The organism is Defluviitalea raffinosedens, from assembly GCF_016908775.1.
In the GTDB taxonomy this organism is placed as follows: Bacteria; Bacillota; Clostridia; order Lachnospirales; family Defluviitaleaceae; genus Defluviitalea; species Defluviitalea raffinosedens.
In genome coordinates this window covers 1-57671 of sequence record NZ_JAFBEP010000004.1, presented here as the reverse complement: position 1 = coordinate 57671, position 57671 = coordinate 1, and the positions used below count along the sequence as shown (strand labels likewise).

Genomic DNA, 57671 nt, shown 5'->3' with positions numbered 1-57671 from the left:
ACACACGATTCGGATTTCCCGTTAGGGTGCCCAATGGGTCTTGCGGGAAGATGACGAATTCGGAGGTAAAACCAAAATATTAGGAGGAAAATGCAATGAGCGTAATTTCAATGAAACAATTATTAGAAGCAGGGGTACATTTTGGACATCAAACAAGACGTTGGAACCCCAAAATGGCAGAGTATATTTTTACTGAAAGAAATGGAATTTATATTATTGATCTTCAAAAAACAGTAAAAAAAGTTGAAGAAGCTTATCAAGTAGTTCGTGATGTTGTTGAAGAAGGCGGTACGATTCTTTTTGTAGGAACAAAGAAACAAGCACAAGATTCTATCAAAGAAGAAGCTGAACGTTGCGGAATGTTCTATGTAAATCAAAGATGGTTAGGTGGAATGCTTACCAACTTTAAAACTATCCGTTCAAGAATTGAAAGACTAAAAGAATTAGAAGAAATGGAACAAAACGGAACATTCAATTTGTTACCTAAAAAAGAAGTAATCAAACTTCGCCATGAAAAAGAAAAACTTGAAAATAATGTTGGTGGAATTAAAGAAATGACTAAGCTTCCAGATTTAATTTTTGTAGTTGATCCAAGAAAGGAAAGAATTGCTATTCAGGAAGCTCATATTTTAGGTATTCCAATTATTGCAATCGTCGATACAAACTGTGACCCAGAAGAAGTAGATTATGTTATTCCAGGTAACGACGATGCAATTAGAGCAGTTAAATTAATTGTTGGAAAAATGGCTGATGCAGTTATTGAAGTGAAACAAGGGGTACAAGATACCGTTACTGCCGAAGAGGAATAAAGTCGTAAGCCTTTAGGCTTCAGCCTGTTATTAGGTTGAAGCCTTTTTAATAGAGTGAATAAAGACATAAAAATTACAGATTATACAGTATATGATAAAAAATATTAATTGGAGGTACGAAAAATGGCAATTACAGCTACAATGGTAAAAGAATTAAGAGAAATGACTGGCGCAGGAATGATGGATTGCAAAAAAGCATTATCAGAGGCAAACGGTGATATGGATAAAGCAGTTGAAATTTTGAGAGAAAAAGGGTTGGCAAAAGCTGCTAAAAAAGCAGGTCGTATTGCTGCAGAAGGATTGGTTGCAAACTACATTTCAGAAGATGGAAAAGTTGGAGCATTGGTAGAAGTAAATAGTGAAACAGATTTCGTCGCAAAAAATGAAGAATTTAAAACTTTTGCTGCACAAGTTGCAAAACAAGCTGCTATGACAAAAACAACTACAATTGAAGATTTTAAGAATGAGGCTTGGCTTTTAGATTCATCTAAAACTGTAGAAGATGTTTTGACAGAAAAAATTTCTGTTATTGGAGAAAACTTAAACATTCGTCGCTTTGTAAAATTTGAAACCGAAACTGGAGTAATTGTTTCTTATATTCATGGTGGCGGAAGAATTGGAGTATTAGTTGAATTAGCAAGCCAAAATACTTCTGATAAAGTAAAGGAAGCTGCAAAGGATATTGCAATGCAAATTGCTGCTGCTAATCCACAATATATTACAAAAGATGAAATTCCTGCTGACTTTATTGAAAAAGAAAGAGAAATCTTAAAACAACAGGCTCTTAATGAAGGCAAACCAGCTAATATTGTTGAAAAAATGATAGAAGGCCGTTTAGCAAAGAACTTAAAAGAATTATGCTTGGTTGATCAGCAATTTATAAAAGATCCTGATATAACTGTTGCTAAATATTTAGAAGGTGTTTCAAAAGAAGTTGGCACTAATGTTACTATTAAAGCATTTGCTCGTTATGAAACCGGTGAAGGATTAGAGAAGAAAGAAGAAAACTTTGCAGAAGAAGTTGCAAAACAGATGAATTTATAATTTTGATATAAAATAGGATGGGGGGGCACAATGTGTTTCCCCTTTTCTATGGAATGAATATCAATTTTTATGATGAAATGTTTTTACTTAATAATCGTATAGAAATTTTCAAATTTGTATGGAATAAAGTAAAAAAATATGATACATTAATATCGGAGGAAAAATCCTATGACTAAATTTAAGCGTATCTTAATTAAATTAAGTGGCGAAGCTCTTGCCGGTTCCAAAGGAGTTGGATTCGACTATAATACTGTAATGTCTGTTGTTGAGCAGTTAAAGCAATTAGTTGAACAAGGAACAGAAATTGCTGTTGTTATTGGCGGTGGGAACTTTTGGAGAGGCAGAAGCAGTGAACAAATGGATCGTACAAAAGCTGATCAAATTGGGATGCTTGCTACAGTTATGAATGCCTTATATACAGCAGAAATATGCAGATCTCAAGGATTAAATGCAGTAGTACAAACTCCGTTTCAGATAGGTACTATGACTGAAGTGTTTACAAAAGAAAAAGCTATTCATTACATAACCAATAATACAGTAGTATTTTTTGCTGGTGGGACAGGGCATCCTTTTTTCTCGACAGATACAGGAGCTGCATTAAGAGGATGTGAAATAGAAGTAGATGCTCTTTTATTTGCAAAAAATATTGATGGCGTATATGATTCTGATCCTAAATTAAATCCATCAGCAAAGAAATTTGATCAACTCACTTGTAAAGAAATTTTAGATAAGGACCTAAAAGTTATTGATGGAACTGCTGCAAGTCTTTGCATGGAACAAAAATTGCCCATTCTAGTTTTTGGGCTTAATATTGAAAATAGTATAATTAAAGCGGTTTCTGGCGAAAATATAGGAACATTAATAACAAATTAAGGGGGAAATAATATGGATGTAAAAGAGTATGAAGTTTATGAAAATAAAATGAAGAAAACAATTGCTACTTTGGAAGAAGAATTCAATACTATTCGTGCAGGACGCGCTAATCCACATATATTGGATAAAATTACAGTTAATTATTATGGTGTTCAAACACCTCTTCAGCAAGTTGGAAATATTACTGTACCAGAAGCAAGAATCATCCAAATTCAGCCTTGGGATAGTTCCTTATTAAAAGAAATTGAAAAGGCTATTATGGCTTCTGATCTTGGCATTACTCCAAATAACGATGGAAAATGCATTCGATTAATTTTCCCTGAATTAACAGAGGAAAGAAGAAAACAACTTACGAAAGAAGTAAAGAAAAAAGGCGAAGAAGCAAAAGTTGCTATTAGAAATATACGCAGAGATGCAATTGAACATTTTAAGAAAGTTCAAAAAAATGGAGATATTACTGAAGACGATTTAAAGGATTGCGAAGAAGATATTCAAAAGATGACAGATCGTTATATCAATGATATAGATAAGCGTGTTGAAGCGAAAAGTAAAGATATTCTTGCAGTATAGAATGTTACATATGCCCCTTCTTTGGAGGGGTATTTGTTAATTTGTCGTTAAGGAGGCCAGAATGGGCGGAATTGATTATAAGCAAATGATTAATTTGGACAATTTACCTAAGCACATTGCTATTATAATGGATGGAAACGGTCGTTGGGCCAAAGAAAGAAAGAAATCACGAAGTTATGGGCATCAAGCGGGATCAAAGGCGTTAGAAAGAGTATTACGTGCAGCAGATGCTTTAGGTATACCCCATTTAACGGTGTATGCTTTTTCGACGGAGAATTGGCAACGTCCTAAAGAAGAAGTAGACAGCTTGATGAATTTACTTAGAAGTTATTTAAAAAAATACTTAAAGGATTCAGAAAAAAATAATATTAAGATTGACATTATAGGCGATAAGGCTAAACTCGATGAAGATATTCAAGAACAGATTCGTGATTTAGAAATGAAGACTTCTAAAAAAAGTGGATTAAATCTACACATTGCTTTGAATTACGGAAGCCGTGATGAAATTATCCGTGCAGTTAAAAAAATGAGTCAGGATGTATTAGAATCTAAATTAAACTTAGATTCAATTGACCAGCATACTTTTTCTATGTATTTGGATACAAAAGCTATTCCTGACCCTGATCTTTTAATTCGTACCAGTGGGGAACAAAGACTTAGCAATTTTTTATTATGGCAAATTGCTTATAGTGAGTTGTATTTTTGCGATAAATTGTGGCCGGATTACGATGAAAACGATCTTTATAAAGCGATTTATGAATTCCAAAATAGAAACCGTCGTTTTGGATTAATCTAGGGTTCGGAGGAGATTTTATTGCGTTTGCGTATTATAACAGCGGTTGTTGGAATTCCACTGTTACTGGGTATAGTTTTATCAGGCGGATGGATTCTAAAACTTGCAATCGGACTTTTGACATTGGTAGGTTTGCGTGAATTTTATACAGCTATGGAAGAGAAAGCCCATCCCATAAAATATATTGGGTATATTTTTACGGTCATATTTACTTTTTTTGTATTTCCTAATGATCAGTGGTATATAGTATTTTTTATTTGTTTTTTATTCGTCTTGCTTTTAAGTATTATATTTTTTCACCCAAAATATAATATTATAGATGTAGCTGTTACATTTATAGGCTTTTTTTATGTAAGTTTCTTATTTTTTTATGTTTTAAAAGTTCGTAATTCTGCCTATGGAGAATTTTTTGTCTGGCTCATATTCATCAGTGCTTGGGGGAGTGATACCTTTGCCTATTTCACTGGTATTACGCTTGGAAAGCATAAGCTATGCCCCAAGTTAAGCCCTAAAAAGACTGTGGAAGGCGCTTTGGGTGGAATTGCCGGAGGATTTGTTTTATCTTTTGTATACGGCATGGTGATTACATATTTTACTAAGACTCCAATTGTGAATTTTCCAATTATTTGCTCTATTATTGGAGGAATCGGAGCAATGATATCACAATTAGGGGATTTAACTGCATCTTCAATTAAACGATGTGTAAATATAAAAGATTATGGTAAATTTTTTCCGGGACATGGAGGAGTATTAGATCGATTTGACAGTATACTTTTCACTGCCCCATTCGTATATTATTTTATAATTATGTTAAACCTAATTTTCTGAAATTTTAATCAAAACACTATACTTATGAAGAAGTTGCTTGAATAATAAATGAGGTGAGCAATTTGAGAAAGATTTCCATACTGGGCTCAACAGGTTCTATTGGTACACAGACTTTGGATGTTATTCGAAATCTTAAAAATGCAGAGGACATAAAGGTATGTGGTTTATCAACCAATCAGAATATTGACTTGATTGAGAAACAGATTTATGAATTTCATCCCAGTAAAGTAGCCGTTATGGATGAAGAAAAAGCATTTGAATTAAAAAAAAGATTGAGGAGCTCAGTTGAAGTTTTAGCTGGGATTGATGGGTTGATAGAAATCGCTACTATGGAAGAGATCGATACAGTGGTCACATCTGTAGTAGGAACAATTGGATTGATACCGACTTTTGAAGCAATAAGAAGAAAAAAGAATATTGCTTTAGCAAATAAAGAAACTCTTGTAACAGCAGGGCAAATTATTATGGAAGAAGCTAGAAAAAATGATATAAAGATTCTTCCTGTGGACAGCGAACATTCCGCAATATTTCAATGTTTACAAGGAAATAAGCAGAATCCTGTTCAACGAATTATTTTGACTGCTTCTGGAGGACCATTTCGAAATAAGTCATTGAAAGAACTTAAAAATGTAACAGTTGAAGATGCTTTAAAGCATCCGAATTGGTCTATGGGAGCTAAAATAACAGTGGATTCCTCTACGATGATGAATAAAGGCTTGGAAGTTATTGAAGCCAAATGGCTCTTTAACATTGAATTAAGTCAAATTGAAGTTGTAGTTCATCCACAAAGTATGATCCATTCCATGGTTGAATTTGAAGATGGATCTATTATTGCTCAGATTGGGGAACCGGATATGAGGGTACCTATTCAATATGCTTTAACTTTTCCAAAACGTTATAGAAGTAATTGGCCAAAGGTTGATTTTACCAAAAGAAATATATTTTCTTTTGAACAACCTGATTTATCCGTTTTTAAGTGCTTGCAGCTGGCGTATGATGCTCTTGCCATCGGTGGATCTATGCCTGCGGTATTGAATGCAGCGAATGAAATAGCAGTAGAAAAGTTTTTAAAAAAAGAAATTCATTTTTTGGATATTCCTATAATGATTGAAAAGGCGATGGAAGCACATAATACAATTATGCACCCTACATTATCTGATATTTTAGATATAGATCAATGGGCAAGAGAATTTACGAAAGGGCGGTGAGTTTTTTGACTATTTTAATAGCACTTTTAGTGTTTGGGATAATCGTGTTAGTTCATGAATTTGGCCATTATGCTGTTGCCAAAAAAAGTGGCGTTAAAGTTGAAGAGTTTGCTATTGGAATGGGACCCAAGCTGATCAGTAAGCAATATGGAGAAACACTATATTCCATTCGTATCCTTCCAATGGGTGGTTTTTGTAAGATGTTGGGAGAAGATTCAGCTTCAGAAGATAAACGTTCTTTCACCAATAAATCAGTTGGAACGCGTATTGCAGTGATATTTGCAGGTCCGTTTATGAATCTGGTTTTAGCTTTTGTAATTATTGCCTGGTTTGTAGGATCCAATGGGTATATAACAACTAGAATAGATCATGTATTACCAGATACTCCGGCTGCAAGTATAGGGCTTCAACCAGGAGATAAAATTATTTCTTTAGATGGACAAAGAATTCATATAAGACAAGAAATTAGTTTAATACTTAGTCAAGTCAAAGATCATCCAATTGAAATCATTGCTTCTAGAGATGGTGAAAAAATCACGAAAGTGATCACTCCTGTTATTGATGAAAAAACAAATCAAGGATTTTTAGGTATAAGTTTTGAATCAAAAGAACAAGGAGAAGCGACGATTCTGGAAATCTTGGGACAAAGTTTATGGCAGGTAGTCTTTCTTGTAAAGCAAGTGGTACTTGGATTTATACAAATTATTACAGGACAGGTAAGCAGACAGCAAATTGCTGGACCTGTTGGTGTGATTCAAATAATAGGGGAAAGTTATGAATCGGGATTAAAAACAAGTTTCTATATTGCTATCCAAAACGTATTGTATTTTGCTGCAATTATCAGTGCGAATTTAGGAGTTATGAATTTATTGCCTATTCCTGCATTGGATGGAGGCAGATTAGTTTTTTTAATTATTGAGGGATTAAGAGGCAAGCCTATTGCTGTTGAAAAAGAAGGGATGATCCATTTCATAGGCTTTGCATTGCTGATGGTATTAATGGTTTTTGTATTGTATAATGATGTAGTCAGAATTATAACTCATTAGCTGTTGGGAGGACTAAAATTGAATACTGACTCTTTATGCCGCAGACCAACAAGGACGGTTGCTATTGGAGACAGCTTTATAGGCGGAAAACATCCGATAGCTATTCAATCCATGTGTAATACGGATACCAGAAATGTTGTTGAAACTGTTAAGCAAATTCATTCATTAGAAAAAGTAGGATGTGAGATTATTCGAGTAGCTGTTCCAGATATGGAAGCAGCTCATGCAATTCGTGAAATAAAAAGGCAAATTCATATACCTTTGGTTGCAGATATTCATTTTGATTATAGATTGGCCTTAACTTGTATACAAAACGGTATTGATAAACTAAGAATTAATCCTGGAAATATTGGAGGAAAAGAGAAAGTTAAAGAAGTAGTTAAAGCAGCAAAAGAACGTGGAGTTCCAATTAGAATTGGAGTAAATGCCGGGTCCCTGGAGAAGTCTTTACTTAAGAAATATGGTGGCGTTACCCCGGAAGCTTTGGTAGAAAGTGCTCAAAATCATATTTATATTTTGGAAGAACTTGATTTTCACGATATTGTTGTATCTATTAAAGCGTCCAATGTTTTATTATCTTTAAGAGCCTACGAAGAATTTTCTAAGAAAATGGATTATCCTCTTCATGTGGGAATCACAGAAGCAGGGACTATAAGAAGTGGAACGATTAAATCTGCTGTAGGAATCGGTGCCATTCTATCCAGAGGTATAGGAGATACAATCAGAGTATCTTTAACGGGAGATCCTTTAGAAGAAGTTAGATGCGCAAAGGAAATCCTTAAAGCACTTGGGTTAAGGTCTTTTGGTGTGGAGTTTATATCTTGCCCTACTTGTGGAAGAACTGAAATAGATTTGATTTCTCTTGCAAATGAAGTAGAAAAAAGATGTATGGATATGAATAAGAATATAAAGATTGCAGTAATGGGATGTGTAGTTAATGGCCCAGGAGAAGCCCGAGAAGCTGATATAGGTATAGCAGGAGGTAAAGGCGTAGGATTAATTTTTAAAAAGGGCGAAATTATTAAAAAAGTGCCTGAAGATCAATTATTAGAAGCATTACTTCAAGAAATTGATCGGTTGTAAGGAAGAGATGTTGTAAATACAAGGTGTTTTTCCCTTGCATTTGTGTATTAGTAATGATATAATTCTTTGTAACGGATATCAAATAAGCATTTACAGTGAAGAGTGGGTTGTAACCCACTCTTTCTATTGTAATAAGGTAAAAATATGGTGAACTTAAACAAATGAATAGGAAATCATCTTTTTTTTAAGACTATATAAAAGGACATACTAAAACATTAAATGCGTTAATAATATTCATGTTTCCATGAATAGATACATAATTTGTTTTTGAGTTACTAAAGAGAGAAAAAAGCTGAAAGGATGATTATATGTCTAAACATAGGATTGAACAGATTGTGCAATCGTATCTTGAACCTATTATGGAAGAATATAATTTCGAATTAGTAGATTTGGAATATGTTAAAGAAGGAGCTAATTGGTATCTTAGAGTTTTTATTGATAAGGAGGGGGGCGTTACAATTGATGATTGCGAATTAGTATCGAAAGCCCTGGAAGTAAGATTAGATGAAGAAGATCCTATCGAGAATTCTTATATTTTGGAAGTCAGTTCTCCAGGTTTAGATCGCCCTTTAAAAAAAGATTCTGATTTTGAACGTTATAAAGGTGAAATTGTAGATATAAAACTTTACAAACCTTTTAATAAAAAGAAAGAATATAGAGGAGAGCTTGTGGGCTTGAAAGATAATATTGTTACGATTATAGATGAAGACAATAATACTTTATCTTTCTCAAGAAATGATATTGCTATTATTAGATTAGCTATTTTATTCTGATTTTATTTTATGAGGAGGTAAATAAGATGAACGCCGAATTCATCGGTGCATTAGAGCAGCTAGCAAAAGAAAAAGGAATTGACAAGGAATTACTTATTGAAGCAATTGAAACATCATTGGTATCAGCGTGTAAAAAGAATTTTGGTACCTCTCAAAATATTAAAGTCATTATTGATAGAGAAAATGGAGATGTGTCTGTTTATGCTCAAAAAGCAGTAGTTGAAGAAGTTGAAAATGATGCGTTGGAAATTTCCTTGGAAGACGCCAGAAAGATTAAGGTTACTTATGAAGTTGGGGATATTGTCGATATCGAAGTAACTCCTAAAAATTTTGGAAGAATTGCCGCTCAAACAGCAAAGCAAGTTGTCGTTCAGAGAATAAGGGAAGCGGAACGAGAAATCATATATAATCAATACATTACAAAAGAAAAAGATATTATAACAGGAATTATTCAAAGGAAAGAAAGAAAAAATGTTATTATTAATTTAGGTAAAACAGAAGCCATCCTTCCTCCAAATGAGCAAATTCCTGGAGAAGAATATAATTTTAATTCACGCATTAAAGTTTATGTTTTAGAAGTTAAGCAAACAACCAAAGGACCTCAAATTAATGTATCAAGAACTCATCCGGAGCTTGTTAAAAGGTTATTTGAACAAGAAGTACCAGAGGTATATGAAGGAATTGTTGAAATTAAAAGCATTTCGAGGGAAGCCGGCTCAAGAACAAAAATGGCAGTTTATTCTAAAGATCCAGAAGTAGATCCTGTAGGTGCATGTGTAGGACAAAATGGCCAGAGAGTAAATGTGATCGTTAATGAATTAAGAGGTGAAAAAATAGATATTATTCAATGGAGTGAAGATCCCAAAGAATATATTGCTGCTGCTCTAAGTCCTTCCAAGGTCTTAGAAGTATCTGTTAATGAAGAAGACAAAAGTGCCAAAGTAATTGTACCGGATTATCAATTGTCTTTAGCAATTGGAAAAGAGGGTCAAAATGCTAGACTTGCCGCGAAATTAACAGGCTGGAGAATTGATATTAAAAGCGAATCTCAAGCTAAGAAAATAGGATTTAATGAGGATAAGAAAGAGGACGAAGAAGGAAATTTAGAATAAATTCAATTAAAATAATTTATTTAGAGGAGTGGGATTATGAAAACAAGAAAAATTCCTCTTAGAAAATGTACTGGCTGCCAAGAAATGAAAAATAAAAAAGAGTTGATACGAGTTGTAAGAAATAATGAAGGTGAATTTTCTTTGGATTTTACGGGAAAGAAACCTGGAAGGGGAGCTTATATATGTCCTTCGGAAGAATGCTTGTCAAAAGCACAAAAATCCAAAGGATTAGAACGATCTTTTAAAGTATCAGTCCCCAGTGAAATATACGAGGCATTGAAAAGTGAGTTGAAAAATAGAAATGAATAATCCAGTTTTATTTATGCTAGGCTTATGTCAGAAAGCAGGAAAACTTTTATCTGGAGAATTTCAATGCGAACAGGCAATTAAAAATGGAAGTGCCAAAATGGTAATTATCGCTGAAGACGCATCCAAGAACACTAAAAAGCTGTTCAAAGATAAATGTAATTATAGAAATATCCCTCTCTATGAATTGGGTTCAAAAGAACAGTTAGGACACGCAATAGGAAAAGATCAGCGAGCTTCTTTAGCTATTATTGATGAAAATTTTTATCGCAAGCTAAAGCAATTGCTAGATAATGAGGAAGCATGAAATATTGGAGGTGGGCTATTTGTCAAAAGTTAGAGTATATGAAATTTCCAAACAGCTAAACATAAGCAGTAAAGAGCTTATTAAAAAATTAAAGGAATTCGGAGTCGATGTACATAGTCATATGAGTACGCTTGAAGATGATGAAGCACAATTAATTTTGGATTATTATTCAAGTGAAGTACAAGAATCTGAGAATAATCAAGTTAAAGAAGAAACAATTGATGAAGAAATTAGTAGAACTGCAAAACATGAGAACTTTGAAAAGAAGATGAATGATTCAAGTAAAAAGACTAAAGTAAAGGACAAGATGATGAAAGACGAAGAAGTCAAACAGGATACTATTGAACAGAGTGATGAAATTAAAGTTATCCAAATCCCAAACAAAGTAAGTGTTCAGACATTGGCAGAGAAATTAGGGAAAACCCCTGCAGAAATCATAAAATCTCTTATGATGAGAGGTATTATGGCGTCTATTAATCAAGAAGTTGATTTTGATACTGCTTCACAAGTTGCAGAAGAATATGGCATCTTACTGGAAGAAGAAACACAGGAAACATTAGAAGAAAAAATGTTCGAAGAAGAGCCGGATTCACCTGAAGATCTTCTGGAAAGGCCTCCAGTAGTTGTTGTAATGGGTCATGTTGACCACGGAAAAACTTCTCTTTTAGATGCAATCAGAAAAAGCAATGTTACAGCTAAGGAAGCTGGAGGAATTACTCAGCATATTGGGGCTTCAACAGTAGAGGTTGATGGAAAGAAAATTACTTTTTTGGATACTCCGGGGCATGAAGCTTTTACGGCTATGAGAATGAGAGGAGCACAAGTAACTGACATTGCAATTTTGGTTGTCGCTGCGGACGATGGTGTAATGCCCCAGACAATTGAAGCAATTAATCATGCTAAAGCAGCCAATGTTCAAATCATTGTTGCAATTAACAAAATAGATAAGCCAGGAGCAAACCCAGATCGAGTAAAACAAGAACTGGCAGATTATGGTCTTCTTGCGGAAGAATGGGGTGGAGACACAATTTGTGTTCCAGTTTCAGCCGTTACAAAAACTAATTTAGATACTTTATTAGAAATGGTTTTACTCGTAGCAGAAATGGCAGAACTGAAGGCTAATCCAAACAAACGTGCAAGAGGCACCATTATCGAAGCTCAGCTGGATAAAGGAAGGGGTCCTGTTGCTACAGTACTTGTTCAAAGCGGTACTTTGAAAGTAGGTGATCCTATTGTTGCAGGGTCAACCCATGGTAGAATTCGTGCGATGATGGATGATAAAGGTCGTCGTGTGAAAAAAGCAGGACCATCTACACCGGTAGAAATTCTTGGATTATCAGAAGTTCCTTCGGCTGGAGACAGATTTTATGTGGCTGAAAGCGATAAACAAGCTCGTCATTATGCAGAAATACTGGCAGAAAGAAATAGAGAGCAATCTTTAAGAGCAACGCCTAATAAAGTTTCACTGGATGACTTATTTAGTCAAATACAGTCTGGAAATGTAAAGCAACTCAATATTGTTGTTAAAGCAGATGTACAAGGTTCTGTAGAAGCTGTAAAACAAAGTTTAGAACGATTATCTAACGATGAAGTAAGGATCCATACCATTCATGGGGGTGTTGGAGCCATTACGGAGTCTGATGTCATGTTAGCATCTGCTTCAAATGCAATTATTATTGGATTCAATGTTCGACCTGAAGCTGGTGCCAAATCTGTTGCAGAAACAGAAAAAGTAGATATTCGATTATATCGTGTTATTTACAATGCAATTGAAGACATTGAAGCAGCAATGAAAGGTATGCTTGATCCGGAATTCCAAGAAAAAGTAATTGGTCATGCAGAGATTCGACAAACCTTTAAAGTATCTGGTGTTGGAACAATAGGCGGAGCCTATGTGCAAGATGGGAAATTAGTCAGAAATGCTAAAGTGCGTATTGTCAGAAACGGAATCGTTGTTTATGAAGGACAGTTAAGTTCTCTAAAAAGATTCAAAGATGACGTAAAAGAAGTAAATGCTGGATATGAATGTGGATTATCCTTCGAAAAATTTAATGACATTAAAGAAGGAGATATAGTAGAAGCATTCATAATGGAAGAAATACCAAGAGCGTAGGTGATAAAATTGGCAAAAGGATCAAGAATGATAAGAATTAATGAAGAAATAAAAAAAGAATTAAGCGATATCATTCGTCAGGATTTGAAAGACCCTAGAATCAATCAAACGATGGTGAGTGTGCTTAATGTAGACACAACCAATGATTTAAAATACTGTAAAATATACATCAGTGTAATGGGAAACGAGGAACAAAAAAAAGGAGTAATAGAAGGTTTAAAAAATGCCAGTGGATTTATTCGCCGAGAAATTGCAAGGAGAATTAATTTACGTAATACTCCGGAATTAATATTTAAAATAGATGATTCAATTGAATATGGTATTCGTCTCTCAAAGATTATTGATGATATCAAATCTAATACAGAAGAAGAGGATGAATCCAATGAATGATTTAGATATAATTCACTCATTGAAGAAGTATACTCATATCGCTATAGCAGCTCATATAAGCCCTGATGGAGATGCCATTGGGGCATGTGTTGCTTTAGCTTTGGCTCTTGTAAAAATGAACAAAAAGCCTGTCATTCTTATGGATGAATATCCTGAAAAGTACAATTTTTTACCTGGAAGGCAATATATTTATAATACTTATCCGAATCATGTACCTTTAGAGCTTTTTGTTGCATTGGATTGTGGAGATCTTCAAAGGCTTGGGAAATATATTGACGATTTTGAGAAAGCTCCTTTGAGTTTAAATATAGATCATCATATTAGTAATCCTCATTATGGAGATTTTTCCTATGTTGATCCGGAAGCTTCTTCAACTTGTGAAATTATATATAAAATCATTAAGGAAGCTGAAGTTCCTATTGATGATGAAATAGCAACTTCCCTTTATACTGGCATCGCCTTTGATACCGGAGGTTTTAAGCATAGCAGTACTACTTCTTTTACCCACCAAATTATTTCTGATCTTATTAAATATAATATAGATTTTACAGATATTCTGGATAAATTATTTTATTCGCGTTCCTTAGAATCTGCTAAGTTATTAGGTTATGCACTCTATAAAATGGAAACATTAAATGATAAGCAGTTGTGCATTTGTGATTTAAGCACAAAGGAAATGGAAGAACTGGGGGCATCTGCCAACGATACAGAAGGAATTATTTCTTTTATGAAAAATATTGATGGTGTTTTGGTTGCTGTTCTTCTATATGAAAAGAATGCCAATGAAATAAAAGTAAGCTTCAGAGCTTCCGGAGATAAAGATGTATGTAGGATTGCACAGTTTTTCCAAGGCGGAGGCCATAAAAAAGCTGCAGGATGTACTTTGCATACTGATTTGAAGGATGCTAAGACAAAAATACTGGATACGGTTCAAAAAGAATTGTTTAGGGAGAAATCAAATTGAATGGAATCTTAAGTATTTATAAAGAAAAAGGATATACATCTCATGATGTTGTAGCGATTATTCGAAAAGTCCTTCATCAAAAGAGAGTTGGACATACAGGAACTCTTGATCCTGAAGCAGAAGGCGTTCTTCCTGTTTGCATAGGGAAAGCCACTAAAGTGGTAGAATTTTTAATTGAACAGAAAAAGCGATATTTGGCAATTGCTAAATTAGGTATTAGCACAACAACCCAGGATCATACAGGTGATATTATTGAATCAAAGCCAGTTGATTTTGATAAAAGTAAAATTAAACAAGTGGTTCAATCTTTCATTGGAGAATATGAACAAGTCCCTCCTATGTATTCTGCTATAAAGGTTAATGGTAAAAAGTTGTATGAATTGGCTAGACAAGGGAAAACTATAGAGCGAAAAGCAAGAAAAGTTCATATTTATGACATAAAAATTACTTCTTTCATACCTCCAGATCAAATAGAGTTAGATATTTTATGCTCAAAAGGCACTTACATTAGAACTTTATGTGCTGATATTGGTGCGCAATTAGGTTGTGGCGCCCATATGAGCAGTTTAATAAGAACTGAAGTTGGCATTTTTAATATCAACAATAGTATCAAATTGGATGAATTCAAAGAATTAGTCGATCAACAAGAAATTGATAACATTATTGTAAATATCGATGAATTATTCCGTGAGTATCCTTCCGTAACCATTAAAAAAACTGGTGAAAAAGCTTTAATGAATGGCAATAAAATTCATTTTTCTTATATTAAAAATAAGCATGAAGCAATAAAAGCTCATGACATTATTAGAGTTTACAGTGATTGTGGAAATTTTATCGGCCTTTATAATGTTGCAATAGAAGGTGAAGAATTTTATCTAAAACCGCTGAAACTATTTTTGTAAGGGGTTTTATAATGAAATATATATCAAACTCAAGTATTTCTCAAAATCAACCCAGTGCTGTTACATTAGGTAATTTTGATGGAATTCATTTGGGACATAGAAAATTAATAGAAACTGTTAAAAACGTCAGCAAAGAAGAAAACTATCAATCTATTGTTTTCTCCTTTTACCCCCATCCTCAAATGGTACTAAAGAAAGATCATTCAATAAAAATGATATTTTCAAGATCTGAAAAAAAACACAGATTAGAGCAGATGGGTATTGATCTTTATATCGAATATCCTTTTACAAATGAATTTGCAGATATTTCTGCGGAGGAATTTGTTGAGGAAATTCTTATAAAACAGCTGCATGCTAAGGTAATCGTTATTGGTTCCAATAATAAATTTGGCAAACAGCAAAAAGGAAATGCTCAGTTTTTAAAAGAAAGAGAAAAGAAATGGGGCTTAAAAGTTATTGAAATACCTCCTGTTTTATATCAAGGTGAAATTATTAGCAGTACTAGGGTCAGAGAGGAATTATCTAAAGGAAATATCAGCAAAGTAAATGAATTATTAGGTATACCCTATATCATTATGGGAAAAGTTTTGGAAGGTAAGAAGTTAGGAAATACTTTTGGATATCCTACAGCCAATATTGCAGCAGAAAAAGACCGAATATACCCGCCTAATGGAGTATATCTCACCAGAACAAAATGGAATGGAAAGTATTATCATAGTGTTACAAATATTGGTTATAATCCTACTGTAAATGGGAAAAATAAAGTTATTGAGACATATATAATTGATTTTAACAGCAATTTATATGACGAAGTCGTAGAAATAGAATTTTATCAGTGGATTCGAAGCGAACAAAAGTTTTCTAATGTTGAAGAACTTATAAAGCAAATGAAAAAAGATGTGGATTTAGCCAAAACATATTTTGCAAACTTTTAAAAGTTAAATCAATTAAGTTGTTTTATATTATGAAATTTATAAATATAGTTTACATTAATGATGTTGAATGGTATAATACTTTTTGTATAAGAACCTTTGCTCGGATTTAGGTAACTCCGACCTGTTCTTAGCAAAAGGGGATAAAAAATAAAGGAGGATTATTGTAATGGATAAGGCTAGAAAACAAGAAATTATTGCAAAGTATGGAAGAACAGAAAATGATACTGGATCTCCAGAAGTTCAGATTGCTCTTCTTACAGAAAGAATCAATCATTTAACGGAGCATTTAAGATCTCATAAGAAAGACCATCATTCAAGAAGAGGTCTTCTTAAAATGGTAGGACAAAGAAGAGGTTTATTAAATTATCTTATGAAGAAAGATATCGAGAGATATCGTACTATTATTGAAGAGTTAGGCATAAGAAAATAATAACCGTATGGAGCGGAGTAATCCGCTCTATTATTTTAGCAATTTTACACTATATTGCATAAAATAATTCTCATAAACATTTCATCAATATTTAATACTAAATATACATAAGATTAATTAGAAAGGAGTAGTATATTATATGTCCAAGATATTTTCAACAGAGTTAGCCGGGCGTAAACTCTCCATTGAAATTGGTAAAGTTGCAGAGTTAGCTAATGGAGCTGCAATTGTAAGATATGGAGATACAGTGGTTTTAGTTACGGCAACAGCTTCTGATAAGCCCAGAGAAGGTATAGATTTTTTTCCACTAAGTGTAGACTATGAAGAAAGGTTATATTCAGTAGGTAAAATTCCCGGGGGCTTTATTAAAAGAGAAGGTAAACCTACTGAAAAAGCAATTTTGACTTCTAGGGTGATTGATCGTCCGATCAGACCATTATTTCCTAAAGATTATCGTAATGATATTTCTATTGTGGCAACGGTGCTTTCTGTTGACCAAGACTGTAGCCCTGAAATAGCTGCTATGATAGGTTCGTCTGTTGCTCTTTCTATTTCAGATATTCCTTTTGCAGGCCCTACGGGTTCTGTCAATGTCGGATATATTGATGGAGAATTCATTATTAATCCTACTGCAGCTCAGAGAGAAGTAAGTAGATTGTCTTTAACTGTTTCTTCTACGAAAGACAAAGTAATGATGATTGAAGCAGGAGCGGATGAATTAGAAGAAAGCATTATGCTTGAAGCAATCTTTAGAGGTCATGAAGAAAATCAAAAGATTGTAAAATTTATAGAAGAGATACAAGCAGAATGTGGCAAACCAAAACACGAGTATGAAAAACATGAAGTTCCAGAAGAAGTTTATAGCGCAGTGAAATCCTATATTGGTGACGAATCAATGGAAAATGCCGTATTCACTGATGATAAACAGCAAAGAGAAAAGCAAATCAAGGAGCTTACAGAAAAAATTACAGCATACTTTATGGAAAATCACCCTGAATATGAGCCATATATTAATGAAGCTATTTATAAATTCGAAAAAGAAACTGTACGAAGAATGATTTTAAAACAACATAAACGCCCTGATGGAAGAGCATTGGAAGAAATCAGACCTCTCAGTGCAGAGATCGATATATTGCCTAGAACTCATGGTTCTGCACTATTTAAAAGAGGACAGACTCAAGTCTTGACCGTAACTACTTTAGGAGCTATGGGAGATGTACAGATTTTAGACGGATTGGATGCTTTGGAAGATACAAAACGATATATGCATCATTATAATTTCCCATCTTTCTCTGTAGGAGAGACAAAGCCTTCCAGAGGCCCCGGAAGAAGGGAAATAGGACATGGAGCTTTGGCGGAAAGAGCATTGCTTCCTGTTATACCCAGTGAAGAAGAATTTCCTTATGCAATTCGTTTAGTTTCTGAAGTATTAAGTTCTAACGGTTCCACTTCTCAAGCCAGTGTCTGTGGAAGTACGTTGTCTTTGATGGCTGCGGGTGTACCTATTAAGGCTCCTGTTGCAGGAATCTCTGTAGGATTGGTAACGGGCGAAAGTGATGATGAATTCGTGCTGCTTACAGATATACAAGGTCTGGAAGATTTCTTTGGAGATATGGATTTTAAGGTTGCTGGAACTCATAAAGGAATTACCGCAATCCAAATGGATATTAAAATTCAGGGATTAACGAGAGAAATTATAGAAAAATCTTTGTATCAGACTAAAAGAGCAAGGTCATATATATTAGATGAAGTGATGCTAAAAACTATTTCAGAACCAAGAAAAGCGCTCTCCCCTTATGCCCCACAAATTCTCAGTACAAATGTTGATCCGGAAAAAATCAGCGAAATTATTGGCCCCCGTGGAAAAACAATTAACAAAATTATTGAAGAAACAGGGGTTAAAATCGATATTGAAGATGACGGCCGTATTTTTGTTTGCGGTGTAGATTCTGATAAAGTAAAGAAAGCTCTTTCAATCATTGAAGGCATTGCAAAGGATATTCAACCTGGCGAAATGTATTTAGGAAAAGTAACAAAGATTATGAATTTTGGTGCTTTTGTTGAGATTGCTCCTGGAAAAGAAGGGCTTGTTCATATTTCTAAATTGACTCATGAACATGTAAAGAATGTAGAAGATGTTGTTCATGTAGGAGATGAAATACTCGTTAAAGTAACTGATATCGATAAGCAAGGAAGAATTAATCTATCCAGAAAAGATACTTTGCCGAAACCTGAACAAGAAGAAAATACCGAATTTTAAGCATAGCCTCATGGTTTATGTTTTAGCAAGATTGAATATATATTATGAGTACAAATCTTTTCATTGTAAGTGCGTGCGGCTATTGCACGCTTTTCTTGTAATCATTAGTGTAAAGGATTGTTTTCAAAGAATGACTAAAAGTTGAAATAGAAAAACCTTAGAAAAGGGGAAATCATATGTTCAGACTTAAAAAATTGTCCAATGGAGTTACGATTGTTTCGGAGAAACTTCCCTTTGTACGATCTATTGCTTTGGGTATTTGGGTTCGTAATGGCTCAAGACATGAAAGAATTCATGAAAGCGGTATTTCGCATTTTATTGAGCATATGTTGTTCAAAGGAACAAAAAACAGGACTTCAAAGCAAATAGCTGATGAAATGGATAGAATTGGCGGACAACTCAATGCATATACCACTAAAGAATATACTTGCTATTATTTTAGAGCTTTGGACAATCATATTGATCAAGCTCTAGACATATTGGTGGATATGTTTTTAAATTCTAATTTTGAAGACAAAGAAATTGAAAAAGAAAAAGGGGTCGTTATAGAAGAAATTAATATGTATGAAGATTCCCCTGAAGAACTTGTACATGATCTAATGCAAAAGGCTGTGTGGGAAGACAATCCTTTAGGAGAACCTATTCTTGGAACTGAAGATACCATTGCTACTTTTAATTATAAATCATTAAAATCCTATTATAATAAAAGATATCGTCCCGAAAATACAGTAATTGCAGTAGCAGGTAATTTTGATTACGATGAAATGATGGATAAAATTGAACAAAAGTTTTCAAATTGGGATTTTAATGAAAAGGATGATTATGAGTACACATATCCTCAATACAAAGCGCAGATGATCACCAAGACGAAAGATATTGAGCAAATACATCTATGTTTAAGTTTTCCGGGTTTGCCTTCCGATTCTGAAGATGTTTATACTTTGATTACTCTTAATACAATACTTGGAGGAGGTATGAGCTCCAGACTGTTTCAAAAAATTAGAGAGGACAGGGGCTTAGCTTATTCGGTTTATTCATATCCAACAAACTATAGTGATACAGGTTTGTTTACAATTTATGCCGGTATGAATCCTTCTCAGACAAGCGAGGTTTTAGATTTGATCATAAAAGAGATTCATTCTCTTAAAATAAATAAAATACCTTTTGATGATTTAACTAAAACAAAAGAGCAATTAAAAAGCAATTATATAATGGGGTTGGAAAGTACCAACAGCCGAATGTCCAGCATTGGAAGATCTCAATTAATGTTGAATAAAGTTAGAACACCGGATGAAATTATTGAGAAAGTGGATGCAGTGACAGAAGAGAGAATCGCCTTACTTATTGATCAGTTGTTTGATTTTTCAAAGATCAGTGCATCTATTGTAGGAAAATTAGATACTATTAACTTGAAGGAGATCAAAGCATTATGTCAAATAAGTTAAAAGTTTTAATTAAAAAGGCGCCTGGAGCTGAAGATCTTCCGTTGCCACAATATATGACTGATCAGTCTGCGGGGATGGATTTGTATGCCAATGTAGAAAGTGAAGAAGTACTAAAAAAGGGCAAGATTAAATTGATTCCAACAGGTATACATATTCAACTTCCTAAAGGATATGAGGCTCAGATCAGGCCGAGAAGCGGATTGGCTCTTAAACATGGGATTACTCTTCTTAATACTCCTGGAACAATTGATGCAGATTATAGAGGCGAAATAAAAGTCATTATGATTAACTTGGGCGAAGAAGATTTTATTATTCAAAGAGGAGACAGAATCGCTCAAATGATTATTAATAAAATTGAGGAGATTGAGTGGATTCCTGTCAAGGAATTAGATCATACTGAAAGAAAAGATGGAGGCTTTGGCCATACAGGAGTTTAAAAGGTCAGATGAACTTAAATGTTCATATGACCTTTTTTGATTTCTGTTCTATGAACATAATGGGTCACTTCTGGACTAGCACAAAACATAGATTAAGTTTCATACACTATACTATCAATAACCCCATGGGACTTTAGCAGGAGGGATTGGGATTGAAGTTACAAAACATCAAATTTGCTGTTGTTGGAGGAGATTTACGTCAAATTAAATTAAGTAATTTTCTGGCAAGAGCAGGACATGAAGTTAGAGTTTTTGGATTTAATGGAATAGACTTTGAAAAAAATGTAGTCCTTTCAAAGACCCTTCCCGATGTTGTGGCAGATGCAGATATTGTAATCGGACCAATTCCGTGTTCACAAGACAACGTTACTTTGAATACTAAATATTACGAGTCGACAATTTTGCTGGAAGATGTATTTAAAAATATTTCAAAAGATAAAATTTTTATGGCAGGTCCAATTACATCGGAGATTCAAGGCATTGCAAAGCGTTATGATTTTAAAGTAGTGGATTTGCTTGCACGGGAGGAATTAGCAATTTTAAATGCTATTCCCACTGCTGAAGGCGCAATTCAGTATGCAATGGAAAACAGTGAAATTATGCTTCATGGTAGTCAGTGTCTTGTTTTAGGATTTGGGAGATGTGGGAAAGTACTAGCCCATAAATTAAAAGGATTGGATGCGATTCTTACCGTAGAAGCAAGAAATCCTCAAGATTTGGCCTATATAAAAAGTTATGGATATAAATGCCTTCATCTCCATGAATTAAAAGACTATATTGGTTCTTTTGACTTTATTTTTAACACTGTTCCTTCTTTGATTTTAGACCGAGAAATGCTAAAAGCCGTAAAAAAGGATTGCTTAATTATTGATTTGGCGTCAAAACCTGGAGGGGTGGATTATAATTCAGCAAAGGAATTAGGTATAAAAGCTATTGCAGCCCTAAGTTTGCCAGGAAAAGTTGCGCCAGAAAGTGCAGCGATGATTATATATGATACGATTTTCAACGTATATAGCGAGATGGGGGTAATCTTATGAGCAGTTTAAAAGGTGTGAGGGTCGGCTTTGCATTATGCGGATCCTATTGTACCTATGATACAGTTCTACCTGAGTTACAAAAATTAATTGATGAAGGTGCGGAAATATTTCCTATTATGTCCAATAATGCTTATACGACTGATACGAGATTTGGAAAAGCACAGGAACATATAGATAAAATAGAGAAAATGACAGGTAAGAAAATTATTAAATCAATTGTTGAGGCAGAACCCTTAGGTCCTAAAAACATAATAGATCTCTTAGTAATTGCTCCATGCACGGGCAATACTGTAGCTAAGCTTGCAAATGCAATTACAGATACCGCTGTCTTGATGGCTGCAAAATCTCTTCTAAGAAATAAAAAACCAGTTGTAATCGCACTGGCAACAAATGATGGATTAGGAATGAATATGAAGAATATTGGATTACTAATGAACACGAAAAACATATATTTTGTACCTATGGGTCAGGATAATTATGAAAAGAAACCAAATTCAATAATGTCAGATATGACTTTGATTCTGAAGACTGTTCAGAAAGCTTTAAAAGGAGAACAGCTTCAGCCTGTGATCATTGAGTTAAGTAAATAACCGAAATACAAGAAGATTCCATTAGGGATCTTCTTTATATTTATTGGACATTATTGAGATGATGTGGCATAATACTTTTGGAAGATTTCCTTGAGATTCAGTTGTTGAAAAGAATGATATTGAATACATACTTTTTTTGAATGAACTCCCTTCAATATACCCATACTAAAATAAAACTATATTGAAGAGGAGAATAAGATGAGTAACGAAATGACACCTAATGAATCAGAAAAAAAGAATAATGAAACAACTGAGTCCATAAAAGAATTTGGACAAATGCCCATTCCTCAGGAAAGCAATACTTCAAACAAACCTAAAATTCATTGTCTTACCATTATAGGACAAATAGAAGGCCATATTACTTTGCCGCCACAAAACAAAACAACAAAGTATGAACATGTTATTCCACAACTGGTAGCTATTCGAGACAATGATGAAATTGACGGTGTATTGGTGATCCTAAACACTGTTGGAGGAGATGTAGAAGCTGGACTGGCTATTGCCGAAATGATTGCATCTCTGGGTAAACCAACGGTTTCTTTAGTGTTAGGAGGTGGACACTCCATAGGAGTTCCGTTGGCGGTCTCAGCGAATTATTCTTTTATTGCTTCCAGTGCAACTATGACTATTCATCCTGTTCGTATGAGCGGTACAGTTATAGGGGTTCCGCAAACTTTTGAATACTTTGATAAAATGCAGGAGAGAATCGTAGAATTTGTTTCAAGAAATTCGAAAATCTCTCAACAGCGTTTTAAAGAATTGATGCTGGATACAGGGAAACTGGCAAAAGATGTTGGTACAATCGTTATTGGAGAGGAAGCAGTGAAAGAAAAACTTATCGATGAAGTAGGAGGGTTAAATGAAGCTTTAAGCAAACTTTATGAACTGATTGATCAGGCCAAGAAATCAAAGGAGGAAAATAAATGATTTATTCCATTATACCTGACGAAGTGATTTTTAGTGACATGGAGGATGAAAGTAAGGCAGTGGAAGAATATAAAGAGATAGAATATAAAGGATATTTGCTGCAGGTGACTTTAGAAAAAAATAGCGGATACAGAATTCAAAGAATTATTTCCACAGATCCTTATGCGTATTTGAACAGTGAAATTCAACCGGGCAATATAATCTCTGGAAATATCCTCTAAATAGTGCTATAATTGATTCATATGTGTTAGCAAATGCTAGCACTTTTTATTTAAAAGAAAGGATTGGCAAATATGGGAAAGAGACCATTGACAGAGAAAAAGAAATCATCCAGAAATAGAACAAGGAAAGTGAAATCTCCTACAGGAGGAGCATTGTCGCAAGAGATAAAGGGCGTTCTCATTTTTGCATCAGCAATCATTTTTGGAATAGGTATTTATAGTCATGAAGCTGGATTTTTCGGTAAAATAATCTATAAGTTTTTTGTTGGAATATTAGGTATTGGCGCTTATTTTTTACCTGTATTGATTGGCAGTATCGGTATTTTGATGATGCTAAAAAAACTGAATACCAGTAATAAATTGAAGATGCTTATATCTTTCGGCATGGTGTTTTTATTGTCTATATTTGCTCATATAATGCATGGTATTGATGTGGCATTAGATGGTATGAATATATGGCATAGGGTAAGACATTATTACGATGCAGGCAGTTGGAATAATGGAGGATTAATTGGTGCAATATTTGGGAAGATTTTAGTAAAGACGATTGGTATATATGGCAGTTATGTTTTCATTATTACATTCCTTATTATTTTATTGATTTTACTAACTGGAAGATCCTTTATTGATGATATGATATCCATTTATCAATGGATGGGGCGATGTATAGCAAAAATCAAAGAAGTTTTGAGTAATTATCAGCTGGAACATGAAGAAAAGCGAATGCAAAAGAAAACTAAATCTAAAAATAAGAACAATGTATCCCTGCAAAATATAAAAGCAGAAGATCCTGTAACTGTACATAGTGATCATGAGTCACAGGAAGCAAAGAGCAGTAATGAGGAAGCAATAGAAGAAATAAAAGTATTGGACTTTGCCCAGAAATCTGAAGAGAAAACTAAAGAAAAAGAAATAGAAAACATATCGGAAAACACCGGTAGCTCTGCTCAAGAAGAACCTGTGGAAGTAATTTCATCTGTTAGTAAACCAGTAGATTATCAATTTCCGTCTATTGAACTATTACAGGCTAATACTTCCTCAATTACATCAAACTCCAAAAAATTAATGCTTAACAATGCAAAAAAATTGGAAGAGACTTTAGCCAGTTTTGGTGTAGAGGCAAAAGTCATACAGATTAACAGAGGGCCTACTGTGACCAGGTATGAACTTCAACCCAGTCAGGGAGTTAAAGTAAGTAAAATCGTTAGTTTGGCAGATGATATTGCTCTTAATTTGGCAGCTGCTGGTATACGAATTGAAGCACCTATACCCGGGAAAGCTGCAGTGGGTATCGAAGTACCTAATCAAGAGGTTCAGCCCGTATTTTTAAGAGAAGTGATAGAAGATGAAACTTTTCAAAAGTTTCCGTCCAAACTTGCCTTTGCTTTGGGAAAAGATATTGCCGGTAACTGTGTTGTAGCGGATATAGCTCGCATGCCTCATTTACTCATTGCAGGGGCAACCGGATCTGGTAAAAGTGTTTGCATTAATACACTTATTACAAGTATACTTTATAAAGCAAATCCCAATGAGGTAAAATTATTAATGATTGACCCCAAAGTAGTTGAACTTAGTATTTATAACGGAATACCTCATTTGATGATTCCAGTAGTGACAGATCCCAAGAAAGCAGCAGGAGCACTGAACTGGGCTGTTCAGGAAATGACCAACCGTTATAAATTATTTGCAGAAAACAATGTTCGAGATATTAAAGGTTATAATAACCTAAAAAGAAACGAAAATCCAGATGACCCAAATCCACCTGAGCTCATGCCTCAAATTGTGATTATTATTGATGAGTTGGCGGATCTTATGATGACTGCGCCAGGAGAAGTAGAGGATGCTATTTGCAGGCTGGCACAAATGGCAAGAGCAGCTGGAATTCATTTGGTAATTGCTACTCAAAGACCTTCAGTCGATGTAATCACTGGAGTCATTAAAGCCAATATACCTTCCAGACTGGCTTTTGCTGTATCATCCGGTACAGACTCGAGAACCATACTGGATATGGTAGGTGCTGAAAAGCTTCTTGGAAAAGGGGACATGCTTTTTTATCCTGTTGGTGCAGCTAAACCTGTAAGAATTCAGGGAGCTTTTATTTCAGATAAGGAAGTTGAGCGAATTGTAGAAAACATAAAGCAGTCAGGACAAGCAGAATACAATCAGGATATGATTGAAGAAATTACTGCTGTGAATAATGTATCATCTTCCTCTGGAGAAGAAGTGGATGAATATCTTCAGCAGGCAATTGAAATGGTTGTTGAAAAAGAAAAAGCTTCTATTTCTATGATTCAAAGATATTTGCGTATTGGATTCAACCGTGCAGCAAGGATCATGGAGGAAATGGAGGAAAGGGGTATTGTAGGGCCTGATGAAGGAAGTAAGCCAAGAAAAGTACTGATTACTAAGGAAGAATTTGAGCAAATGAAATTAGGTAGTGATCAAAAATCGTCTAACTTTTAATATGGAATAGAAACAGGTACACTGTTTTTACAATAATAATATGAATTTTTAGAAATGGTGGGAGGATTTAGAGATGAAAACTGATATTGAAATTGCTCAAGAAGCGGTTATGAAGCCAATAACAGAGATTGCATCTGAACTTAATATTGATGCGGATGATTTAGAATTATATGGTAAATACAAAGCTAAATTATCTGATACTTTATGGGACAAGATCAAGGATAAAAAAAATGGGAAATTGGTTTTAGTTACAGCAATCAACCCAACTCCTGCTGGAGAAGGAAAAACCACAATATCCGTAGGTCTTGGTCAAGCTTTGTGTAAAAAGGGTAGAAAAGCAATTGTAGCTCTAAGAGAGCCTTCTTTAGGACCTTGCATGGGCGTAAAAGGTGGAGCAGCTGGAGGCGGATATGCACAAGTTGTTCCGATGGAAGACATCAATCTGCATTTTACAGGGGATATTCATGCGATCTCCGCAGCCCATAATTTGCTTTCTGCAATGATCGATAATCATCTTCAGCAAGGTAATGAACTTCAGATTGATCCGAGACAGATTCTTTGGAAAAGAGCTGTGGATATGAATGACCGCGCATTAAGAAATATAGTGGTTGGCTTAGGTGGGAAGACTCATGGTGTACCAAGAGAAGATGGGTATATGATTACTGTTGCTTCGGAAGTTATGGCCATACTTTGTCTTGCAGAAGATTTAATGGATTTAAAGAATAGATTAGGAAAAATCATAGTAGCTTACAATTATGACGGGAAACCAGTTACAGCAGCAGACTTAAAAGCAAACGGCGCTATGGCAGCATTGCTGAAGGATGCCATTAAACCTAATCTGGTTCAAACTTTAGAAAATACCCCAGTTTTAATGCATGGAGGACCTTTTGCCAATATTGCTCATGGCTGTAACAGTATCAGAGCTACGAAGATGGCACTTAAGCTGGCAGACATAGTAGTGACAGAAGCAGGCTTTGGGGCAGATTTAGGTGCCGAGAAGTTTTTTGATATCAAATGTCGTTTTGCTGGATTCAAGCCAGATGCAGTGGTTTTAGTTGCTACTATTCGTGCCTTGAAATATAATGGCGGTATACCAAAAAATGAGCTGGGTATTGAAAATTTGGACGCACTTAAAAAAGGATTTGAAAATCTTAGAAAGCATATTGAAAATATTCAGCAATATAAAGTGCCTATTGTGGTTACCCTAAACCAATTTGTGACAGATACCCGTGATGAAATAGCTTATGTTAAAGATCAATGTGAAAGCATGGGGTGTGCATTTGCTATTTCAAAAGTATGGGAATTAGGCGAACAGGGTGGTTTGGAACTGGCTGAGAAAGTAATAGAAACTTTAGAGACAAAGCCTTCTAACTTTGAAGTATTGTATGATTGCAGTAGCACTATTACAGAAAAAATTGAAACCATTGCACGAAAGATCTATGGGGCAAAGGGAGTCATATTTACTTCCAAAGCTAAAAAAGATATGGAGAAAATAGTTGCGATGAATTTAGATAAGATGCCCATCTGTATTGCAAAAAATCAATATTCATTGTCTGATGATCCAAGTTTGCTGGGAAGACCAAAAGACTTTGAAATTACAGTAAGAGAATTAAGGGTTTCTGCCGGTGCTGGTTTTATAGTGGCCTTAACAGGAGATGTGATGATTATGCCAGGATTACCCAAATACCCTGCAGCAATGAATATTGACATTAATGAGAAAGGTCAAATTACAGGATTGTTCTAGGAGGTGTAATATGAGTACCCTTATTATTGATGGGAAAAAGATCTCACAGGATATAAAGGACGAATTGAAAAAAGAAGTAGAAGAATTAAGCCAAAAGAATATTATTCCAGGATTGGCAGTTATACTGGTTGGAAATGATCCTGCATCAAAAGTTTATGTTAATAATAAGAAAAAAGCCTGTGAATATATAGGTATCAAATCTTTTTCTTATGAGTTGCCCCAAGAAACAACAGAAGAAGAACTGCTAAATCTTATAGATGTTTTAAATAAAACAAAGGAAGTCAATGGTATATTGGTTCAACTTCCGCTTCCGGAACATATCAATGAGAGTAAAATCCTTCTTTCAATTGATCCAATAAAAGATGTGGATTGCTTTCATCCATACAATGTGGGATTAATCTCTATTGGTAAAATGGATGGTTTTCTTCCTTGCACACCAGCAGGAATCATAGAACTAATAAAAAGATCCAATATCGAAATTGAAGGTAAAAACTGTGTTGTTGTAGGAAGAAGTAATATTGTAGGAAAACCAGTTTCACAACTTTTGTTAAGTCATAATGGCACAGTAACCACATGCCATTCCCGTACAAAAGAATTAGCTAAAATATGCCAAGAGGCAGATTTACTAGTCGCTGCCATCGGAAGACCTCAATTTATTAAAGCAGATATGGTGAAAGAAGGATCGATTCTTATCGATGTGGGTGTAAACCGTTTAGATAATGGCAAATTATGTGGGGATATTGATTTTGAAGGCTGTAAAGATAAGGCCTTAGCTATTACTCCTGTTCCAGGAGGCGTAGGTCCTATGACTATTGCAATGTTAATGAAAAACTGTGTAAAGGCTGCACTGATGCAGAACTAGAAAGGAGATTATCTTGCCTATTAGAATAGCTTTTGTTTCATTAGGATGTGACAAGAATTTAGTTGACAGTGAAGTGATGTTAGGTTTGCTTCAAAAATCAGGATTTGTATTAATTTCGGACGAAAGTCAGGCGGATGTACTGGTTGTAAATACCTGTTGTTTTATACAAGATGCTAAAGAAGAAAGTATCGAAAGTATTTTAGAAATGGCTCAATATAAGAAAACGGGTAATTGTAAAGCCCTTATAGTAACAGGTTGTATGGCAGAACGTTATAAAGATGAAATTTTATCTGAAATACCTGAAGTAGACGGGGTAGTCGGAACGACAGGTTATGAAAGTATTGTTGAGGTCGTTGAAGAAATTTTACAAGGTAAAAAAATTCAAATGTTTTCTGACGTTAATGCAAAAACGAGTGAAAATTATCAGAGAGTATTGAGTACAGCTGGTTATTTTGCTTATTTAAAAATTGCTGAAGGCTGTGATAATCGATGCACCTACTGCATTATTCCTCAGCTCAGGGGTAAGTACAGAAGCCGTTCGATGGAAAGTCTGATTAGTGAAGCAAAAACTTTGGCCAGCCAAGGGGTAAAGGAATTAATCCTGGTTGCTCAGGATACAACAAGATATGGTATTGATTTATATGGAGAAAAAAAATTGCCTCAGTTATTAAAGGAATTATGTAAAATTGATGATTTAAAATGGATTCGCTTACTATACTGTTATCCGGAAGAGATCACAGATGAATTGATTGATGTCATTGCAGAGGAAGAAAAAGTATGCAGTTATTTGGACATGCCTATTCAACATGCAAATACTTCAATTCTTAAACGAATGGGAAGAAGAAGTACTAAGGAAGACCTTATTCATCTCATTAACAAGCTGCGAAAGAGGATTCCGGATATTTGTCTCAGGACCACTTTAATTGTAGGATTTCCTGGAGAAACGGATGAAGAATATGAGGATTTGGTGCAATTTGTTAAAGATATGAAATTCGACAGATTGGGTGTATTTACGTATTCCAAAGAAGAAGGAACTCCTGCTGCCAAAATGAGAGGACAGATTCCAAAGAAAATCAAGGAGTTTCGAAAAGATAAGATTATGAAGCTTCAACAGGCTATTTGTGAAGAGAAATCTGCACAATGTGTTGGAAGGACTTTAGAAGTCATAATTGATGGTAAGCTTCCAGAAGAAAATGTGTATTGTGGGAGAACATATCGGGATGCGCCTGAAATAGACGGAATGGTATTTGTTAGCGCTGATGAAGATCTTTTATCAGGAGATTTCATTAAAGCTTCTATTACATCTTCTAATGAATACGATTTAATAGGGAGGATTGTAGATGAATCTGGCGAATAAACTGACTTTTTTGAGGATTATTTTGATTCCTGTATTTTTAATTGTTCTGCTTACAGAATGGATTCCTGATCCTCAAAAAAGAATTTTTGCAGTGATTATTTTTGCATTGGCATCTCTTACAGATATGCTGGATGGATATATTGCGAGATCAAGAAACTTAATTACGAATTTAGGCAAATTTTTAGATCCTCTGGCAGATAAACTCCTTGTGACATCTGCTTTGGTTAGTTTAGTTGAATTAGGAGATTTGCCTGCCTGGGTTGTTATAATTATTTTAAGTCGTGAACTTGCAATTACTGGTTTTAGAACAGTTGCAGTATCTGAAGGAATTGTCATTGCAGCAAGTTGGTGGGGAAAAATAAAAACAATTAGCCAGATGTTTATGATTATGGTCTTTTTACTCAACATCTCCCTTCCGATTTTTGACGTATTTGAAACAGTATTAATGTGGATGGCAGTTATATTTACGATCATTTCTGGAGTAGACTATATTGTTAAAAATAAACGTGTCTTATCGACGCAAAAATAAATTTTTCTAAAATAGATTCATTCCCCAGTCTTTGAAAGAATATGATATAAGAGATTGCTATCTTTTTGAAGGATTTACTAAGAAGCAAATCGAATGATTGAAATATAAAGTAAAATATGTCTATGATCCAAGGTAGTTATTTTTTTATTGATTATAGAAGGGCGGGGATGATATGAAGCTAACATTTTTAGGGGGAGCAAAGACTGTAACGGGTTCATGTTACTGGATGCAGGCAAATGGTAAAAACATTCTTATTGATTGTGGAATGTTTCAAGGACATGATCAAGAAGAAGATTTGAACTTTGAACCATTTCCTTTTGATGTCAGTTCAATTGACTATTTGCTGTTAACCCATGCCCATATTGATCATAGTGGAAGAATACCTAAGTTATGTAAAGAAGGTTTTAAGGGGAAAATCATATGTACCAAAGCAACCGCAGATTTATGTGCAATTATGCTTCCTGACTGTGGATATATCCAGGAATCCGAAGTGGAATGGAAAAACAGAAAAAGGCAAAGAGCAGGCAAACCACTTATTGAACCATTATATACGTATCAGGATGCACTGGACTGCATAAAATTTTTTAACCCGGTCTCCTATCATCAAGAAGTTCGTCTGCAAGGAAATATTACGATTAGATTTTCAGACGCAGGGCATATTTTAGGTTCTTCAATTTTGGAAATATGGGTAAATGAAAAAAATTCTGAGACTAAAATTGTCTTTTCAGGAGATTTAGGAAATCAAGATATTCCATTATTAAAAGATCCGGAAACCATTGAAAGTGCAGATTACTTAATTATTGAATCTACTTATGGGAACAGAATTCATAAAGAAAAAGAAAACAAAGTTAGGAAGCTGCTCAACATAATAGAAGAAACCATTATGCAGGGTGGAAATGTTGTTATCCCTTCTTTTGCTGTTGGAAGGACCCAGGAAATTATTTATGAAATTCACAAATATAGGGAATTATATAAAGATGATATGGATTTTCTTAGTCATGTCCCTGTATACGTAGATAGTCCCCTGGCAATCTCTGCAACAGAAGTATTTAGAAAAAATTTAGACTGCTATGATGAAGAAGCAAGAGCATATGTTGAAAATGGAGATAATCCGCTGGATTTTCCCAATCTTGCTTTTACAAGGACGCCTGATGAATCCAGACAGCTGAATGAGAAACCTGAACCTATGATTATTATTTCTGCCAGTGGTATGTGTGAAGCAGGAAGAATAAAGCATCATTTGAAACACAATTTATGGAGAAGTAACAGTACGATATTGTTTGTAGGATATCAGGCCCCTGGAACTTTAGGAAGGCGTATTCTTGACGGAGCAGAAAAAGTAAAGATCTTTGGAGAAGAAATTTCTATTAATGCCAGAATTGAAAGCATCGAAGGCTATTCAGGCCATGCAGATCAGCAAGGATTACTCAATTGGGTAAGTAGTATTAAAAACAAGCCAAAGAAAATTTTTATCGTTCATGGAGAGCCAGAGTCTCAGTATGCTTTTGCAAAAATATTAAAAAAGCAATTAAAGGTTGATATCATTATTCCCGATAGAGGAGATAATTATGAACTAACGCCATACAGTATTACGGTTCAAAAATCACTGGAACATCTGAAAGAAAACTTTATTCGTCTGCAATTACTGGCTCAATTGGATGTTTTATCAGAAGAAATATACTTCCTTACAAAACAGCTTAACCAGGAAGTATTAAATGGAAAAGAAGATGAGGAAATAAAAGTCATTCAATCTAAAATTGAAGAAGTTCAGAATTCTATTCTTCAAATTAATCAAATGTTAAAAGGCTCGCTATAAACGAGCCTTTTCTGTTTGAGGGATGATGGTTTTGAAAAATTCGACTGCAAGGTTGATCAACTGATCTTTTATACATATGAATTTGTCAGGTTCAATATGAATATATTTTTTCTTAGAACTAATATTTTCTCTAAATATGGGTAAATTGATATTGTCAGTCATTATTTGAAGAAATAACCCTGTTTTTTTAATGTAACAATTTGAAGCAGAAGCAGGCTTTCTCTTTTCTTTAGGCAAAAAAGAACCGACAGATTTGTGAATGGCTTCATCTAATTCAGGGATATAGTAGTATTCTTTATAATTCTGGAAATAATGATATAAGGTCGTATTGAGCAATAATATTTCAAATCGAATGAGTGACTTTTTTTCATAAATATTACACGTCCAGTTTTCATTTTTTAGTGTCAGAGATAGAGGAGAATTATTGGATACTTCTATTGCAAATATAAGTTTATCTTTACTTAGGTCTGTACATTGAACATCTGTAATAAAATTTGGTTGTGTGATCTGTTTGATAAATGAAATATAATCATATATTTTAAATATTTCTATAAGTCCATAAAGATCCTCTTCATTATGCAGCAATAAATTATTTTTAAGAGATTCATTTTTACTTTTGAGGTAATCATAATATTGACCGATCAATTCTCCACCAGCATAAGTGTCAAGCCTATTGATTTTAAGAAAATACTCTATGGTTTTTAGCCTGCAATTTTGCAGACCAAAGATATTTTGAAAAGGACGAATATCTTTTAGAATATCTATAGATTTAAGTTTTTTCAATGGACTGATTATGTTCAATGTAGAAGCTTTTTCTTCTAAGTAAGGAATATCAAATGTATTGCCATTAAAATGAATGATATATTCAAATGAATTACATAACTGAAAAAAATTCATTAGTAATTCTATTTCATCTTTAGGGGATTCAGAAAAAAATTGATGCAATATCCATGTGTTGTCTTTAAAGTAAATGCAACCAATTAAATACAAATACGACTGATAACGGGAAAATCCCGTAGTTTCAATATCAAATAAAATAATCTTTTCATTTCTGCAATGAGGGAAATACTTTTGTATATTAAAAGAATGGGTAAAAGGTTTATATATTTCAATCATATGCGGCTCCTGTTCATTCTTTAGTTTTATCGTTCTAAATCTATCATAAGTATTATTTTAATGCAATATTACAGCATCATTTTAGCATAATAAAAGATTTATATTGAATTGTCAAAAATAATTCTTGAAATTGCAAGTTATTAGTTATATAATCTCATATATGAATAAAAGACGAAATACAATATTTATTAATTAGTATTTCATAAAAAAATCTAAATGAATAAGGAGGAAACTGAGATGAAAGCAAAGAAATTTATGTCAATGCTATTAGTCGGAGGCATTATGCTTTCTAGTCTTGTAGGCTGTGGAAATACAGGTAGCAGCTCACAGGGTTCAGAGAGTTCAGGTGCAAATGCAGATGTAATAAAAATTGGTGGCATCGCTCCATTAACAGGTGATGTAGCCGTTTATGGGGTTGCAGCTGACAACGGAGTAAAATTGGCCATTGAAGAAATTAATGCCAATGGTGGTCTTCTGGGAAAGCAAATCCAATATGTTGTCTATGATGATAAAGGCGATCCGACAGAAGCTGTAAATGCCTATAAGAAATTAACAAGTAATGATAAAGTTGATGCCATCGTAGGCGCTGTTACAAGTAAACCAACTTTAACCGTTACACCACTAGCAGCAAAAGATGGCATTCCCATGATTACTCCAACAGCTACAGCTTTGGAAGTTACAAGTGCTGGACCAAATATTTTCCGTGCTTGTTTCATTGATCCATATCAAGGGGAAGTTATGGCAAAATTTGCTGTAGAAGAATTAGGAGCATCCAAAGCAGCCATTATTTATAATACAGCAGACGACTATTCTGTAGGCGTTGCAGAAGCTTTTAAAGAAGCTGTAGAAGGTTATGGTACTCAAGTTGTAAGCTTTGAAGGTTACAATGGAGATGACAAAGACTTTAAAGCAGTTCTTACCAATGTAAAAAGTCAAGGACCAGATGTATTGTTCATCCCTGATTACTATAATAGAGTAGGTCTTATTGCACAGCAAGCTAAAGAAGTTGGTATTACAGCAACACTTCTTGGTGCAGATGGTTGGGATGGTGTAATAGGTGTAAATCCTGATGCTGTTGAAGGTGCTTATTTCTGCAACCACTATTCAACAGATGATGCTGCAGAAGAAGTTCAAAACTTCTTAAAAGTTTATAAAGAAAAGTATAATGAAGATCCTGTTAGCTTCGCTGCTTTAGGATATGATGCGATGAAGATTTTAGCAGCAGCTATTGAAAAAGCAGGATCAACGGATAAAGATGCTGTAGTAAAAGCTTTGGCTGAAACGGATATTACTTCAGTTACTGGAAAAATTACCTTTGATGAAAATAGAAATCCAGTAAAAGAGGTATCTATTATTAAAATAGAAAACGGAAATAATACATTATTTACAAAAATGAGTCTTTAGTAAAAAGGGAGAAGAGATTCTCCCTTTATCTACTTTATCGCAAGGAGGGCAGCACATGACATTTTTACAGCAGTTAATTAATGGTATACATGTAGGAAGCATCTATGCACTAATTGCATTAGGGTATACAATGGTATACGGAATCATTAAATTAATTAATTTTGCCCATGGAGACATTATTATGATGGGCGCATATATTACTTTTGTTGCGTTGCTTACGCTTAATGTTCCTATTTGGTTGGCTGTCATCATAGCTATATTGGCATGTTTGATTTCTGGAATTTTGATTGAACGCATCGCATATAAACCGCTACGAAATGCTCCAAGAATATCTGCACTTATTACTGCCATTGGAGTGAGTTTGTTCCTAGAAAATTTATTCTTTAAAATTTTTGGAGGCAATCCAAAACCTTTTCCTGTGCTTATTGATCCCACACCGATTTCTTTAGGTTCTATTCAAATAAGCAGAGTGACTATTATTACAATCATTATATCTGCTCTATTAATGGTAGCTCTCGATTTATTCGTAAAGAAAACTAAAACAGGAAAAGCTATGCGTGCAGTATCTGAAGATCAAGGAGCTGCACAATTGATGGGTATTAACGTAAATACTACCATATCCATTACTTTTGCTATTGGTTCAGCTCTGGCAGCTGTTGGAGGAATTTTATACAGTACGGCTTATCCACAAATCGATCCTTTCATGGGTATGATGCCGGGATTAAAAGCATTTGTGGCAGCAGTTCTTGGGGGAATTGGTATCATTCCTGGAGCTATGCTGGGTGGATTTATTATGGGAATTGCTGAGAGCTTTACAAAAGGATATATATCCAGTCAAATGGCAGATGCGGTTGTTTTTGGGATACTCATACTTGTATTAAGCTTAAAACCTTCTGGAATATTCGGCAAAAATGTTAAGGAGAAAGTGTAGGTGAGCAGAATGAAAAATAGATTAAAGTCATATTTCATAAACATCGGAGCTATCATAGTTATTTACGCTTTGTTAACTCTGCTCATGAAGACAGGAATCATCAATAGTTATTACGAAGTTATTGTAATAAGTATTGGTATCAATATTATTTTAGCTGTGAGTTTAAACTTGGCTACAGGGTATTTAGGTCAGCTTGCTTTAGGCCATGCAGGCTTTATGGCAGTTGGTGCTTATGTTTCAGCAATATGTACTGCGCATATGAATTTGCCTGATACGCTTCAACTCATTGTTTCTTTGCTAATAGGTGGAATCGTTGCAGGAATTTTTGGTATTCTTGTAGGGGTACCTGCGCTTAGGTTAAAAGGCGATTATCTTGCTATTATTACTTTAGCTTTTGGAGAAATTATCAGAGTAATTATTTTAAATTTAAAAATCACTGGCGGAGCAAGAGGATTAAAAGGAATTCCATTGCTTACGAGCTTTAATTCTGTATATTGGATTACAGTCATTATTGTAGCAATCATATATACTTTAATTAATTCGAGACATGGACGGGCTATTATTTCTATTCGTGAAGATGAAATTGCGGCTGAGTCAGTTGGTATACCTACAACTTTTTATAAGAATTTCGCTTTTTCATTAGCTGCCCTTTTTGCAGGAATTGGTGGTGGATTATATGCCCATTATTATACTGTTTTGGACCCGGGAAGTTTTGATTTTATGAGATCTATAGAAATACTGATTTTTGTCGTATTAGGTGGCATGGGAAGTTTAACGGGCTCAATAGTAGCGGCAATTGTTTTAACGATTTTGCCGCAGTTATTAATTGATTTTGCAGATTGGCGTATGCTGATTTATTCCATTATACTTGTAATTATGATGATCTTTAGACCGGAAGGTCTTTTCGGCAAAAAAGAGTTTTCTCTTATGGGATTGTTGAATATAAAGCAGAAAGCAATAAATACTACTCCTAATAGCCATGGAAGGAGTGAATAGCTATGGCATTGCTAGAAACTAAGGACTTAGGGATTACTTTTGGTGGATTAAGAGCAGTTGGAGATTTTAACATAAAGATTGAAGAACAGCAACTTATGGGGCTAATTGGACCTAATGGTGCCGGAAAAACTACTGTTTTTAATTTACTTACAGGAGTATATCTTCCAACAGAAGGCATTATTAATCTAGATGGGGAGAATATTGTCGGGAAAAAGCCTTATGAAATCGTACAGAAGGGTATTTCAAGGACATTTCAGAACATAAGATTGTTTAAAGATTTGTCCGTTATTGACAATGTTAAGATGGCCTTCCATCATAAGATGAAATACTCAATTGGTGCGGGGATATTTAGACTGCCTTCATATTGGAAGGAAGAAAAGGAAATTCACGAAAAAGCATTAGAATTATTAAAACTTTTTGATATGGATCAAGCAGCCTATCTAACAGCAAAAAATCTTCCTTATGGCCAGCAAAGAAAATTAGAAATTGCAAGAGCTTTAGCGGCAGATCCTAAATTGCTGTTACTTGACGAGCCTGCAGCAGGAATGAATCCTAATGAAACAAAAGAGTTAATGGAAACCATTCATTTTATTCGAGACAAATTTAAAATAGCCATACTGCTTATTGAGCATGATATGAGTTTGGTTATGGGAATTTGTGAAAAAATAGTTGTAATTGATTATGGAATGATTATTGCAACTGGTACTCCTGAGGAAATCAAGAAAAATAAGAAAGTTATCGGGGCTTACTTAGGAGAGTAGGAGGTAAAAATGCTAACAGTAAATGGAATCAATGTATATTATGGAGCAATACATGCTATTAAAGACGTTTCTTTTCATGTTGATGAAGGAGAAATCGTAACTTTAATTGGTGCCAATGGCGCAGGTAAGACCACAATTCTTCATACAATTTCCGGATTGTTAAGGGCAAAAACCGGAGAAATTAAATTTCAAAATCAATCGATCAATAAAATTGAACCCCATGAAATATTAAAAATGGGAATTGCTCATGTACCAGAAGGACGAAGAATTTTTGCACAAATGACTGTATTGGAAAATTTGCAAATGGGCGCTTATACCAGAAATAATAAAGAAGAAACAAATAATATGATTGAAATGGTGTTTGAAAAGTTTCCTCGCTTAAAAGAAAGGATTAATCAGTTGGCAGGTACCATGAGTGGTGGAGAACAACAGATGCTTGCCATTGGCAGAGCATTGATGTCTAAGCCAAAACTTTTATTAATGGATGAGCCTTCAATGGGATTGGCACCTATTTTAGTTCAGGAAATTTTTAATATCATTCAGGAGATCAATGCAGCCGGAACTACCATATTACTGGTTGAGCAAAATGCCAATATGGCTTTATCCATTGCTAACAGGGCTTATGTTCTCGAAACCGGAAAAGTCGTTTTAGAAGGAAATGCTAAAGAACTTCTTGGAAATGAAAATGTTAGAAAAGCTTATTTAGGCTAAAAAAGAAGGCATATGCCTTCTTTTTATTTTTTGATTATTGATAAAATATTATATCCTCGATTTTGCAAGGAAGCAATCAAATCATCGACATCCGTTGTATTCAAACGAATAATGATTTCACTTTGACCTTCTTTTACAGAATAATTGCTGACGTGTTGAATATTGATACCGTATTGCTTAATAATACTTGCAATATCTGCTAAGGTACCTAATTCATCTTTTACTTCAAGAGAAATTCTGGTTCCAGGATCATTGGCTCCAAGGAACTCAATAAAGGCATCAAATATGTCTGTACGGGTTAAGATTCCAACAAGTTCATTGTTATCTATAACAACCGGAAGGGAACCTATATCGTTACTTCTTAATATAACAGCTGCTTCTTCAATGAGCATATCCGGATTTACTGTAATTACGTCAGTAATCATTATATCTTTAACCTTTGTTTTTGAAAGAAGATAATTTATTTCATAGACACTTAAAGAAGTGGCTTTGGATGGGCTAACTTCAGTAAGAACTTTTTCTGTAACAAGGCCAACTAATTTGCCGTCTCTAACTACAGGAAGCTGAGAATAGCCATGTTCCATCATTAAATTAAATGCCTTAGAAATAGAAGCATCTTCGGTGATCGTAATTACATTGGTATTCATTCTGTTTTTAACATACATAGCAATGCCCCCAATCGTAATATGTAATTTAATTTTTTAAAGGGTTATTTATATTATATCACAAATTGCTCTATTATAATAGAAAATTATTTCAATATACATAAAATTTTTACGGTAAACTGTAATTTTCTTCTTTATGAATAGTAATGATGGATTATTGTTATGATAATGTTAAAAGGAGATGATCACTTGAATAATAATACTTTGGAAAGTTTAAAAGAAATGTATGAACAAGGTTACCGATGTATCCGTACAGAAAATGAAAACGGTACAATGAAAATATATCTTAAAAATTTTGAAACCGAAAAAACAGATACAATTTTTACAAATAATCAGGAAGAGATGAGTCAAATTAGTCAGTACATTCATTCTGTAAGAGAAGGATAAAGGACTACAAAAGTAGTTCTTTTTTTATGCAGGATAATTTTATTAACTCTTTTATGTTATAATCTAATTGTAAGAGCTGATGTAAAGATTGAATGGAAAGAAGGAATTGACATGTCTTATACAGATCAAGATTTAAAATATTTAGAACTTCTATCAACCAAGTATCCGACCATTGCATCTGCATGCAAAGAAATAATTAATTTGAAAGCCATTCTAAATCTTCCCAAAGGCACAGAACATTTCTTAACGGATATTCACGGAGAGTATGAAGCATTTAATCATGTTTTAAAAAATGGTTCAGGGGTTATAAAACAAAAAATTAATGAGATATTCGGAAATACTTTAAGTCAAAAGGATATAAAAAGTCTTTCAACACTGATCTATTATCCTGAGCAAAAACTAGAAATCATTTTAAAAGAGGAGCAAAATATTGAAGACTGGTTCAAAATTACTTTATACAGGCTGGTTGAAATTTGCAGATACGTGTCATCAAAATATACCCGCTCAAAAGTAAGAAAAGCGCTGCCTGAGGATTTTTCGTATATCATAGAAGAACTTTTACATGAGCAATCCGACAGACAGGATAAGGAAGAGTATTACAGTGAAATCATCAAAACCATCATATCCGTGGGAAGGGCCAAAGAATTTATCATTGCTTTATCTAAGCTGATTCAGAGATTGGTGATCGACAGGTTACATATTATCGGTGATATATATGACAGAGGCCCGGGAGCCCATCTTATAATGGATACCTTGATGAATTATCATTCTGTAGATATCCAATGGGGCAACCATGATATCGTTTGGATGGGGGCAGCAGCAGGAAGCGAAGCATGTATTGCCAATGTTCTTAGAATATGTTGCAGATATTCCAATTTAGATACAGTTGAAGACGGTTATGGTATTAACATACTGCCTTTGGCTACGTTTGCTATGGAGCATTATAAAGATGACGAATGTTTAGCCTTCATGCCTAAAGCTATTGATCAAGATGCCAATGAAAAAGATGCTAAACTGATTGCAAAAATGCATAAAGCGATTGCAATGATTCAATTTAAGCTGGAAGGAGAAATCATTAAAAGGCGCCCATATTTTAATATGGATGAGAGACTTTTGCTCCATAAAATCGATTATAAAGAAGGGGTAATTACGCTAAACGGTAAAACGTATAAATTAAAAGATACTTATTTTCCGACAATTGACCCCAGTAATCCTTATCAACTGATGCCTGAAGAAAAAGAACTGATTGAGAAGCTTAAATCTTCTTTTCTAAATAGTGAAAAGCTTCAAAGCCATGTAAGGTTTCTTCTTTCTAATGGAAGTATGTATCTAAAGTATAATTCTAATTTATTATATCATGGCTGTATTCCTTTAAATAAAGACAAAACCTTTAAAAAAGTAAAATTAGATGCCTCAGGAAAAGAATACAGCGGTAAAAGTCTGTTAGACCGGCTGGATGTTTTGGTACGAGAAGCTTATTTTAATAAAAATGATCCAGAAGCCAAATTATACGGTATGGATATCATATGGTATTTATGGAATGGAAGCGATTCTCCTCTATATGGAAAGGATAAAATGGCAGTATTTGAAAGATATTTTATAGAAGAGAAGGAAACTCATATAGAGAGAAAATTTTATTACTACGAACTAATGGATGAGAAAGTTTGCAATATGATTTTTGAAGATTTTGGGCTTGATCCCAAAACGTCGCATATCATAAACGGCCATGTACCTGTGCGTATTAAAAAAGGCGAAAGTCCCATAAGAGCCAATGGAAAACTTTTGGTCATAGATGGAGGTTTTTCAAAGGCTTATCAGGCTTATACAGGCATTGCCGGCTATACACTCATATATAATTCATATGGCCTTCTATTGGTATCCCATGAACCTTTCGAATCTACGATTAAGGCGATTCAAGAAGAAAAAGATATTCTTTCTACTTATGAAATCTTGGAACAGGAAGCAGAAAGGAAAAGAGTCAAAGATACAGATAACGGAAAAAAATTATTTGCACAAATCTGTGATATTGAAATGCTTTTAGATGCATACCGCAAGGGACTTATTAAAGAGAAACTGGCAAAACAGGTAGTGTGATAACGTATTACAACCAAAGGCATTTGTGAAAGTGTATATCGAAGTATTGTTTCTTTTATATGGATTTAATATTTTTAGATTCTCTATCTCTTAGAGAATCTTTTTTTATAATATAGGAAATTCCTCCAGATTTCCTATATCAAAAAAACTCCGGGCAGAATGCACGCTCGTGCGTATTGAATTTTGTAAGATTTGCCGACTAGGCTCGGTGCGAGAGTCCTAAGGCCGCAATTCTTTCTTGGGAAAGTTTGAATGATCATACTCCAATTTGTATGATGACTTGCAATTATTTGTTCGATTATGTAAAATTAACTTTAAGGCATACAAGACTATTAAGGAGGATTCATATAGATGAGTAAAAGACCGACACCATGTATCGTGACATCTGAGGAAGCACTACGACAAGAGGAAATCATTAAGCAATTAAGGAATGATAATGATCTTATTAAAGCAAGAACAGGAAAGCAAAAGTATTATTATATTTCTACCTTTGGCTGCCAAATGAACGCTCACGATTCAGAAAAATTAGAGGGGATGTTGGAGCAAATTGGCTATATGAAAGCTGAAGAAGAAGAAAAAGCAGATTTTATCATATACAATACTTGTTGTGTAAGAGAAAACGCAGAGCAAAAAGTATATGGTAAACTGGGCTATCTAAAGCATCTAAAAGACAAGAATGAAGATCTGATTATTGCCATGTGCGGTTGCATGATGCAGCAGGAAGAGGTTCTAAATACCATCAGGACAAAGTATAAACATGTTGATATCATTTTTGGTACATTTAATTTGTATAAAATGCCGGAACTTCTTCAAACCTATTTAGAGACTAAGCGAACTGTCATTGATATTTGGAAAGAGCATAAGGAAATTGTTGAAGATCTCCCCAGCATAAGAAAGCATAAATTTAAAGCCAGTGTCAATATTATGTACGGGTGTAATAATTTCTGTACCTATTGTATTGTTCCTTATGTCAGAGGAAGAGAAAGAAGCCGTAAGCCAGAAGATATTCTAAAAGAAATCGAAGATTTGGTGGCAGATGGCGTGAAAGAAATCATGCTCCTCGGACAGAATGTTAATTCCTATGGAAAGACTTTAGAAGATAAAGTAACGTTTGCACAACTTATTAGAAAAGTCAATGAGATAGAAGGATTAAAACGTATAAGATTTATGACATCTCATCCAAAAGACCTTTCCGATGAGCTTATTGAAGCTATGAGAGATTGTGACAAGGTATGCAAATCTTTACATCTTCCATTCCAGGCAGGCAGTACCAAGATTCTTAAAGCCATGAATAGAAGATATACAAAAGAGCAGTATCTTGATTTGGCGAAAAAAATTCAGCGTGAAATTCCTAATATTGCTTTGACAACAGATATCATTGTAGGCTTTCCGGGAGAAACAGAGGAAGATTTTGAAGATACACTGGATATTGTAAGACAAGTTCAATTCAGTGGAGCCTATACTTTTATATATTCCAAACGAACGGGTACCCCTGCAGCGGTAATGGAAGAACAGGTTCCTGAAGAGGTTTCAAGCAGGAGATTTAACAAACTCCAGGAAGTGCTTCGTCCTATTATTACTGAAAAAAGTCAGGCATTGCATGGTAAAACTCTCGAAATATTAGTTGAAGACTTAAGTAAAAATGATGAGAAATTGCTTACCGGACGTACTGAGTCTGGTCATTTGGTTCATTTTGAAGGGGATTCGTCATTAATCGGAGAATTTATCAATGTAGAGATTACAGAAGCTAAAACTTACTATTTAATTGGTCAAAGAGTATAAAGGAAATGCAAGTATGGAGGGAAGGTAAATTGCCACTTACACCAATGATGCAGCAGTATTTAGAGACAAAGAAAAAATGTGAAGGCTGCCTTTTATTTTTTCGTTTAGGAGACTTTTATGAAATGTTCTTTGAAGATGCCCTTACGGCGTCCAGAGAATTAGAAATTACTTTAACAGGAAGAGACTGTGGATTGGAGGAACGGGCACCTATGTGCGGCGTTCCTTATCATTCTGCAGAAACTTATATCAATAAACTTGTGGAAAAAGGATATAAGGTTGCAATTTGTGAGCAGGTAGAAGACCCAAAAGCAGCAAAAGGAATTGTCAAAAGGGAAATCATAAGAATTGTAACTCCAGGTACATTAATAGATACCAACGTATTAGAGGAAGGAAAAAATAATTATTTAATGAGCATTTACTCAGATACGAATTCTTATGGAATTGCAGTGGTGGATATTACAACAGGAGAATTTCGGGTAACTGAAATCGTTGGCAGTGGTATTCAAAAGAAACTTATGGAAGAGATCGCTAAATACAATCCTGCAGAATTAATTTGTAATAAAGATTTTACAAACTTTCAAAGTTTAATCGAGGAAATTAAAAACAGATTCCATACATTTATTAATGAATATAATGAATGGAGTTTTGATTACGAAACGGCGTACAAAAGGTTGTGTGAACATTTTCATGTCCATCACCTGGATGGGTTGGGATTAAAAGAATTCTCCTCTGGAATCTCAGCATCCGGTGCTTTATTAGAATATTTAAATGATACACAGAAAGTGAATTTAGGCCATGTTGTAGAGATTACACCATATTATATCGAAGAATATATGCGGCTGGATATTTCCTCAAGAAGAAATCTAGAATTAACAGAAACCCTAAGAGAAAAATCCAGAAAAGGTTCGCTCCTTTGGGTACTGGATCGAACCAAAACAGCTATGGGGGCAAGACTTCTTAGAAAATGGCTGGAACAGCCTCTTTTGGATGTCAAGCAAATAAGAAAACGCTTAGATGGCGTAGAGGAATTTAAAAATAATGCTATTCTTAGAGAAGAATTAAAAGAGCTTTTAAACGGAATATATGATCTGGAAAGATTAATGAGCAAGGTGATCTATGGAACTGTCAACGGACGGGATTTAATTGCTTTAAAAAATTCTATTTCATTACTGCCCCATATTAGAACATTGCTTTCTGAATGCAGCTCACAGTATCAAAAAGAAATATGCAATCAATTGGATACATTAGAGGATATATACGCGCTCATAGACCGGGCGATTATTGATGAACCGCCTGTTTCTATCCGAGAGGGGGATATCATCAAAGAAGGCTATCATCCGGAAGTGGACAGGCTTAGAAAAGCGAAAAGAGAAGGCAAGCAGTGGATTGCGGCATTAGAAAGCGAAGAAAAAGAAAAAACCGGGATTAAAAACTTAAAGATCAAATATAATAAAGTTTTCGGTTACTTTATTGAAATAACAAAATCTAATTTTGATTCGGTTCCTGACCGATACATTAGAAAGCAAACTTTGGCCAATGCGGAACGATACATTACGCCAGAATTAAAAGAACTAGAAGAAACCGTCCTGGGTGCAGAAGAAAAAGTAATGGAACTGGAATATCAGCTTTTTGTTGAAGTAAGAGAACATATCAGTGGTGAAGTAGAGAGAATTCAAAGAGCAGCCAAGCAAATTGCTGTGATTGATGTTCTTCAGTCTCTGGGAGAAGTAGCAGATAAGCAGAACTATGTAAAACCAGTAGTCACTGAAAAAGATACGATTGACATCAAGAACGGCAGGCATCCGGTTGTAGAAAAAATGATGCCAATGGAACAGTTTATTTCCAATGATACCTATTTAGATGAGAATGAGAATAGATTGGCAATCATTACAGGTCCCAATATGGCCGGGAAATCCACTTATATGAGGCAAGTTGCATTGATTGTATTAATGGCACAGATTGGGAGTTTTATTCCTGCGGAAAGTGCAGAAATAGGGATTGTAGACCGAATCTTTACCCGAGTTGGCGCTTCTGATGATTTAGCTTCAGGACAAAGTACTTTTATGGTGGAAATGTCCGAAGTGGCCAATATCCTTCATAATGCAACCCATAAAAGCCTTCTGATACTGGATGAAATCGGCAGAGGAACCAGTACATTCGATGGATTAAGCATTGCCTGGGCAGTGATCGAATATATCAGTGATAAGAGTAAAATAGGTGCCAAAACTTTATTTGCCACCCACTATCATGAGCTTACTGAGTTAGAAGGGAAACTGTCAGGAGTAAAAAATTACTGTATTGATGTAATGGAAAAAGGAGACAATATCATTTTCCTGAGAAAGATCAAGCGTGGAGGAGCGGACCACAGTTACGGGATTCAGGTGGCAAAATTAGCAGGACTGCCGGGTGAAGTTATCGATAGAGCCAAAATTATATTATCCCAATTGGAAGAAGCAGATATCAATAAACCTGCACAAAATATCACAGTTCAAGATCCAAAAGCCAAAAAGGAGAATGCTCATCCGACTCAACTGGATTTATTTTCAACTGCTCAAAATGAATTTATCCAGGATATAGCAAATATCGATGTATTGAATATGACACCTATGGATGCTATGCAAAAACTCTATGATATGATAAAAAAAGCCAAGACACTGATCTAATGAGGTGATTTTTTGAATCCAATACACAAATTGGACGAGCATACCATTAATAAGATTGCTGCAGGGGAAGTGGTTGAAAGACCAGCTTCTGTAGTGAAGGAACTTATAGAAAATTCAATAGATGCTCGGGCCAGTGCAATTACTGTAGAGATTAAAGACGGGGGGATCTCCCTTATTCGAATTACCGATAATGGCGTAGGGATTCCTAAAGATCAAGTCACTACTGCTTTTTTAAGACATACGACCAGCAAGATTTATAAAGTGGAAGATTTAAATCATATCGATTCTCTGGGATTCAGAGGAGAAGCTTTAGCAAGCATTGCTGCCGTATCACAGTTAGAAATGATTACAAAGGTTGTAGGTGATGTCACTGGCAAACGAGTTGAAATCCATGGAGGACAATTGAAAGCAGAACAGGAAATAGGATGTCCTGAAGGCACTACATTGATTGTAAAAAATTTATTCTACAATGTGCCTGCCAGAAAAAAGTTCTTAAAGAAGCCTTCTACGGAAGGGTCCTATATTAGCGATATTGTTTATAAAACTGCTCTTGGACATCCGGAAGTATCCTTTAAATATATTAACAATAACTCGATTGTATTTCATACCTCAGGAAACAATGATTTAAGAAATGCTGTTTTTAATGTATATGGAAAAGAAGTCATAAAAAAGATGATTTCAATTGAAGAGAAGAATAATAACTTAAAAATAACAGGATTAATAGGTAAACCCGAGGTGAATCGTGCCAACAGGTCATACGAGAATTTCTACATCAACGGACGATACATTAAAAGTAAAATCCTTGAGTCTGCAGTGGAAGAAGCCTATAAAACTCTTCTTCCCATTAATAAATTTCCTGTGGTGGTTCTTCATATTTATATTGATCCGAATAAAATCGATGTGAATGTGCATCCTACCAAAGTGGAAGTACGTTTTCGTGATGAGGAAGAGATTTATTATTTTGTTGTGGAATCGATTCGAAAGAATTTAAAACAGGAAGATTTGATTCCAAAAGTGACTTGGGAAACTCCTAAAAAAGAAAAACTATTTCAAACTGAGGTTATACAGGGAAAACTGCCTGAACCCTTTGAGATTAAAAGAAATATTTCATTTTCTGAGGAGACTATAAAGCAAGAACCATCTAAAGATTTTACAAAAGATACATTAGGTGATATAAAAGAGTCCAATGATGGATATACTCCTAAAGCCCCTTCTCATTCAGACGAGATCTTGAAAGTTAAAGAAGACATATCTGCTATAAGTATAAATAATGAAAAAGAAGCTTTATCGGAACCAAAGTCTATTCCAAAACATTATACCATTATAGGGCAGGTTTTTAAAACTTATTGGATCGTAGAACAAGAGGGAATGATGTATGTTGTGGACCAGCATGCCGCCCATGAAAGAATACTTTATGAGAAGTTTATGAACAGTTTTAAATCAGGTAATATTCATTCTCAAACTTTGCTTCAGCCTCTGGTAATTAATGTTTCGCCCAAGGAAAAAGAAGTTATAGAAGACAACAGACAATTGTTTGCAGATTTTGGATTTGAAATCGAAGAATTTGGGGACTTGAGTTACGTAATTCGTGCCCTGCCTATGCTATTTGACGGTCCTGTGGACAGTGGGTTTTTCTTGGATATAGTAGATGCGTTTTTAAATGATGAACACATTCAAAATGCCTATGATATGAAGTTAAATACCATTGCAACTTTTTCCTGTAAAAGTGCTGTAAAAGCCAAGGATAAGCTAAGTTATGCAGAGAGCAGGGCTTTGATTGAAGAGCTATTTACCCTTGAAAATCCCTATACATGTCCCCACGGAAGACCAACGATCATATCGATGAGCCAATATGAACTGGAAAAAAAGTTTAAGAGGGTTCAGTAAAATGGAGGAAAAAATGAAAAAACCATTAATTGTTATCGCAGGTCCCACTGCCTCAGGGAAAACAAAGATCTCTATTGAGCTGGCAAAGAGAATTCATGGAGAAATCATATCGGGGGACTCTATGCAGGTTTATAAATATATGGATATCGGCACAGCTAAGCCCACAAAAGAAGAAATGGATGGAGTTCCCCATTATTTGATTGATGAAATAGATCCGAAAGAAGATTTCAGTGTAGCCATTTTTCAGCAAAAAGCAAAGAAATATATGAAGAAAATTTATGAAAATCATCATATACCTATATTAGCAGGAGGAACTGGATTCTATATCCAAGCTTTAGTTTACGATATTAATTTTATGGAAACTAATGTGGATGTCGAATATCGTAATCGATTACAAGAGTTGGCAAATGCAGAAGGCAATGATTATATCCATCAAATGCTAAAGAAAGTAGATCCGGTTTCTGCTGCCACGATTCATCCCAATAACTTAAAAAGAGTTATTCGCGCCTTGGAATATTATCATCAGACCCATGAGCCAATTTCTAAGCACAATGAAAGGGAAAAAGCGAAAGAAAGTCCTTATCATACGGCGTTTTTCTGTTTAACAATGGATAGAGACACTTTATACCGTAGAATTGATCAACGGGTGGATCTGATGATTCAATCAGGGCTGGTAGATGAAGTAAAAGGGCTACTGGATAAAGGGTATTCCCCCCATCTTGTATCCATGCAGGGGCTGGGCTATAAAGAATTGGTTCAATATCTTGAAGGTAAAATATCCCTTGAGGAAGCGATCTATATTATAAAAAGAGATACAAGACATTTTGCAAAAAGACAGTTAACATGGTTCAGAAGACAGGAAGATCCTTACTGGATTGATGTTGAGGCAATGGACTTTGATATAGAGAAAATTGTACTGAATATGATAAATTATATTGAAGAAATTGGTATAATCATATAAAATAGGGATATAGATACATACATTACTTAAATATAAAGAGGAGTGGATTACGGTGAGCAAAGCGATCAATCTTCAAGACGTTTTCTTGAATCAAGTTCGAAAAGAAAAAATCATGGTTACAGTTTTTTTAACCAATGGATTTCAATTAAAAGGATTAGTTAAAGGGTTTGATAACTTTATTCTTATATTAGATAGTGAAGGAAAACAACAGATGATTTATAAACACGCAATTTCTACAATTGTACCTGCTAAACCAATTTCTTTTAATTATAATCAGGATAAAAGTGATGAAGAATAATAAAGTGTATATATAATAAAAAGGACGATTTCGTCCTTTTTATTGTGTATACTTTTTTTATTATATATGATAGAATATCTTCGAAATTAAAAAAGGAGAGACTTAATACAATGGCAGAATCTATTGAGCAAATACTATCTGAAAAATTCGGACTAAATTCGAAGGTTATTGATTTTTGTTTCAATATTGAGAAAGAAATAGAATCTCAATTCAAAAACATTGATGCTATTGCAGAATACAACCAATTAAAAGTATTGCATGCTATGCAAAAGAATAAACTTAGTGATGTTCATTTTGCAGCAACCACTGGATACGGTTATAATGACCTTGGCAGAGATACAGTGGAAAACATTTATGCAGATGTATTTAGAACGGAAGCAGGACTTGTTCGTCCTCAACTGATGTCCGGTACCCACGCCCTTACTGTGGCTCTGTTTGGAAACTTAAGACCAGGAGATGAACTCCTATCTCCAGTTGGTAAACCCTATGATACCCTGGAAGGAGTTATAGGGATTCGAGAAACCAGAGGTTCTCTTAAAGAATATGGAGTCATTTACAAGCAAGTAGAATTAAAAGATGGTAGATTTGATTATGAGCGCATTGAAAAAGCAATTACCCCTAAGACAAAAATGGTAACTATTCAGCGTTCAAAAGGTTATACCTGGAGACCTACCTTGTCCGTAGAACAAATTAAAGAATTGATTGCGTTTATTAAAAATATCCGATCAGATATTATCTGCATGGTTGACAATTGCTACGGGGAATTTGTAGACTATCTGGAACCAACAGAAGTAGGAGCGGACCTAGTTGTAGGGTCACTTATTAAGAATCCGGGAGGCGGCATTGCCCCTATCGGAGGATATATCGTTGGTAAAGAAGAATATGTAGAAAATGCAGCAGTGCGCCTGACAGCTCCGGGCTTGGGAAAAGAAGTGGGAGCAACATTGGGGTTAAATCAGCCTGTGCTTCAGGGGCTTTTCTTTGCGCCTCAAGTAGTTTCAGGAAGCTTAAAAGGAGCTGTTTTTGCATCAAAAATCTTTGAAACCTTAGGATTTGATGTCATGCCCACATCTACTGAAAAAAGGTATGATATCATTCAGGCTATACAGATGAAAAATCCAGAAAACCTTATTGCCTTTTGTCAAGGTATTCAAAAAGGTTCTCCTGTAGATAGTTATGTTGTGCCGGAACCTTGGGACATGCCTGGATATGATTGTCCAGTCATAATGGCAGCCGGTGCTTTTGTGCAGGGTTCATCTATTGAACTCAGTGCCGACGCACCTATTAAACCCCCTTATACGGTATTTTTGCAAGGAGGACTGTCCTGGCATCATGCTAAAATAGGCATCATGATGGCGGTACAAAAAATGGTTAATCAAGGATTGTTACATATATAATGTATAATGAAAAATGAGAATGGATATCCATTCTCATTTTTTTATACCGTTAATCATTTCTTCAATTTCATCCAACCATATCCTTGAAGAAGCATCGCTGGGCATTCTCCAGTCTCCTCTGGGAGAGAGGGAAACTGAACCGACTTTGGGGCCATCTGGAAGACATGAACGCTTAAACTGCTGGGAAAAGAATCTTCTGTAGAAAACTTTCATCCATTTTAAAATCGTCTCACGGTTATATTTTTCCTTAAAGGCATGTTCAGCCAGGTAAAGTATCTTAGAAGGAGAAAATCCAAAGCGAACAACATAATACAAAAAGAAATCATGCAGTTCATAAGGTCCTACAATGTCTTCTGTTTTTTGATCAATGTCTCCGTCTTCTGTAGGAGGAAGAAGCTCGGGACTGACAGGTGTATTTAAAATATCTATTAAGGTGGCTTTTGCATTTGCATCGATTTTGGTCTCGGCAATCCAAGAAATCAGACTTCGAACCAAGGTCTTTGGAACACTTCCATTAACGCCATACATGGACATATGATCTCCATTGTATGTAGCCCACCCAAGGGCCAGTTCGGAAAGATCTCCGGTGCCGATTACAAGACCGCCTTCTTTATTGGCAATATCCATTAAAATTTGTGTTCGTTCTCTTGCCTGAGTATTTTCATATGTGGCATCATGAACAGAAGGATCATGTCCAATATCTTTGAAATGTTGCATACAGGCATCGGCAATAGGAATCTCACGAATGGTAACTCCTAAATTTCTCATTAAATCAAGAGCGTTGTTGTAGGTTCTATCGGTAGTACCAAAGCCTGGCATAGTTATTCCAAAAATATTTTTACGATCCATATTCAATTGATCAAAAGCAGCAACACAAACCAGTAGGGCAAGAGTGGAGTCTAATCCGCCTGAGATACCTACAACAGCGGTTTTAGCACCTGTATGCTCCAGGCGCTTCTTAAGTCCATTAACTTGAATAGAAAAAATTTCCTTGCATCGAAGCTCTCTGGACTCCCGATTGGAAGGTACAAAAGGGTGAGGATCGATGGATCTTGTTAAATGAGGTATCGTCTCTGAGGATAAACAAAATGGAATCATTCTGTATTTGTTTGAATAATTCATATGGCTACCAATTAAACTCATAAAACTTGATGATCTCCTGCGTTCTGCGGCCAAGCGTTCCAAGTCCAGTTCACTGAATATAAGAGAAGTATCTTCCGCAAAAGGCGGTCTCTCTTTAAGGAGGATGCCATTTTCAAAAATCATGGAATGACCTCCGAAAACGATGTCTGTAGTGGATTCGCCGTAATCACAAGAAGCATAAACATATCCTGCCATGCATCGAGCAGATTGCTGTCCAATCAGGTTCTTTCTGTAATCACTTTTTCCAACGGCTTCATTGCTGGCAGAAAGGTTTAAAATAAGAGAAGCTCCGTGAAGGCATTGAAAGGAACTGGGTGGGATAGGCGTCCATACATCTTCACATATTTCAACGCCAATGCAAAGAGACGGATTCTCCTTGCTTCTAAATAAAAGGTCGGTACCAAAAGGAACAGTTTGATCGCAAATTTCTATTTCATCACTAATTCTGCTAAAAGAGGATGAAAACCATCTTCGCTCATAAAATTCTCCATGGTTGGGAATAGAGGTTTTTGGGACAACCCCTAAGATTTTTCCATGAAGCAGCAGTACTGCACAGTTAAAAAGCTGTTCATCCGCAGCTATTGGCATACCGACTACAATCAACATATTCAGATGATGAGAGTAGTCTAAAATACGCTGCAAGGCTTTCTTGGCTTCTTCTAAAAGAATTCCTTGTTCAAATAAATCTCCACAAGTATATCCTGTAATACATAATTCCGGATATACCAGTATTTGAACCTTATTTTTTTTAGCGCTTTCAATGAGTTGAATGATTTCATCCGTATTCTTTTTACAGTCACAAACCGTTACCTTGGGTACAGCGGCTCCAATTCTGATAAATCCATTATTCATACTGTCAACTCCTAAAAGATCTAATACTTTAATTAAAATTTCCTGAACAATCCTATGACTTTACCAAGTATGGTAACATCCCGAACAATGATGGGATTCATTGCAGAATTTTCCGGCTGTAAACGAATATGGTCTTTTTCTCTAAAGAAACGTTTTACAGTGGCGGAATCTTCAATTAAGGCGACAACAATATCACCGTTTTCGGCACTGCTTTGTTTTCTGACTAAAACCAGGTCATTGTTGAAGATGCCTGCTTCAATCATACTATCTCCCTGTATATGCAGCATATATACTGTATCGTTTTTTACATATTCTACAGGAAGTGGAAAATAGTCTTCTATGTTCTCTACTGCAAGAATGGGCTGTCCGGCAGTAACTTTACCCACGATAGGAACATTAACCAGTTCATGGCGTATTTCGTAAAATGAATCATCTAATATTTCAATAGCTCTTGGCTTTGTAGGATCTCTGCGAATCATACCCTTTTTTTCTAAACGGTTGAGATGACCATGAACTGTTGAAGTAGATTTTAAATTCACAGCATCACATATTTCTCTAACTGAAGGCGGATAACCCTTGGTTTTAATTTCTTTCTTTAAGTATTCCAATATTTCTCTCTGTTTTTCACCAATTTTAATACTCATATAGTCACCTCGCTCTGTAATATGGTTTATTATAGCATATACCTTATAAAATATCAAAACTAATGTTCGATAGCAAGGGTAAAAATGATCCCCCCAAAACTATAAAAATATTGACATAGAATGTATGTTCGCATATAATAATTACAAACAGATGTTCGGAGGGGTTCTATGTTAAGGATAAAGTCATTTCAAAGGTATCGTTTCATATTGTTACTTATATTCTTTATCTGTGTATTTCAGTTTATTGCAGTCATTATATATAGTTCTACAGAGAAAGAACATATTAGAAAGAATCCAATTCAGAAATACGAACAAGTACATATTCAAAAAGGTGATACACTCTGGAATATTGCCCAACAATATAAACCTGACCATCAAAGTCTCAATCAATATGTATCTACCATCATGGAATTTAATCATATGAAATCGGATAAAATTTATGCAGGAGACAAAATTGTCATACCAGTTTACAAGGCCGGAAACTAAAAATCAATCTATTTTGTAATAATTATATTATTTATAAACAACGCCCAGATATAAATTTGTTCTGGGCCTTAATTTTATTTCACAGCAAAAGCGATCGTTCTGTGCATCGGATGATTTTTGAAATACAGCCTGGCGATATAAGTTATAACTTTTATCATGGGCAGTTATAATTTTCTTAACTTTACTGCTCTTGCTGCAGATCTTCTTCTCTGGTCATCGATTTGTGCGTAATGTTTTCGGGTAGTATTGACATCTTTATGGCCTAATACATCTGCTACGAGGTAGATGTCTCCTGTTTCTTGATACAAATTGGTTCCATAAGTACTTCTCAATTTATGAGGAGATATTTTTTTAATGGTAGTGACTAAAGACGCATATTTTTTAACCAGATTCTGAACGGATCGGACAGAAATGCGTTGATTTTGAAGGGATAGAAAAAGAGCGTCTTCATGGCCGGGCTTTGGTTGCTTTTTATTTCTTTCTGCTAAATAATTTTGCAAAGCTTCTTCTACCTCTTCTCCAAAGTAAATCACCATTTCATTGCCGCCTTTACGGGTAATTTTTAAACCATTTACATCAAAATCAATATCCTTTATATCTAATCCAACACATTCAGATACACGAATTCCTGTTCCAAGTAAAACAGTGATAAGGGCTAAGTCCCGCGCCTTTGTGTAATTATGATATCTTTTTTGAGTGGCGGTGAGTTTTTCGCCGCTTTCTATTTCATCTAATAATTTTGCCACTTCATCAATTTCCAGGCGGATAATATTTTTTTCATGAATTTTAGGCATTTCTACCAGGCTGGAAGGATTTCCATTGATTTTTCTTTTTTTATGAAAATATGTATAGAATGTGCGAATGGCAGCCAGTTTTCTTGCCTTACCCCGCTCATCATTTTGGTATTCAATGATTTTATGTGGATTTTGAGGATGGGGTTTTTTATAATAGGTGACATATTCCAAAAACATTTCAATATGATCTGGTGTTATTTCTTCCAGGTCTTTTAAACATAACTCATTTATTGATTTATTTTTCAGAGTGGGGTGGATTTCTAAGATGTATTCAAAAAATATTCTTAAATCATAAGCATAACCTATTCTGGTTTTGGGGGAAGTAACAGGTTCTATTCCACGGAAAAATTCATAAGCAAAGGGCGGAAGCTGGGAGAGAAGTTCCCTAAGCCTTAGCGTATTTTTTTGTTTTTGTTGTTCGTGATAACTTAAATCTGCCATAGAATCACACTCCAAAGATTTGTATGTATAAAAATATTATACAAATAGATGTTCGATATGGCAAATTAAAATATGATGTTAGATTTTTTTCTTCTTTTGGAGATAATAAATTATAAGAATACATGCAATGATAAATACTATTGTAAGCAAGGCTTGCAGCCATAATGACATATTTTTCCCTCCGAAGTAACTTAGTGAATTATGGTTATTATCTGCAGTAAATATTTTTTTATGTCTGGAGGTTGGAAATTGAAGGTTGTTGTTGAAATTATTATACAAACTTTGTTGGCTTTTTTCGGAATCTGGTTTATTGCAAGGCTTCTTGGAAGAAAGCAAATCGCACAGTTAACAGTATATGAGTATATCAATGGCATTACCTTTGGATCTATCGCAGCCACCCTGGCAACGGACTTAAATCAAAGAACATGGCATCACTTAATAGGATTATTCCTATTTGGGATTCTTACCTGGTGTATGTCCTATTTATCCATAAAAAGCAAAGAATTAGAGACGATATTCCAAGGGGAACCAATTATCGTTATTCAGCAAGGAAAAATATTAGAAGAAAATTTAAAAAGATGTTTATACAGTATTAATGATTTGCAGGAGCAGCTGCGTATCGGAAATGTATTTGATATAAAAGATGTAAAATATGCCATTGTAGAAAGTAATGGCAATTTAAGTATTATGAGATATGAAGATCAAGAGCCTGTTACTTTAAAGGATATAGGGCTTATGCCTGATAGTAGAGAACCTTTTACTGCAGTAATACTAAATGGGAAATTAATCCATAAAAATCTTAAGATCATGCACATCGATGAAAAATGGCTAAAAAAACAGCTTAACTTAAAGGGGATATCGGATTTTAAGGATGTAATGTATGCAGCAGTCAATAAGAATAAGCAAATATATATCGATGTTTTTAAAGATAATTTATCAGACAATGAAAAAACACCTTTTTAAGGTGTTTTTCTCTCGATATTCCAGCCATCGATAAAGGAACGTTGAATCGCGCCAAACATTCGGCTGTCGAAATGGTCATATTGTTTGCGAAGTTGTTTGATGAATATTTTCATATCTTCTCTCTTTGTTTTTCCATCTGCAGGACAAGGACTTTTTACAACGGGAAGTCCATATTTTCTGGAAAAAGAAATGACTTCTTTTTCAGGTGCGTAGATTAATGGACGTATAGAATGTAAATTAATATCTTCTAAATGGGTAACAGGAGAGAAAGTATGTATTCTTCCTTCATAAAACATAGAAAGAAGCAAAGTTTGAATCACATCATCCTTATTATGTCCAAGGGCGATTTTATTACAGCCCAGTTTCTTTGCCACATCGTATAATGCGGCTTTTCTCATTTTAGAACAAAGAGAGCAGGGGTTTTTTTCCTTTCGTTCCTGAAATATAATTTGACCGATATAGGTATCTTGAACCGTATATCTTACACCAATCTCATCACACATTTTCTTGACAGCTTCCAGATCGAAATTATCAAATCCCAGGGATATCGTAATGGCTTCCAATTCAAACTTTTCAGGATAAAATCTTTGAAGGCTTTTTAACGCCAGAAGAAGTGTTAAACTGTCTTTGCCCCCTGATATTCCAACAGCAATCCGATCCCCATCTTTGATCATATTGTAATCATCTACCGCACGGCGTACATAACTAAGTAACTTTTGCAATTTCATGATTTCATGTTCCTTCCGATCAAATTTATCTTCAATTTAGACTTTTTCATTATATCTGTCTCATCATTCCGATTCAAGTTACATGTATTATCCGGAGTATTATATTTTTATAGGTATAAAATCTGTTGCGGTTTCGTCTAGTTTCTTTAAATTATGCAGATACCTGGAAGGCGTAAGGAGGTTTTTCCAGCCAAATTGATCTTTTACTCTGTTGATATCGGCTCCATTCATTAATGCCAAGCTGGCAGAAGTGTGTCTGAACCAATGGGGAGTAACTTTCTTTCTGATACCTACATTTATTGCAGCTTGCTCCAGCAGCTTTCTGACATAGGAATACGATAGTCTCTGTCCATGAATATTTACAAAAAGAGGTTCTTGATTATTAGGATCCATTTCATAGGATAGGCCAAAGTCCCTTCTATACTGTACAATGTAAAACCATAAGTCTTTTCTTATTTTTACAACTCTCCAGTCCGCGCCTTTTCCTTTAATCCGCACCCCAATATTATTGGAGTGATCTAGATAAAAATCCCCCCAGTTAATAGAGAGAAGCTCATTGATTCTTAAGCCGGTAAAGAGCAGCATAACCCCTATTGTATAATTTCTATTAGAGAGAATTTTATCGTTACTGCTTGCTTTTAAAGATTTTAAGAGCAAATCCACTTCTTTCACGGAGAGGAACTTATGTTGATTTTTATTATCAAATTTGGGTTTCTTCAGAAGTCTAAAGGGATTTACTAAAAAATAGCCAGAATCTTTTCCAAAGGTATACAAACTGCTTATAGTGTTAATTCTTTGAGAAATGGTCGAGGGGGCAAGAGATTTACCATTTGCTTTAACATGCGCCTTCAGAGCTTGCTTATAATTGTTTGCGTTATATACTCCAACATCTCTAAGTTTTTCTATACCTAAACTATTGATGAATAATATGTACTCGTCTACAATTCTTCGATATGTCTTTCTTGAACTTTGAGCTTTTTGATCAAGCCATAATTCAATCAGCATTGAATCATCGGAAATATCACAATGAGCTGAATATTGATTGTTGTTATACAACAACTCATTGGAATCATATTGATCCTCTGAAATAATAGGTAAGTTCATAAAGTCACTTCCTTTTTTGTTTTGTAAATACAATTTTTAGTTTTTTATCTTCTCAATTTAGTTTACCACAGATCATTTTATAAGTACATACGTTTGGTGAAGAAAACCTAAACTTTATTACACTCAATTTTCGTAGAGTAATAATATATTAATTATTGTGAATCACACTATAAATAAAATATAAATATTTAAGGAATTATTTATATATTTATTATTTAACACATAACTATTAGTATTTAATGGAGTGTTAAAAACAAAACAGAGGAAAGGTAAAAATATAAAAGTATAA

Annotated in this window: 55 protein-coding genes; 48 read left to right on the top strand and 7 right to left on the bottom strand. The window is 34.7% G+C overall.

All coding sequences use genetic code 11. The annotated features are described in order from the left end of the window. Positions 1-95: 95 nt before the first annotated feature. The 33 genes from rpsB to JOD07_RS04425 all read left to right on the top strand — a co-directional run bounded on the left by rpsB (position 96) and on the right by JOD07_RS04425 (position 32174). Entirely contained in the window at positions 96-809 is a 714-nt protein-coding gene (rpsB, locus tag JOD07_RS04580) for a 30S ribosomal protein S2 (protein WP_158738984.1), read from the top strand. A gap of 123 nt (positions 810-932) precedes the next feature. Further along, a complete protein-coding gene (gene tsf / locus JOD07_RS04575; RefSeq protein WP_158738985.1) occupies positions 933-1853 on the top strand; it encodes a translation elongation factor Ts in 921 nt (306 codons plus the stop codon). A gap of 53 nt (positions 1854-1906) precedes the next feature. Further along, entirely contained in the window at positions 1907-2029 is a 123-nt protein-coding gene (locus JOD07_RS15635) for a hypothetical protein (RefSeq protein WP_274596553.1), read from the top strand. Next, a complete protein-coding gene (gene pyrH / locus JOD07_RS04570) occupies positions 2022-2726 on the top strand; it encodes a UMP kinase (RefSeq protein WP_158738986.1) in 705 nt (234 codons plus the stop codon). The genes JOD07_RS15635 and pyrH overlap by 8 nt, the downstream gene beginning before the upstream one ends. 12 nt (positions 2727-2738) lie before the next feature. Continuing rightward, positions 2739-3296: a ribosome recycling factor gene (frr, locus tag JOD07_RS04565; RefSeq protein WP_158738987.1), complete on the top strand. Its 558-nt coding sequence runs from the start codon at positions 2739-2741 to the stop codon at positions 3294-3296. A gap of 61 nt (positions 3297-3357) precedes the next feature. Then, positions 3358-4092 (top strand): isoprenyl transferase, encoded by a 735-nt coding sequence (locus JOD07_RS04560; protein ID WP_243429247.1) that lies wholly within the window; start codon positions 3358-3360, stop codon positions 4090-4092. Positions 4093-4110: 18 nt separating this feature from the next. Beyond that, positions 4111-4917: a phosphatidate cytidylyltransferase gene (locus JOD07_RS04555; RefSeq protein ID WP_204612510.1), complete on the top strand. Its 807-nt coding sequence runs from the start codon at positions 4111-4113 to the stop codon at positions 4915-4917. Between the two features lie 62 nt (positions 4918-4979). Continuing rightward, positions 4980-6125: a 1-deoxy-D-xylulose-5-phosphate reductoisomerase gene (locus tag JOD07_RS04550; RefSeq protein WP_204612509.1), complete on the top strand. Its 1146-nt coding sequence runs from the start codon at positions 4980-4982 to the stop codon at positions 6123-6125. Continuing rightward, entirely contained in the window at positions 6095-7171 is a 1077-nt protein-coding gene (gene rseP / locus JOD07_RS04545) for an RIP metalloprotease RseP (protein WP_204612507.1), read from the top strand. The genes JOD07_RS04550 and rseP overlap by 31 nt, the downstream gene beginning before the upstream one ends. Positions 7172-7189: 18 nt before the next feature. Continuing rightward, a complete protein-coding gene (ispG, locus tag JOD07_RS04540; RefSeq protein ID WP_204612505.1) occupies positions 7190-8254 on the top strand; it encodes a flavodoxin-dependent (E)-4-hydroxy-3-methylbut-2-enyl-diphosphate synthase in 1065 nt (354 codons plus the stop codon). Between the two features lie 308 nt (positions 8255-8562). After that, positions 8563-9027, top strand: coding sequence for a ribosome maturation factor RimP (locus JOD07_RS04535; protein ID WP_158738992.1), 465 nt, complete (start codon positions 8563-8565; stop codon positions 9025-9027). 26 nt (positions 9028-9053) lie between these two features. Continuing rightward, positions 9054-10139 carry a transcription termination factor NusA gene (gene nusA, locus JOD07_RS04530; RefSeq protein ID WP_158738993.1) on the top strand — a complete coding sequence of 362 codons (1086 nt, stop codon included), beginning with the start codon at positions 9054-9056 and terminating at the stop codon, positions 10137-10139. 36 nt (positions 10140-10175) lie between these two features. Next, positions 10176-10448 (top strand): RNase P modulator RnpM, encoded by a 273-nt coding sequence (gene rnpM, locus JOD07_RS04525; RefSeq protein WP_158738994.1) that lies wholly within the window; start codon positions 10176-10178, stop codon positions 10446-10448. Then, the gene (locus JOD07_RS04520) at positions 10441-10752 is read left to right on the top strand and encodes a L7Ae/L30e/S12e/Gadd45 family ribosomal protein (protein WP_158738995.1); all 312 of its coding nucleotides are present in this window, start codon (positions 10441-10443) and stop codon (positions 10750-10752) included. Before rnpM ends, JOD07_RS04520 begins: the two co-directional genes overlap by 8 nt. Continuing rightward, positions 10739-12865: a translation initiation factor IF-2 gene (gene infB / locus JOD07_RS04515; protein WP_416387156.1), complete on the top strand. Its 2127-nt coding sequence runs from the start codon at positions 10739-10741 to the stop codon at positions 12863-12865. Before JOD07_RS04520 ends, infB begins: the two co-directional genes overlap by 14 nt. 9 nt (positions 12866-12874) lie before the next feature. Further along, a complete protein-coding gene (rbfA, locus tag JOD07_RS04510; RefSeq protein WP_416387160.1) occupies positions 12875-13255 on the top strand; it encodes a 30S ribosome-binding factor RbfA in 381 nt (126 codons plus the stop codon). Continuing rightward, on the top strand, positions 13248-14219 hold the full coding sequence (locus tag JOD07_RS04505; protein ID WP_158738996.1) for a DHH family phosphoesterase: 972 nt from the start codon (positions 13248-13250) through the stop codon (positions 14217-14219). Before rbfA ends, JOD07_RS04505 begins: the two co-directional genes overlap by 8 nt. Next, on the top strand, positions 14216-15121 hold the full coding sequence (gene truB / locus JOD07_RS04500; RefSeq protein WP_158738997.1) for a tRNA pseudouridine(55) synthase TruB: 906 nt from the start codon (positions 14216-14218) through the stop codon (positions 15119-15121). Before JOD07_RS04505 ends, truB begins: the two co-directional genes overlap by 4 nt. Positions 15122-15132: 11 nt before the next feature. Then, the gene (locus tag JOD07_RS04495; protein ID WP_204612499.1) at positions 15133-16056 is read left to right on the top strand and encodes a bifunctional riboflavin kinase/FAD synthetase; all 924 of its coding nucleotides are present in this window, start codon (positions 15133-15135) and stop codon (positions 16054-16056) included. 166 nt (positions 16057-16222) lie between these two features. After that, entirely contained in the window at positions 16223-16486 is a 264-nt protein-coding gene (rpsO, locus tag JOD07_RS04490) for a 30S ribosomal protein S15 (protein ID WP_158738999.1), read from the top strand. Between the two features lie 139 nt (positions 16487-16625). Further along, positions 16626-18746 (top strand): polyribonucleotide nucleotidyltransferase, encoded by a 2121-nt coding sequence (locus JOD07_RS04485; RefSeq protein ID WP_158739000.1) that lies wholly within the window; start codon positions 16626-16628, stop codon positions 18744-18746. Between the two features lie 176 nt (positions 18747-18922). Then, entirely contained in the window at positions 18923-20191 is a 1269-nt protein-coding gene (locus JOD07_RS04480; protein WP_158739001.1) for a M16 family metallopeptidase, read from the top strand. Beyond that, positions 20176-20628: a dUTP diphosphatase gene (gene dut, locus JOD07_RS04475; RefSeq protein WP_158739002.1), complete on the top strand. Its 453-nt coding sequence runs from the start codon at positions 20176-20178 to the stop codon at positions 20626-20628. Before JOD07_RS04480 ends, dut begins: the two co-directional genes overlap by 16 nt. Positions 20629-20780: 152 nt before the next feature. Beyond that, positions 20781-21665, top strand: a complete 885-nt coding sequence (gene dpsA, locus JOD07_RS04470; RefSeq protein WP_158739003.1) for a dipicolinate synthase subunit DpsA — start codon at positions 20781-20783, stop codon at positions 21663-21665. Continuing rightward, positions 21662-22255, top strand: a complete 594-nt coding sequence (locus JOD07_RS04465; RefSeq protein WP_158739004.1) for a dipicolinate synthase subunit B — start codon at positions 21662-21664, stop codon at positions 22253-22255. Before dpsA ends, JOD07_RS04465 begins: the two co-directional genes overlap by 4 nt. Positions 22256-22453: 198 nt before the next feature. Continuing rightward, complete coding sequence (locus JOD07_RS04460) at positions 22454-23182, top strand: ClpP family protease (RefSeq protein ID WP_158739005.1); 729 nt, start codon at positions 22454-22456, stop codon at positions 23180-23182. Then, a complete protein-coding gene (locus JOD07_RS04455; protein WP_158739006.1) occupies positions 23179-23403 on the top strand; it encodes a YlzJ-like family protein in 225 nt (74 codons plus the stop codon). Before JOD07_RS04460 ends, JOD07_RS04455 begins: the two co-directional genes overlap by 4 nt. 72 nt (positions 23404-23475) lie before the next feature. Then, positions 23476-25866, top strand: a complete 2391-nt coding sequence (locus JOD07_RS04450) for an FtsK/SpoIIIE family DNA translocase (protein ID WP_158739007.1) — start codon at positions 23476-23478, stop codon at positions 25864-25866. A gap of 73 nt (positions 25867-25939) precedes the next feature. Then, positions 25940-27610, top strand: coding sequence for a formate--tetrahydrofolate ligase (locus JOD07_RS04445; RefSeq protein WP_204612497.1), 1671 nt, complete (start codon positions 25940-25942; stop codon positions 27608-27610). Between the two features lie 10 nt (positions 27611-27620). Continuing rightward, positions 27621-28472 (top strand): bifunctional methylenetetrahydrofolate dehydrogenase/methenyltetrahydrofolate cyclohydrolase FolD, encoded by an 852-nt coding sequence (gene folD, locus JOD07_RS04440; RefSeq protein ID WP_158739009.1) that lies wholly within the window; start codon positions 27621-27623, stop codon positions 28470-28472. 19 nt (positions 28473-28491) lie between these two features. Next, a complete protein-coding gene (rimO, locus tag JOD07_RS04435) occupies positions 28492-29829 on the top strand; it encodes a 30S ribosomal protein S12 methylthiotransferase RimO (RefSeq protein WP_204612667.1) in 1338 nt (445 codons plus the stop codon). Continuing rightward, a complete protein-coding gene (pgsA, locus tag JOD07_RS04430; RefSeq protein WP_204612495.1) occupies positions 29813-30358 on the top strand; it encodes a CDP-diacylglycerol--glycerol-3-phosphate 3-phosphatidyltransferase in 546 nt (181 codons plus the stop codon). Before rimO ends, pgsA begins: the two co-directional genes overlap by 17 nt. Positions 30359-30530: 172 nt before the next feature. Further along, on the top strand, positions 30531-32174 hold the full coding sequence (locus JOD07_RS04425; protein ID WP_158739011.1) for an MBL fold metallo-hydrolase RNA specificity domain-containing protein: 1644 nt from the start codon (positions 30531-30533) through the stop codon (positions 32172-32174). Here JOD07_RS04425 and JOD07_RS04420 read toward each other — a convergent pair. Next, positions 32169-33290 carry a ribonuclease H-like domain-containing protein gene (locus JOD07_RS04420; protein ID WP_158739012.1) on the bottom strand — a complete coding sequence of 374 codons (1122 nt, stop codon included), beginning with the start codon at positions 33288-33290 and terminating at the stop codon, positions 32169-32171. The genes JOD07_RS04425 and JOD07_RS04420 overlap by 6 nt on opposite strands. Positions 33291-33527: 237 nt before the next feature. On the opposite strand from JOD07_RS04420, the gene JOD07_RS04415 reads away from it, so the two are divergent. The 5 genes from JOD07_RS04415 to JOD07_RS04395 are packed head-to-tail and all read left to right on the top strand — an operon-like array spanning position 33528 to position 38093. Further along, the gene (locus JOD07_RS04415; protein ID WP_158739013.1) at positions 33528-34694 is read left to right on the top strand and encodes an ABC transporter substrate-binding protein; all 1167 of its coding nucleotides are present in this window, start codon (positions 33528-33530) and stop codon (positions 34692-34694) included. Between the two features lie 55 nt (positions 34695-34749). Further along, the gene (locus JOD07_RS04410) at positions 34750-35625 is read left to right on the top strand and encodes a branched-chain amino acid ABC transporter permease (RefSeq protein ID WP_158739014.1); all 876 of its coding nucleotides are present in this window, start codon (positions 34750-34752) and stop codon (positions 35623-35625) included. 9 nt (positions 35626-35634) lie between these two features. Then, positions 35635-36621, top strand: a complete 987-nt coding sequence (locus tag JOD07_RS04405) for a branched-chain amino acid ABC transporter permease (RefSeq protein ID WP_204612657.1) — start codon at positions 35635-35637, stop codon at positions 36619-36621. 2 nt (positions 36622-36623) lie between these two features. Further along, the gene (locus JOD07_RS04400; RefSeq protein ID WP_158739015.1) at positions 36624-37382 is read left to right on the top strand and encodes an ABC transporter ATP-binding protein; all 759 of its coding nucleotides are present in this window, start codon (positions 36624-36626) and stop codon (positions 37380-37382) included. Between the two features lie 9 nt (positions 37383-37391). Next, complete coding sequence (locus tag JOD07_RS04395; protein ID WP_158739016.1) at positions 37392-38093, top strand: ABC transporter ATP-binding protein; 702 nt, start codon at positions 37392-37394, stop codon at positions 38091-38093. A gap of 23 nt (positions 38094-38116) precedes the next feature. On the opposite strand, the gene JOD07_RS04390 is transcribed toward JOD07_RS04395, so the two are convergent. Continuing rightward, on the bottom strand, positions 38117-38758 hold the full coding sequence (locus JOD07_RS04390) for a CBS and ACT domain-containing protein (protein WP_158739017.1): 642 nt from the start codon (positions 38756-38758) through the stop codon (positions 38117-38119). Between the two features lie 189 nt (positions 38759-38947). On the opposite strand from JOD07_RS04390, the gene JOD07_RS04385 reads away from it, so the two are divergent. The 8 genes from JOD07_RS04385 (at position 38948) to JOD07_RS04350 (ending at position 50227) form a co-directional block, all read left to right on the top strand. Continuing rightward, positions 38948-39145 carry a hypothetical protein gene (locus tag JOD07_RS04385; protein WP_204612493.1) on the top strand — a complete coding sequence of 66 codons (198 nt, stop codon included), beginning with the start codon at positions 38948-38950 and terminating at the stop codon, positions 39143-39145. Between the two features lie 111 nt (positions 39146-39256). Continuing rightward, positions 39257-41239: a fructose-1,6-bisphosphatase gene (locus JOD07_RS04380; protein ID WP_158739019.1), complete on the top strand. Its 1983-nt coding sequence runs from the start codon at positions 39257-39259 to the stop codon at positions 41237-41239. Positions 41240-41590: 351 nt separating this feature from the next. Further along, entirely contained in the window at positions 41591-43021 is a 1431-nt protein-coding gene (gene miaB / locus JOD07_RS04375; protein WP_158739020.1) for a tRNA (N6-isopentenyl adenosine(37)-C2)-methylthiotransferase MiaB, read from the top strand. A gap of 44 nt (positions 43022-43065) precedes the next feature. Beyond that, the gene (gene mutS / locus JOD07_RS04370; RefSeq protein WP_204612655.1) at positions 43066-45684 is read left to right on the top strand and encodes a DNA mismatch repair protein MutS; all 2619 of its coding nucleotides are present in this window, start codon (positions 43066-43068) and stop codon (positions 45682-45684) included. A gap of 12 nt (positions 45685-45696) precedes the next feature. Next, the gene (gene mutL, locus JOD07_RS04365; RefSeq protein ID WP_204612491.1) at positions 45697-47571 is read left to right on the top strand and encodes a DNA mismatch repair endonuclease MutL; all 1875 of its coding nucleotides are present in this window, start codon (positions 45697-45699) and stop codon (positions 47569-47571) included. A gap of 13 nt (positions 47572-47584) precedes the next feature. Continuing rightward, positions 47585-48532 carry a tRNA (adenosine(37)-N6)-dimethylallyltransferase MiaA gene (gene miaA / locus JOD07_RS04360; RefSeq protein ID WP_243429245.1) on the top strand — a complete coding sequence of 316 codons (948 nt, stop codon included), beginning with the start codon at positions 47585-47587 and terminating at the stop codon, positions 48530-48532. A 52-nt stretch (positions 48533-48584) separates the two neighbouring features. Next, positions 48585-48830: an RNA chaperone Hfq gene (gene hfq / locus JOD07_RS04355; RefSeq protein ID WP_158739022.1), complete on the top strand. Its 246-nt coding sequence runs from the start codon at positions 48585-48587 to the stop codon at positions 48828-48830. A gap of 110 nt (positions 48831-48940) precedes the next feature. Further along, positions 48941-50227: a methionine gamma-lyase family protein gene (locus tag JOD07_RS04350; protein WP_204612487.1), complete on the top strand. Its 1287-nt coding sequence runs from the start codon at positions 48941-48943 to the stop codon at positions 50225-50227. 33 nt (positions 50228-50260) lie between these two features. Here the strand turns inward: JOD07_RS04350 and JOD07_RS04345 are convergent, their stop codons facing one another. Both JOD07_RS04345 and lexA read right to left on the bottom strand, forming a co-directional pair. Further along, on the bottom strand, positions 50261-52222 hold the full coding sequence (locus tag JOD07_RS04345; protein ID WP_158739024.1) for an NAD(+) synthase: 1962 nt from the start codon (positions 52220-52222) through the stop codon (positions 50261-50263). Positions 52223-52254: 32 nt separating this feature from the next. Beyond that, complete coding sequence (gene lexA, locus JOD07_RS04340; protein ID WP_158739025.1) at positions 52255-52866, bottom strand: transcriptional repressor LexA; 612 nt, start codon at positions 52864-52866, stop codon at positions 52255-52257. Between the two features lie 168 nt (positions 52867-53034). Here lexA and yneA point away from each other — a divergent pair, with 168 nt between their 5' ends. Further along, positions 53035-53352: a cell division suppressor protein YneA gene (gene yneA / locus JOD07_RS04335; protein ID WP_158739026.1), complete on the top strand. Its 318-nt coding sequence runs from the start codon at positions 53035-53037 to the stop codon at positions 53350-53352. A gap of 164 nt (positions 53353-53516) precedes the next feature. On the opposite strand, the gene JOD07_RS04330 is transcribed toward yneA, so the two are convergent. Further along, complete coding sequence (locus tag JOD07_RS04330; RefSeq protein WP_204612478.1) at positions 53517-54587, bottom strand: tyrosine-type recombinase/integrase; 1071 nt, start codon at positions 54585-54587, stop codon at positions 53517-53519. Between the two features lie 249 nt (positions 54588-54836). Between JOD07_RS04330 and JOD07_RS04325 the strand changes: the two genes are divergently transcribed. Then, positions 54837-55550: a DUF421 domain-containing protein gene (locus tag JOD07_RS04325; protein WP_204612476.1), complete on the top strand. Its 714-nt coding sequence runs from the start codon at positions 54837-54839 to the stop codon at positions 55548-55550. Here the strand turns inward: JOD07_RS04325 and JOD07_RS04320 are convergent. Both JOD07_RS04320 and JOD07_RS04315 read right to left on the bottom strand, forming a co-directional pair. Beyond that, positions 55547-56278, bottom strand: a complete 732-nt coding sequence (locus tag JOD07_RS04320) for a tRNA 2-thiocytidine biosynthesis TtcA family protein (protein ID WP_180322424.1) — start codon at positions 56276-56278, stop codon at positions 55547-55549. The two genes, JOD07_RS04325 and JOD07_RS04320, sit on opposite strands and share 4 nt — an antisense overlap. A gap of 99 nt (positions 56279-56377) precedes the next feature. Then, positions 56378-57382 carry a tyrosine-type recombinase/integrase gene (locus JOD07_RS04315; RefSeq protein ID WP_204612474.1) on the bottom strand — a complete coding sequence of 335 codons (1005 nt, stop codon included), beginning with the start codon at positions 57380-57382 and terminating at the stop codon, positions 56378-56380. Between the last annotated feature and the right edge of the window lie 289 nt (positions 57383-57671).

Excerpts from the sequence above, each read along its gene's own strand:
- nusA (WP_158738993.1), top strand. The coding sequence starts at position 9,054 with ATGAACGCCGAATTCATCGGTGCATTAGAGCAGCTAGCAAAAGAAAAA.
- JOD07_RS04415 (WP_158739013.1), top strand. The coding sequence starts at position 33,528 with ATGAAAGCAAAGAAATTTATGTCAATGCTATTAGTCGGAGGCATTATG.
- JOD07_RS04520 (WP_158738995.1), top strand. The coding sequence starts at position 10,441 with ATGAATAATCCAGTTTTATTTATGCTAGGCTTATGTCAGAAAGCAGGA.
- JOD07_RS15635 (WP_274596553.1), top strand. The coding sequence starts at position 1,907 with ATGAATATCAATTTTTATGATGAAATGTTTTTACTTAATAATCGTATA.
- lexA (WP_158739025.1), bottom strand. The coding sequence starts at position 52,866 with ATGAGTATTAAAATTGGTGAAAAACAGAGAGAAATATTGGAATACTTA.
- rseP (WP_204612507.1), top strand. The coding sequence starts at position 6,095 with ATGGGCAAGAGAATTTACGAAAGGGCGGTGAGTTTTTTGACTATTTTA.
- JOD07_RS04505 (WP_158738996.1), top strand. The coding sequence starts at position 13,248 with ATGAATGATTTAGATATAATTCACTCATTGAAGAAGTATACTCATATC.
- JOD07_RS04315 (WP_204612474.1), bottom strand. The coding sequence starts at position 57,382 with ATGAACTTACCTATTATTTCAGAGGATCAATATGATTCCAATGAGTTG.
- infB (WP_416387156.1), top strand. The coding sequence starts at position 10,739 with ATGAGGAAGCATGAAATATTGGAGGTGGGCTATTTGTCAAAAGTTAGA.
- rpsO (WP_158738999.1), top strand. The coding sequence starts at position 16,223 with ATGGATAAGGCTAGAAAACAAGAAATTATTGCAAAGTATGGAAGAACA.
- JOD07_RS04395 (WP_158739016.1), top strand. The coding sequence starts at position 37,392 with ATGCTAACAGTAAATGGAATCAATGTATATTATGGAGCAATACATGCT.
- rpsB (WP_158738984.1), top strand. The coding sequence starts at position 96 with ATGAGCGTAATTTCAATGAAACAATTATTAGAAGCAGGGGTACATTTT.
- JOD07_RS04450 (WP_158739007.1), top strand. The coding sequence starts at position 23,476 with ATGGGAAAGAGACCATTGACAGAGAAAAAGAAATCATCCAGAAATAGA.
- JOD07_RS04535 (WP_158738992.1), top strand. The coding sequence starts at position 8,563 with ATGTCTAAACATAGGATTGAACAGATTGTGCAATCGTATCTTGAACCT.
- rnpM (WP_158738994.1), top strand. The coding sequence starts at position 10,176 with ATGAAAACAAGAAAAATTCCTCTTAGAAAATGTACTGGCTGCCAAGAA.
- JOD07_RS04495 (WP_204612499.1), top strand. The coding sequence starts at position 15,133 with ATGAAATATATATCAAACTCAAGTATTTCTCAAAATCAACCCAGTGCT.
- JOD07_RS04345 (WP_158739024.1), bottom strand. The coding sequence starts at position 52,222 with ATGAATAATGGATTTATCAGAATTGGAGCCGCTGTACCCAAGGTAACG.
- JOD07_RS04480 (WP_158739001.1), top strand. The coding sequence starts at position 18,923 with ATGTTCAGACTTAAAAAATTGTCCAATGGAGTTACGATTGTTTCGGAG.
- pyrH (WP_158738986.1), top strand. The coding sequence starts at position 2,022 with ATGACTAAATTTAAGCGTATCTTAATTAAATTAAGTGGCGAAGCTCTT.
- folD (WP_158739009.1), top strand. The coding sequence starts at position 27,621 with ATGAGTACCCTTATTATTGATGGGAAAAAGATCTCACAGGATATAAAG.
- JOD07_RS04445 (WP_204612497.1), top strand. The coding sequence starts at position 25,940 with ATGAAAACTGATATTGAAATTGCTCAAGAAGCGGTTATGAAGCCAATA.
- JOD07_RS04455 (WP_158739006.1), top strand. The coding sequence starts at position 23,179 with ATGATTTATTCCATTATACCTGACGAAGTGATTTTTAGTGACATGGAG.
- JOD07_RS04410 (WP_158739014.1), top strand. The coding sequence starts at position 34,750 with ATGACATTTTTACAGCAGTTAATTAATGGTATACATGTAGGAAGCATC.
- frr (WP_158738987.1), top strand. The coding sequence starts at position 2,739 with ATGGATGTAAAAGAGTATGAAGTTTATGAAAATAAAATGAAGAAAACA.
- JOD07_RS04560 (WP_243429247.1), top strand. The coding sequence starts at position 3,358 with ATGGGCGGAATTGATTATAAGCAAATGATTAATTTGGACAATTTACCT.
- JOD07_RS04460 (WP_158739005.1), top strand. The coding sequence starts at position 22,454 with ATGAGTAACGAAATGACACCTAATGAATCAGAAAAAAAGAATAATGAA.
- tsf (WP_158738985.1), top strand. The coding sequence starts at position 933 with ATGGCAATTACAGCTACAATGGTAAAAGAATTAAGAGAAATGACTGGC.
- JOD07_RS04485 (WP_158739000.1), top strand. The coding sequence starts at position 16,626 with ATGTCCAAGATATTTTCAACAGAGTTAGCCGGGCGTAAACTCTCCATT.
- mutS (WP_204612655.1), top strand. The coding sequence starts at position 43,066 with ATGATGCAGCAGTATTTAGAGACAAAGAAAAAATGTGAAGGCTGCCTT.
- miaA (WP_243429245.1), top strand. The coding sequence starts at position 47,585 with ATGAAAAAACCATTAATTGTTATCGCAGGTCCCACTGCCTCAGGGAAA.
- JOD07_RS04425 (WP_158739011.1), top strand. The coding sequence starts at position 30,531 with ATGAAGCTAACATTTTTAGGGGGAGCAAAGACTGTAACGGGTTCATGT.
- yneA (WP_158739026.1), top strand. The coding sequence starts at position 53,035 with ATGTTAAGGATAAAGTCATTTCAAAGGTATCGTTTCATATTGTTACTT.
- JOD07_RS04350 (WP_204612487.1), top strand. The coding sequence starts at position 48,941 with ATGGCAGAATCTATTGAGCAAATACTATCTGAAAAATTCGGACTAAAT.
- JOD07_RS04390 (WP_158739017.1), bottom strand. The coding sequence starts at position 38,758 with ATGTATGTTAAAAACAGAATGAATACCAATGTAATTACGATCACCGAA.
- JOD07_RS04420 (WP_158739012.1), bottom strand. The coding sequence starts at position 33,290 with ATGATTGAAATATATAAACCTTTTACCCATTCTTTTAATATACAAAAG.
- JOD07_RS04380 (WP_158739019.1), top strand. The coding sequence starts at position 39,257 with ATGTCTTATACAGATCAAGATTTAAAATATTTAGAACTTCTATCAACC.
- JOD07_RS04400 (WP_158739015.1), top strand. The coding sequence starts at position 36,624 with ATGGCATTGCTAGAAACTAAGGACTTAGGGATTACTTTTGGTGGATTA.
- JOD07_RS04405 (WP_204612657.1), top strand. The coding sequence starts at position 35,635 with ATGAAAAATAGATTAAAGTCATATTTCATAAACATCGGAGCTATCATA.
- JOD07_RS04330 (WP_204612478.1), bottom strand. The coding sequence starts at position 54,587 with ATGGCAGATTTAAGTTATCACGAACAACAAAAACAAAAAAATACGCTA.
- miaB (WP_158739020.1), top strand. The coding sequence starts at position 41,591 with ATGAGTAAAAGACCGACACCATGTATCGTGACATCTGAGGAAGCACTA.
- dut (WP_158739002.1), top strand. The coding sequence starts at position 20,176 with ATGTCAAATAAGTTAAAAGTTTTAATTAAAAAGGCGCCTGGAGCTGAA.
- JOD07_RS04320 (WP_180322424.1), bottom strand. The coding sequence starts at position 56,278 with ATGAAATTGCAAAAGTTACTTAGTTATGTACGCCGTGCGGTAGATGAT.
- JOD07_RS04465 (WP_158739004.1), top strand. The coding sequence starts at position 21,662 with ATGAGCAGTTTAAAAGGTGTGAGGGTCGGCTTTGCATTATGCGGATCC.
- pgsA (WP_204612495.1), top strand. The coding sequence starts at position 29,813 with ATGAATCTGGCGAATAAACTGACTTTTTTGAGGATTATTTTGATTCCT.